This window comes from Salinimonas marina, from assembly GCF_015644725.1.
Lineage (GTDB): Bacteria > Pseudomonadota > Gammaproteobacteria > Enterobacterales > Alteromonadaceae > Alteromonas.
This window is the reverse complement of the sequence record NZ_CP064795.1, coordinates 2,564,757-2,622,427: the sequence shown is the minus strand read 5'-3', so window position 1 is coordinate 2,622,427 and position 57,671 is coordinate 2,564,757. Positions and strand designations below refer to the sequence as shown.

38 protein-coding genes, 2 tRNA genes and 9 pseudogenes (2 of these 49 cut by a window edge) are annotated in these 57,671 nt (G+C 49.3%); 16 read left to right on the top strand and 33 right to left on the bottom strand.

The window, feature by feature from the left end; all coding sequences use genetic code 11:
* Together IT774_RS11735 and IT774_RS11730 are read left to right on the top strand one after the other, a co-directional pair.
* Positions 1–552, top strand: the 3' portion of a protein-coding gene (locus tag IT774_RS11735) for an SDR family NAD(P)-dependent oxidoreductase (RefSeq protein ID WP_195809931.1). 252 nt of this gene lie to the left of the window's left edge; 552 of the gene's 804 nt are visible here — the last part of the coding sequence; its start codon lies off the left edge, out of view; the stop codon is at positions 550–552.
* A 422-nt stretch (positions 553–974) separates the two neighbouring features.
* Positions 975–2,210, top strand: a complete 1,236-nt coding sequence (locus IT774_RS11730; protein ID WP_232364971.1) for a Vgb family protein — start codon at positions 975–977, stop codon at positions 2,208–2,210.
* A 430-nt stretch (positions 2,211–2,640) separates the two neighbouring features.
* Here IT774_RS11730 and IT774_RS11725 read toward each other — a convergent pair whose 3' ends face one another.
* Both IT774_RS11725 and IT774_RS11720 read right to left on the bottom strand, forming a co-directional pair.
* A complete protein-coding gene (locus IT774_RS11725; protein WP_195809930.1) occupies positions 2,641–3,642 on the bottom strand; it encodes a WD40 repeat domain-containing protein in 1,002 nt (333 codons plus the stop codon).
* Between the two features lie 384 nt (positions 3,643–4,026).
* The gene (locus IT774_RS11720) at positions 4,027–4,452 is read right to left on the bottom strand and encodes a MarR family winged helix-turn-helix transcriptional regulator (RefSeq protein WP_195809929.1); all 426 of its coding nucleotides are present in this window, start codon (positions 4,450–4,452) and stop codon (positions 4,027–4,029) included.
* Positions 4,453–4,585: 133 nt separating this feature from the next.
* On the opposite strand from IT774_RS11720, the gene IT774_RS11715 reads away from it, so the two are divergent.
* From IT774_RS11715 to IT774_RS11705, 3 genes are all read left to right on the top strand, one after another.
* Positions 4,586–5,311: a siderophore-interacting protein gene (locus tag IT774_RS11715; RefSeq protein ID WP_195809928.1), complete on the top strand. Its 726-nt coding sequence runs from the start codon at positions 4,586–4,588 to the stop codon at positions 5,309–5,311.
* 504 nt (positions 5,312–5,815) lie between these two features.
* Positions 5,816–6,766: a transposase gene (locus tag IT774_RS11710; RefSeq protein ID WP_195809927.1), complete on the top strand. Its 951-nt coding sequence runs from the start codon at positions 5,816–5,818 to the stop codon at positions 6,764–6,766.
* A gap of 772 nt (positions 6,767–7,538) precedes the next feature.
* Complete coding sequence (locus IT774_RS11705; protein WP_232364970.1) at positions 7,539–8,123, top strand: helix-turn-helix transcriptional regulator; 585 nt, start codon at positions 7,539–7,541, stop codon at positions 8,121–8,123.
* A gap of 407 nt (positions 8,124–8,530) precedes the next feature.
* On the opposite strand, the gene nth is transcribed toward IT774_RS11705, so the two are convergent.
* From nth to IT774_RS11660, 9 genes and pseudogenes are all read right to left on the bottom strand, one after another.
* A complete protein-coding gene (nth, locus tag IT774_RS11700) occupies positions 8,531–9,163 on the bottom strand; it encodes an endonuclease III (RefSeq protein WP_195809926.1) in 633 nt (210 codons plus the stop codon).
* Positions 9,164–9,172: 9 nt separating this feature from the next.
* A complete protein-coding gene (locus IT774_RS11695) occupies positions 9,173–9,865 on the bottom strand; it encodes an electron transport complex subunit E (RefSeq protein WP_195809925.1) in 693 nt (230 codons plus the stop codon).
* A 9-nt stretch (positions 9,866–9,874) separates the two neighbouring features.
* Positions 9,875–10,516 carry an electron transport complex subunit RsxG gene (gene rsxG, locus IT774_RS11690; RefSeq protein ID WP_195809924.1) on the bottom strand — a complete coding sequence of 214 codons (642 nt, stop codon included), beginning with the start codon at positions 10,514–10,516 and terminating at the stop codon, positions 9,875–9,877.
* Positions 10,517–10,524: 8 nt separating this feature from the next.
* Positions 10,525–11,613 carry an electron transport complex subunit RsxD gene (gene rsxD, locus IT774_RS11685; RefSeq protein ID WP_195809923.1) on the bottom strand — a complete coding sequence of 363 codons (1,089 nt, stop codon included), beginning with the start codon at positions 11,611–11,613 and terminating at the stop codon, positions 10,525–10,527.
* Between the two features lie 1,091 nt (positions 11,614–12,704).
* Positions 12,705–14,144 carry an electron transport complex subunit RsxC gene (gene rsxC / locus IT774_RS17900; RefSeq protein WP_332308842.1) on the bottom strand — a complete coding sequence of 480 codons (1,440 nt, stop codon included), beginning with the start codon at positions 14,142–14,144 and terminating at the stop codon, positions 12,705–12,707.
* A 95-nt stretch (positions 14,145–14,239) separates the two neighbouring features.
* A complete protein-coding gene (rsxB, locus tag IT774_RS11675) occupies positions 14,240–14,809 on the bottom strand; it encodes an electron transport complex subunit RsxB (RefSeq protein ID WP_195809922.1) in 570 nt (189 codons plus the stop codon).
* Positions 14,809–15,389 (bottom strand): annotated as a pseudogene (gene rsxA / locus IT774_RS11670) (electron transport complex subunit RsxA). The gene rsxB and the pseudogene rsxA overlap by 1 nt, the downstream one beginning before the upstream one ends.
* A gap of 230 nt (positions 15,390–15,619) precedes the next feature.
* Positions 15,620–15,696, bottom strand: a tRNA-Asn gene (locus IT774_RS11665).
* 25 nt (positions 15,697–15,721) lie between these two features.
* A tRNA-Asn gene (locus tag IT774_RS11660) sits at positions 15,722–15,798 on the bottom strand.
* A 1,087-nt stretch (positions 15,799–16,885) separates the two neighbouring features.
* On the opposite strand from IT774_RS11660, the gene IT774_RS11655 reads away from it, so the two are divergent.
* The 3 genes from IT774_RS11655 (at position 16,886) to IT774_RS11645 (ending at position 21,369) form a co-directional block, all read left to right on the top strand.
* Complete coding sequence (locus IT774_RS11655; RefSeq protein WP_195812283.1) at positions 16,886–18,163, top strand: MATE family efflux transporter; 1,278 nt, start codon at positions 16,886–16,888, stop codon at positions 18,161–18,163.
* Positions 18,164–18,250: 87 nt separating this feature from the next.
* Positions 18,251–20,266: an excinuclease ABC subunit UvrB gene (uvrB, locus tag IT774_RS11650; protein WP_195809921.1), complete on the top strand. Its 2,016-nt coding sequence runs from the start codon at positions 18,251–18,253 to the stop codon at positions 20,264–20,266.
* Positions 20,267–20,442: 176 nt separating this feature from the next.
* Positions 20,443–21,369 (top strand): LysR family transcriptional regulator, encoded by a 927-nt coding sequence (locus IT774_RS11645; protein ID WP_195809920.1) that lies wholly within the window; start codon positions 20,443–20,445, stop codon positions 21,367–21,369.
* Between the two features lie 107 nt (positions 21,370–21,476).
* On the opposite strand, the gene queC is transcribed toward IT774_RS11645, so the two are convergent.
* Positions 21,477–22,139 carry a 7-cyano-7-deazaguanine synthase QueC gene (gene queC, locus IT774_RS11640; RefSeq protein WP_195809919.1) on the bottom strand — a complete coding sequence of 221 codons (663 nt, stop codon included), beginning with the start codon at positions 22,137–22,139 and terminating at the stop codon, positions 21,477–21,479.
* Positions 22,140–22,223: 84 nt separating this feature from the next.
* On the opposite strand from queC, the gene queE reads away from it, so the two are divergent.
* Both queE and IT774_RS11630 read left to right on the top strand, forming a co-directional pair.
* A complete protein-coding gene (gene queE, locus IT774_RS11635; RefSeq protein ID WP_195809918.1) occupies positions 22,224–22,904 on the top strand; it encodes a 7-carboxy-7-deazaguanine synthase QueE in 681 nt (226 codons plus the stop codon).
* A gap of 24 nt (positions 22,905–22,928) precedes the next feature.
* Positions 22,929–23,828: a type 2 periplasmic-binding domain-containing protein gene (locus IT774_RS11630; protein ID WP_195809917.1), complete on the top strand. Its 900-nt coding sequence runs from the start codon at positions 22,929–22,931 to the stop codon at positions 23,826–23,828.
* A 62-nt stretch (positions 23,829–23,890) separates the two neighbouring features.
* On the opposite strand, the gene IT774_RS11625 is transcribed toward IT774_RS11630, so the two are convergent.
* From IT774_RS11625 to IT774_RS11615, 3 genes and pseudogenes are all read right to left on the bottom strand, one after another.
* Positions 23,891–26,305 (bottom strand): hypothetical protein, encoded by a 2,415-nt coding sequence (locus IT774_RS11625; protein WP_195809916.1) that lies wholly within the window; start codon positions 26,303–26,305, stop codon positions 23,891–23,893.
* A gap of 225 nt (positions 26,306–26,530) precedes the next feature.
* Positions 26,531–28,206: pseudogene (gene asnB / locus IT774_RS11620) on the bottom strand (asparagine synthase B).
* Between the two features lie 305 nt (positions 28,207–28,511).
* Positions 28,512–30,173 (bottom strand): M28 family metallopeptidase, encoded by a 1,662-nt coding sequence (locus IT774_RS11615; protein WP_195809915.1) that lies wholly within the window; start codon positions 30,171–30,173, stop codon positions 28,512–28,514.
* Between the two features lie 69 nt (positions 30,174–30,242).
* Between IT774_RS11615 and IT774_RS11610 the strand changes: the two genes are divergently transcribed.
* On the top strand, positions 30,243–31,103 hold the full coding sequence (locus IT774_RS11610) for a DUF3025 domain-containing protein (protein WP_195809914.1): 861 nt from the start codon (positions 30,243–30,245) through the stop codon (positions 31,101–31,103).
* A gap of 3 nt (positions 31,104–31,106) precedes the next feature.
* On the opposite strand, the gene IT774_RS11605 is transcribed toward IT774_RS11610, so the two are convergent.
* Positions 31,107–31,811 (bottom strand): YIP1 family protein, encoded by a 705-nt coding sequence (locus IT774_RS11605; RefSeq protein ID WP_195809913.1) that lies wholly within the window; start codon positions 31,809–31,811, stop codon positions 31,107–31,109.
* 171 nt (positions 31,812–31,982) lie between these two features.
* Here IT774_RS11605 and IT774_RS11600 point away from each other — a divergent pair, with 171 nt between their 5' ends.
* Together IT774_RS11600 and IT774_RS11595 are read left to right on the top strand one after the other, a co-directional pair.
* On the top strand, positions 31,983–32,765 hold the full coding sequence (locus tag IT774_RS11600) for an ABC transporter ATP-binding protein (RefSeq protein WP_195809912.1): 783 nt from the start codon (positions 31,983–31,985) through the stop codon (positions 32,763–32,765).
* Positions 32,765–33,958, top strand: a complete 1,194-nt coding sequence (locus IT774_RS11595) for an ABC transporter permease (protein WP_195809911.1) — start codon at positions 32,765–32,767, stop codon at positions 33,956–33,958. Before IT774_RS11600 ends, IT774_RS11595 begins: the two co-directional genes overlap by 1 nt.
* A 99-nt stretch (positions 33,959–34,057) precedes the next feature.
* On the opposite strand, the pseudogene IT774_RS11590 reads toward IT774_RS11595, so the two are convergent.
* From IT774_RS11590 to IT774_RS11515, 16 genes and pseudogenes are all read right to left on the bottom strand, one after another.
* A pseudogene (locus IT774_RS11590) lies at positions 34,058–35,781 on the bottom strand (SLC13 family permease).
* A 17-nt stretch (positions 35,782–35,798) separates the two neighbouring features.
* Positions 35,799–37,214 (bottom strand): sulfate adenylyltransferase subunit CysN, encoded by a 1,416-nt coding sequence (cysN, locus tag IT774_RS11585; RefSeq protein WP_195809910.1) that lies wholly within the window; start codon positions 37,212–37,214, stop codon positions 35,799–35,801.
* Positions 37,215–37,216: 2 nt separating this feature from the next.
* A complete protein-coding gene (cysQ, locus tag IT774_RS11580) occupies positions 37,217–38,005 on the bottom strand; it encodes a 3'(2'),5'-bisphosphate nucleotidase CysQ (protein ID WP_195809909.1) in 789 nt (262 codons plus the stop codon).
* On the bottom strand, positions 38,005–38,598 hold the full coding sequence (gene cysC, locus IT774_RS11575; protein WP_195809908.1) for an adenylyl-sulfate kinase: 594 nt from the start codon (positions 38,596–38,598) through the stop codon (positions 38,005–38,007). Before cysC ends, cysQ begins: the two co-directional genes overlap by 1 nt.
* 1 nt (position 38,599) lies before the next feature.
* On the bottom strand, positions 38,600–39,514 hold the full coding sequence (gene cysD, locus IT774_RS11570) for a sulfate adenylyltransferase subunit CysD (RefSeq protein ID WP_195809907.1): 915 nt from the start codon (positions 39,512–39,514) through the stop codon (positions 38,600–38,602).
* A 353-nt stretch (positions 39,515–39,867) separates the two neighbouring features.
* A complete protein-coding gene (putP, locus tag IT774_RS11565) occupies positions 39,868–41,382 on the bottom strand; it encodes a sodium/proline symporter PutP (RefSeq protein ID WP_195809906.1) in 1,515 nt (504 codons plus the stop codon).
* Positions 41,383–41,526: 144 nt separating this feature from the next.
* Positions 41,527–42,185: pseudogene (locus IT774_RS11560) on the bottom strand (DUF3379 family protein).
* Between the two features lie 40 nt (positions 42,186–42,225).
* Complete coding sequence (locus IT774_RS11550; protein WP_408641185.1) at positions 42,226–42,738, bottom strand: sigma-70 family RNA polymerase sigma factor; 513 nt, start codon at positions 42,736–42,738, stop codon at positions 42,226–42,228.
* Positions 42,739–42,918: 180 nt separating this feature from the next.
* Positions 42,919–44,784, bottom strand: a complete 1,866-nt coding sequence (locus IT774_RS11545; protein WP_195809904.1) for a DUF885 domain-containing protein — start codon at positions 44,782–44,784, stop codon at positions 42,919–42,921.
* A gap of 37 nt (positions 44,785–44,821) precedes the next feature.
* Positions 44,822–46,531 (bottom strand): BatD family protein, encoded by a 1,710-nt coding sequence (locus IT774_RS11540; RefSeq protein ID WP_195809903.1) that lies wholly within the window; start codon positions 46,529–46,531, stop codon positions 44,822–44,824.
* On the bottom strand, positions 46,531–48,513 hold the full coding sequence (locus IT774_RS11535; protein ID WP_195809902.1) for a VWA domain-containing protein: 1,983 nt from the start codon (positions 48,511–48,513) through the stop codon (positions 46,531–46,533). Before IT774_RS11535 ends, IT774_RS11540 begins: the two co-directional genes overlap by 1 nt.
* Positions 48,514–48,517: 4 nt before the next feature.
* Positions 48,518–49,540 carry a vWA domain-containing protein gene (locus IT774_RS11530; protein ID WP_195809901.1) on the bottom strand — a complete coding sequence of 341 codons (1,023 nt, stop codon included), beginning with the start codon at positions 49,538–49,540 and terminating at the stop codon, positions 48,518–48,520.
* Positions 49,533–49,879, bottom strand: a pseudogene (locus IT774_RS18065) (DUF4381 domain-containing protein); the annotation flags it as partial. The gene IT774_RS11530 and the pseudogene IT774_RS18065, both read right to left, overlap by 8 nt.
* Positions 49,880–49,911: 32 nt before the next feature.
* Positions 49,912–50,052 (bottom strand): annotated as a pseudogene (locus IT774_RS18060) (DUF4381 family protein); the annotation flags it as partial.
* Positions 50,049–51,002 carry a DUF58 domain-containing protein gene (locus IT774_RS11520; protein WP_195809899.1) on the bottom strand — a complete coding sequence of 318 codons (954 nt, stop codon included), beginning with the start codon at positions 51,000–51,002 and terminating at the stop codon, positions 50,049–50,051. The gene IT774_RS11520 and the pseudogene IT774_RS18060, both read right to left, overlap by 4 nt.
* Positions 51,003–51,006: 4 nt before the next feature.
* Positions 51,007–51,962 (bottom strand): annotated as a pseudogene (locus IT774_RS11515) (AAA family ATPase).
* Between the two features lie 390 nt (positions 51,963–52,352).
* On the opposite strand from IT774_RS11515, the pseudogene fadI reads away from it, so the two are divergent.
* The 3 genes and pseudogenes from fadI to IT774_RS11500 all read left to right on the top strand — a co-directional run bounded on the left by fadI (position 52,353) and on the right by IT774_RS11500 (position 56,221).
* Positions 52,353–53,662, top strand: a pseudogene (gene fadI, locus IT774_RS11510) (acetyl-CoA C-acyltransferase FadI).
* An 11-nt stretch (positions 53,663–53,673) separates the two neighbouring features.
* Positions 53,674–55,819, top strand: a pseudogene (gene fadJ, locus IT774_RS11505) (fatty acid oxidation complex subunit alpha FadJ).
* Between the two features lie 186 nt (positions 55,820–56,005).
* Positions 56,006–56,221: a hypothetical protein gene (locus IT774_RS11500; protein ID WP_195809898.1), complete on the top strand. Its 216-nt coding sequence runs from the start codon at positions 56,006–56,008 to the stop codon at positions 56,219–56,221.
* Positions 56,222–56,884: 663 nt separating this feature from the next.
* On the opposite strand, the gene IT774_RS11495 is transcribed toward IT774_RS11500, so the two are convergent.
* Positions 56,885–57,671, bottom strand: partial view of an EAL domain-containing protein gene (locus IT774_RS11495; RefSeq protein WP_232364969.1) — the end only. 3,266 nt of this gene lie beyond the right edge of the window; only the last 787 of its 4,053 coding nucleotides appear in the window; its start codon lies off the right edge, out of view; its stop codon occupies positions 56,885–56,887.

The window sequence follows — 57,671 nt, the reverse complement described above, 5'->3', positions numbered from 1 at the left end:
ATTAATAACGCGGGTATTTTTAAAGTGTCGGATCCTATCACTCGTGAGGGGCTGGATATCCGGTTTTGTGTCAACACCATTGCGCCGTTTGTTCTCACCCGGCATCTGGCTCCTGTACTGGGTGAATCCGGCCGGGTTATTAATCTGTCTTCCGCGGCTCAAGCCCCGGTTAATTTGCAGGCTTTAGCGGGTAAGGCTCGGCTCACAGATATGGAAGCTTATGCGCAGAGCAAACTTGCCATTACTATGTGGACCCGGAGTCTGGCGGAACGCTATAACAATAACGGCCCGACTATTATTGCGGTTAATCCCGGCTCTTTATTAGCAAGTAAAATGGTGAAGGAGGGGTTTGGGATGGATGGCAAGGATATAAATATCGGGGCCGATATTTTAGTGCGCATAGCCTCAGAAGATGGTTTTGAAAGACATTCGGGTCAGTACTTCGATAATGATGCGGGTGGGTTTGCGACCCCCCATCCAGAAGGTATGGACATGCAACAATGCGAGCAGGTGGTTGAACATATACAGGCTATTATAACTCGATATGGGTAAGCAAGGGCTCCCCCGATGCCGATAAGATAAGACTCCCAACCAAGTCGAAGGGGGTTGGATGCTCGGTTCCGCGCTGATTTTGTTACAATTGCTCCGCACTGTATTTGTTGTGCTTCACAAAAACGAACGGTATGCAGTTTCGCTGACAATAGTAAATCTCAACCTATTCGGGCGATGTTCAGTCGAATGTTCAAAAAACAGGCCGCCTGGCGATAGCTTTTAATGCTCTGCCTTCTCTAAAGCTTGCATGACTACTTTTCCCTGCGTTTTTTCAAAACTATCACCATGACTATCACCCGGCTTATCTATCGATGCATAGATTCGGTGGTTGCTTTTTACTCACTATTCTACTCATGGTTCCATAAATGGCTTATAGTTGCCGAAGCACCACGAGCGTGCATATCAATTAACCGAGGTGATTTATGTTTAATAGCGTAAATACATGTCTGCTACTACTGGGCCTGACATTTGCCATTGTTTCAGGCTATGTTCAGTCAAAAGAGCTGCCTGACGGTGATGGCAAAGCATTGGTAGAAGGACTATGCAGCTCATGTCATACCACCAACCGTATCCACACCAGTCTGGGTTACAGTAAAGAAGACTGGACAGCTCTGATCAATACGATGACCGATTTATCAGCAGATAAAGCACTTCAGCAGCAGTTGGTGAGTTACTTAGCCGCGCATTTTCCGCCGATTAAAGACCGTGTTCCCACGTTAATCAGCGGTGATATCGATATCCGTTTTAAAGAATGGGTAGTGCCCACGCTTGGTCAGCGTTCAAGAGATCCGGTTGAAGCACCCGACGGTAAAATCTGGTGGGCGGGCCAATGGGGCAATCTCATTGGCAGTATCGATACTGACACCGGCGCAATGCACGAATACCCGTTGCCGGCTGGCGCGATGCCTCACTCTGTGAGTGTCGATAAAGATGGAATGATTTGGTACATGGGGAACAAAAACGGCAGTGTCGGCCGGCTTAATCCCGATACCGGTGATATCAGGGTATATTCAATGCCCAACGATGACGCCACAGACCCTCACACCGGCGTGTTTGATAACCATGGCATTCTTTGGTTCACCCTGCAGCATTCTAATTATATTGGTAGATTAGATCCCGTGACGGGCGAGGTTCAGCTTAAAAAAATGCCCACTGCTGATGCCAGACCTTATGGTATTAAAAGCGATGCTTCCGGCAACCTGTGGGTAGCCTGCAATGGCAGTAATTGTCTGGTTTCTGTGAATGCCGAAACCTTTGAATTGTCAGAGGTAAAGCTACCAGGGGAAGGCACCACCGTCAGACGGTTAGACATAGCCCCTGACGGTATAATTTGGTATGTAAACTCAGGATTAGGCAAACTGGGCCGTTACAATCCTGACACAAGGGAAATAAAAGAGTGGCCATCACCGAGTGGCCCGGATTCCCATCCGTATGCCATCGCGGTACTCGACGGTATGGTGTGGTACAACGAGTCGGGTATGCGCCCTGACGTATTAGTCCGGTTTGATCCGGGCACCGAAGATTTTCAAAGTTGGGCCATTCCCTCCGGGGATTTTTACGCGGGGATTTTACGTCATATGCGGCCAACATCTGACGGGGCATTGTTAATTCATCAAAGCGCAACTAATCGTATTATCCGGGTGGATATTGAGAAGTAATGCAATGCGCTATGCGTGACAAAAGCAAGAACATGCCCTCTGCCAGGCCGCTATCGAATGAGCGCTGTCCAGGCTGGGCGGGTTTTATAAGGCCGAACTCTGGCTATTGCTGGTACCCGGGTCTGGCGTTGCCCTTACGCCAGTGCTTGCCAGATAAAATTGTTGTCAGCCCGCAAAGCTATTCCTTGAAACGCGGGCAGCGCACGCGTCATCTACGTTTTACAAAACCTGCATTTCCAGTTGGGGTTCGCCGACGGAACTGTTCGTAGCGTGCCAGATCTGCTGTGGTTAACTAAGAAATATCGCAGGTGGCAGTGCGGTTTGCCAACCCAATAAATTATCAGGTAGATATGATTTAATTACCTACCGTTTTTTTCGGTATGGCTTAACGGGCGGGTTAGATAGAGTCACACTGCGTGCAACGCACTCATCATTTGATCGTCTTCAAAACAAAAGAACTCAGATCCCAGTCTTGTAGCACTCCATTTGTGCTAAGCGTGCGCAGGCTCCTGGTCCCAATTACCTTGATATCTTCTACTGTAGATCCAGGTGTTTGGGCTTCCACTTGCCACGATCCTCGCATCGTCATATCGTCTGTGTGCCAGAGGTGCATCCCGGCTTTTGGAGAAGAAGTCACTAACCAGGGCTGATGGGGGGTAAATATGGCGTGGCGAAACGATTTAAAGCGTTGCCAGTATGTAATTTGCCCAACCACCGAATTTTGCGAACTATCCCATAAGATATGATCTTTCAGGGCATCGGAAATAAATATCTGATTATCGCGGCCAATAGCAAGACTGACGATTCGAAATGGCAAGCGTTTGGTGACTATGGGGCGGTAATTAATCATATCCCACTTGACCACCAAGCCATCATTACCGCCACTAAACAGGGTGCGTTGGTCTTTGGAAAGTGCTAGCTGAACAACATCGCTTGTATGGTGCCGATTAACCCGATAACTATTGTTGAGACTGTCAGCAAAAATCACATCACCACTGCTGGTCCCCACTAAAAACAGATAAGGCGGCAACAAAAAAAGGATTTGCGTTATTTTGGCATCACCCAGGTGTGTTGAAAAATCGACATTTCCTAAAGATTCTTCATTATCGGTATACCAAACCTGAACCGTAGTATCGTTCGCAGAAAGGATATACTCTGCCGATTCTGATAGGTCCATCAACATTGTCTTCGGCACTAACTGGTTTGTCTGCCATCCAGAGACTTGTTTGCGGACTTTGTTGTTCCAAACCTCGAGACTGTTATCGGCCAACAATAAAGCTGTAAATGCACCATGGGCCGACAACTTGCCATCCACAATGAAACGGTCACTTATTTGCCACCGTTCGGTTGCCGATAAAGGGGGCTCTCCATTCTGACAAGAAACAAGTAAAGGGAATAAAAATAGAAAAATTAATCGTTTAACTGGCTTCATTATAAGTTCGCAACAACGTTGATAAGCAAAAGAATAGCGCGCATTTTGCTAACTGGCTATGGCTAAATCGCGGTGAGGGCAACAACAAAACGTGGTCGTCGGTAATAAAGCTGTTGATCAGAAAAGTAAGCCCGGTCGGGAAGGCCACGGGCTGGTTACATAAGACTTGCTCGGTTTTCGTTAAGTGGTGGGAGGCGGCGGCAGGCCATTAAATAAGTCGCAGTGGCCGTTGGCTATTATTAACCCCATGTCTTACGCTGTGCCGGTCTGCCTTGCTTGCACTGGGGCAGGGTAAAATATTTCTCGCCAGTACAATAGCTCGTCATCCTAACAGTGAGTATACAAAATCAAGCTGGTAGGTTATCAATGCCAGTGGTTTGTAACTTACTCGGTATTCGCCTCTAAACTTGTCTTAAGTTTCTCCGAGATATGAATAAAGGTTGCCAGCTCGTCGCTGGTAATGTCTTTTACCAGTAACTGATTGATCTCATTTTCTACTTTTTCAAAGCTTGCTATTATTTTTTTACCATCATCAGTCAGGTTAAGCAGCTGACTGCGTTTATCATTCGCATTTTCAGTTTTATACAGCAAGCCCTTTTCAACCAGCTCTTTAAGCAGTCTATTGATCTGGGCCTTATCGCGTCCCATTTTCTCTGCAACCTTTTGTCCTGTGCATTCAGAAATTTTTGTAGTTAGCTTCAATGCTTTGAAGTGCATAGGGGATAGCTCGGGGTGTAAGGATTTAATCTTACTAAGGGTGGTGCTGCGCACCGCAAACATCAGCTCAAATAAAGCGTCATTAAGTTTCATTTTGACCTTAAGTATTAAAATTAGTTGACCATATCATCTAAAGTCGTATGATGCCTTGCAATATGGATGATAATATCAACTATATTGCAAGGCAAGCTTTAACGCAATTTTTTCGATCTAATAAGGACACAATATGGCGCCTAAAATAAGAATGACGCAGGTGAAAGCGATACACGATATCTCACCGCATATGCGAAGAGTCGTGTTAACTGGCGAGGCGCTTAGCGACTTTCCGGTAGATCGGAAAAGTGCTCATGTTAAAGCCATCTTTCCCGATCCTGGTGCAGCAAATAAACTTCCCAGATTAGGTGCCTATGCTGGTTTTAAAACCTGGATGCGTTCTTATACCATTCGGGAATTTGATCCGAAGACACAGGAGTTGTGGCTGGATTTTGCCATTTTTGATCATCAGGGGCTGGCAAGTAATTGGGCGCAAAGCGCCATGGTTGGGGATTATTTAGGAATAGCGGGCCCAGGAGACGTGAAACATCCCAAACTGGGGGTAGATAACCATCTGTTGATTGGCGATTTGACCGCGCTTCCGGTTATCGCAGCGACCCTAGAAATGTTACCTGAACAGGCCACGGGCAGCGCCTTTATTCAGGTTCCTACTCATAAGGATATTCAGACGCTCAACAAGCCAGCAGGTATTGCTGTGGAGTGGCTGGTCACTGAAAACAAAAAGACGGAACGGTTTCTCAGCACACTGTCAGCGCAAAAGACCACGCTCACTGATACGAGCATATTAATCGCCGCTGAAGCCAGTATTGTCAAACAGCTAAAGTCTTATTTAAAAGAGCATTGCGAGTATAGTAAGAAAAATCTTTATGCAAGCGCCTACTGGAACAGCAAAAAGTAACAAGTCAGTAATGGTTATTCCCAGGACATAACTAATTTTGCTGCCCCTGCGCCATAATTATCAACTATTGTGGGCCATGCCTGTCAAAATTAAAATAGTATTCGTTTTTAAAGATATGTTTGTAGAAATCGCCAGTTTAGTGAACCCGGCGGCTTGTGCCTATAGTGCAATATCATCTTCCAGGGGCGGATTGTTGAAACATGTTCCGGCTTTCTTGCTGCCTATCAACGCAGCGACCTTTCCAGTTGCAGTGCTATTAGCCATCCCTCTTTGCTCGTGGCCAGTTTATTATGATTAGGAACCCGAAAAGTGTGGTTGTCCACAGCAATGGTCGGCCAGTTCTAGTGTGAACAAATATTCAATAATATGACAGCCACTTACTGGGACAAATATGGACAAAAATGACTGGACAAAAATGACAGTCACTTACCATTCTTAAGTACAGTTGGGTTTTGAAAAAATTCGAACAGAATAAGGACACGGTTTCCTCATGTTTGGAATTGCATGCCCAGACCACGTAAAAGCCTTATCAATCTGGCAGACACACCTTACTACCACTGCGTATCTCGCTGTGTTCGTCGTGCTTTTTTATGTGGAGAAGATATTCAGACGGGCAAAAGCTTTGAACATCGGCGCCAATGGGTGGAAGATCGGTTATTATTTTTAGCTGACGTGTTCTGCGTAGATGTGTGTGCCTACGCAGTGATGAGCAATCACACCCATGTGGTGTTGCGCATCAACAAGGATAAGGCCGATTCGTTATCGGTAAATGAGGTTATACGGCGATGGCATAAACTCTACAAAGGCATGCTGATAGCCCGGCGGTTTGTTAATCCCGCCGAGTGTGATTCGCTGTCTGAAGCAGAAACTGAAACGGTAAAAAGCCTGGCTGAAGTGTATCGCAGCCGATTGTTTGATATCAGCTGGTTTATGCGGCTGCTCAATGAATATATTGCCAGGCAAGCGAATAAGGAAGATGACTGTACGGGGCACTTCTGGGAAGGTAGATTTAAGTCTCAGGCATTAATGGATGAAGCGTCACTTGCAGCTTGTATGGCGTATGTAGATTTAAATCCCGTGCGCGCCTGCTTATCAAAGACACCGGAAGCATCCGCTCACACCAGTATTCAAAAACGCATTCAGGCGGCGAAGTATCATCAACAACCTCGTACGCTGCTTCACTTTACGGGAAATACTAAAGATAATATGTCTGATGGTTTACCTTTTCGAATGGAGGATTATTTAGGCCTTATAGAGCAAACAGGGCGATACTTTCATCCGAAAAAGCGTGGCAAGATCGAGGATGCTGTCTCTCCTATACTCACCGGGATTGGACTGGCGGATACCGACTGGAACAAATTAGTCTGCGGAATTGAAACTGAATTTAAGACCTCAGTAAGCATTGAGAAACTGATGTCGCAACGCAGACAAAATCTAAAATACAATTCAGCTTAAACACGCTAAGCTCGTCTCGAATTACATCCTACAACCCAAATGTATCTTTCAACGATGGGCACCGTACTTCCGTACCTTGGGTCCTGATTTGAAAGCTATCTCCCTATTTTAACCTTTTTTAAAACCAAATTCAGGTCAATACAGCGAGGCATAAACCTCGATCCAACCCATGCCATCAAGTTCTATGTGTACATTCACTGCGAATTCGAGAAGTGACTGTCCTAATCTTCACTTTAACCCATGCCATCAAGTGCTATGTGAACATTCACTGTGAGTTCGAGAAGTGACTGTCCTAATCTTCACTGCGAATTCGAGAAGTGACTGTCCTAATCTTCAACCCATGCCATCAAGTTCTATGTGAACATTCACTGCGAATTCGAGAAGTGACTGTCCTAATCTTCACTTTAACCCATGCCATCAAGTGCTATGTGAACATTCACTGTGAATTCGAGAAGTGACTGTCCTAATCTTCACTTCTGTCCTAATCTTCACTCTGCATTTGATTATACTGGGCGGTTCTATAAACCAGGTCGACGAGGTAGACTGGCAAGTCAGAACGGTACGTTTATATTTTTAGTAAACTGCTCATAAAAACGGGGTGAAGTCTCAGTAATGCAATAATGATTTAAGAATATACTGTCGTGTAACTGCTTATAATTGCGGTCATTAGCGGCCTGTCGGCTAGTTGTCGCAGTCATGACGTGTCTTTGTCGTAAACAAATAAGGACTGTTCCTTTAGAGTTAGTTTCGAATTAACCAAAGGAATAATGAAATGGATATGAAAATAAATTCGAAGTTAGTAGTAGAGCTTAGAAAGCAAAAAGCCTGGAGCCAGCAGCAATTATCTATTGTTTCGGGGGTCAGTTTAAGAACAATTCAGAGAGTAGAGAATGAAGGCAACGCATCATTAGAAACGGTCAAATCCTTGGCTTCTGCCTTTGAAACTGAAATCCAGTCGATTACCCAACAGCCTGCCAAAGTTAAAACTTTTCGCGGTAGTGCTCTGGCTACGATGGCTTTTTTTACCACTATCATTTTTGGTGTGTTAGCGACATCTTCAACGACCGCTGCCACTGGCATAGAGATTCAGTCAGATGCTGTTCGGCAGTCCCATGATAAGACAGAAACCAAATTTGAGGGGGGAGTTAGTGTATTTATACCCGCAAGCATGGCTTTTGAAATATCCACCATTGAGAAGAGTGAAGTATTGGCGGACGAGCCATATCAACTGCGTCTAGTCTCAGAAAATATGAAGCTTGCAATACTAGATGCGCGTATCATCAATACAGATGAAGGCATTATGATTATTGCAAATGAAGCGAAGTTCAGCTCAGGGAGTCATCACAAAAGCGGTTAACACCACCCAGGCGCTGGCTTTGCTTGTGCAAATGACCGCACGTTGGACTGTATTACTTTGATGGGCTGTGCGCTCAGGCCCTTTTGCTTCGCATGGATGGCAGAGTCGAATGCGGTATCCGGTAACGCTTCATGGGCGATCGATGGAGGTTCGGGACGGTGGTAGATGCTAGCGCGGTGCCAAACCCCATCTGTATTGAACAGACCGTCCGTGCCTCTTATTTTGAGGACTTGCTGAGCGCTCGCCGCAAAGTCAAAGCGCCTCAGTCTGCAACAGGTGATGTCGCGAAAATCGGCCATGGAGGAACGATCTGCAAGCGAATGTTGCCCAGCAGAAAATTATGATCCTGAGAAGGTCGCTCAAGCTGCGGTCTCTTCTCACATACAAAGCGCATAAGCAAAATAAAACTACTCAGTCTTATCTTTAAACTCACACAAATCTTCAATAATACAGGAGCCACAGCGAGGCTTACGGGCGATACAGGTGTAGCGCCCGTGTAGAATCAGCCAGTGGTGAACGTCGACCTTGAACTCTTTGGGCACCACCTTTTCAAGCTTTTGCTCTACGGCTATCACATCCTTGCCCATGGCCAGTTTGGTGCGATTGGAAACCCGAAAAATGTGAGTGTCCACTGCAATTGTGGGCCAGCCAAACGCTGTGTTTAATACCACGTTAGCGGTTTTTCGTCCTACCCCTGGCAGGGCTTCTAACGCTTCGCGACTCTGGGGGACTTCACCCTGATGTTCGTCGAGCAAAATTCGGCACATTTTGTGAACATTTTCGGCCTTAGCGTTGTACAGACCAATGGTTTTGATGTACTGCTTCAGGCCGTCCACCCCTAAATCCCAGATAGCCTGCGGCGTGTTGGCTACCGGAAACAGCTTATCGGTCGCTTTGTTCACGCCCACATCAGTAGACTGTGCTGAAAGGGTAACCGCCACTAACAGCTCAAACGGGCTGGAAAAATTCAGCTCGGTGGTGGGGTTCGGGTTGGCATCACACAGACGCGTTAGCAGCGCTTTTCGTTTGGTATTGTTCATAATTATCGGTTAGCTGTCGGCTGTAACCCGGATGCGGGTCACTTTGTCGGTGGGGGCCGTCTGGCGTGCAGCAGCCCGGTTATCAATTACATTTTTAGCCGCAATTAACAGGCCCATGCCGATAAACGCCCCGGGCGGTAATATCGCCAGTAAAAAGGGCTGTTCGGTGGCAAACAGTTCGATGGGCCACTCCTTTGCGACCGGACCAAACAGACGATCAGCACCAGCCAGTAAGGTCCCGGAACCCAGAATTTCACGCATGGCGCCTAATAGCATAAGCACAATAGTGAAACCGATCCCCATCATCAGGCCATCAAATGCCGCCGGCACCACCGGATTTTTTGAGGCAAAGGCCTCGGCGCGGCCAATAATGGCACAGTTGGTAACAATCAGCGGAATAAAAATACCTAACGATAAATACAGCTCGTAGGTGAATGCGTTCATCAGCAGCTGAATAATGGTGACAAAGGCGGCAATCACCATCACAAATACCGGAATCCGGATCTCGTTTCGTACAAAATTTCGAACCACCGAGACGGTGACATTAGAGCCAATTAATACCGCGGTGGTGGCCAGTCCCAGTGCCAGACCATTGATTAACGTAGCCGTAACGGCCAATAGCGGACACAGCCCCAGCAACTGAACCAGTGCGGGGTTATTTTTCCAGATGCCGGCGGATGCCAAATCCTGGTATTGATTCATAGTCGCCTCTTAATTATCCACGGTATCCTGATAACAGTCCGCCGTCTGAGTAAACAATGCTTCCTGATGATCTTTAACATACAAAAGGGTGCGCCGTACCTGATCTACCACCGCTCGGGGCGTGATGGTGGCGCCGGTGAACTGATCAAATTCTCCGCCGTCTTTTTCCACTTGCCACGCGCTCTGCTCACTGGCATCAAAGGTCTTACCGGTAAACGACAATATCCAGTCGCTGATGGCCAGCTCAATTTTATCACCCAGTCCCGGCGTTTCTTTATGTTCAACCGCGCGCACGCCCAACACAGTAAGCTCGGTAGTAACGCCTACCACTAAACGAATATTGCCGCTGTAACCATCTGGAGCGGTGGTCTGAATCGCCAGCGCCACCGGCGTACCGTCCATCCGGGCACGATACACCCGCTGACCCTGACTACGGCCCAGCTCCGGCGCATCTACAATTTTACAGTCTTGATAGAAGGTATTGTTGTAATACGACGCCGGCACTACCTCATTAAGTACACTAAGCAAACGCTGGCGTTGCTGCTGTGCAATTTTATCTTTGGTACCCACAAAGGTCAGGCTGATCAGTGCGGTTGTGATCAGCGCAAACACCGTCAGCATGACGCCATTTTTTGAAATGGTTTTTATCATTCCCAACATTACCTCTTGTCGGTGGGGTGGGGGTTACGGTCGCGCCCGTAGGTACGGGGCCTGGTATAATAGTCAATCAGCGGCACCGTCATATTCATAATAATGACAGCAAAGGCCACGGCGTCGGGATAGCCGCCAAAGGTACGAATGATTACCAGCCAAAACCCAATTGCAGCCCCAAAGACCAGACGTCCTTTATCGGTGGTTGAAGCAGACACCGGATCGGTAGCGATGAAAAACGCACCGATAAGCAAACTGCCATTAAAGACATGAAACAGCGGTGACGCATAATGATCCATATCCAGCAGGTGCAACAGGCCGGAAATTACGATCACGCTACCAATCATTGCCACCGGGATATGCCAGTTAATTACCTTCAGGCGCACCAGCGCCAATCCACCAACCAGATAAGCAACACTTAACCACGCCCAGCCTGCGCCTAAGCTAGCGGCAAAACCGCCGTTAAATATGGGTTCTAGTAACGCTTCGTGGTAGGTCTGTCCTTCAGCCAGGCCGGTTTTAACCGCATCCAGTGGTGTCGCCATGGTGATCCCGTCGGCCACGGTGCGCACCTGCATGATATCCAGGCCACCACTGGTGTACCCGGTAAAAATCAGCATCAGGGTGTCCACAAACCCCAGTGGCTCTGCAAGCATCGATACCGGCGGTAGCCACATCGTCATGGCTACCGGGAATGAAATTAATAACACCACATACCCAATCATGGCAGGATTGAACATATTAAAGCCCAACCCGCCATACAATTGTTTGGCAATAGCGATGGCAAAGAAGGTGCCGAGGATGGTCATCCACCAGGGCAAGGTCGGGGGAATACTGATGGCCAGGAGCAAAGCGGTGAGGACCGCACTGTAATCGCCCAGCGTGCGCTCGACACGCTTCTGGCGCATCATCAGAATCAGTCCTTCGGTCAGCAAGGCGGTCGCCACAGCCAGCGCTGCCTGGATAACCAGTCCCCAGCCAAATATCATCACCTGCAATACCATGGCAGGTAACATCGCATAAATGACCAGGCGCATAACCTGACCTGTATCGCGTTTAATCCGCTGGTGCGGTGAGCTGCTTAGAAATAATTTCATCTAGTTGTTGTTCTCATCTGATGCAGCCTTACGAGCGGCTTGTTTGGCTTTTGCTTTGGCCACAGCCGCAGCAACCCGATCACTTTTTGCCGCCGGCTCATTGTTAGAAGGCGCTGTGACAGGTGTTGAGTCAGAGTCTTCCTTACTTGTCTGCTGAGCCTTTTTCGCTTTGGCTTTGGCCACAGCCGCAGCAATCCGTTGTTGCTTTTGCTCATGCGCATCGGGTGGTGCCGCTGTCGCTTGTGCCGGGATATCAGCGGTCGCATCGGTATTGGCCGGCTCAGATTGTGCCTCTGGCTTATCCTCAGCAGCCCCGCCGCTTTGCAAGGCTTTTTTGGCTTTTGCTCTGGCTACGGCGGCGGCAATGCGCCGCTGTTTTTCAGTTTGCGGACCCTCTGTTTGTACAGGCTCAGAGCCCTCAGTAGCCTGGGTTTGTTCACTTTCGCTACCTTTGCCTTCACCACTTTCGCTATGCTGGCCTTCTACATGGGGATGCTCGTTAAGGTCTTCGGTGTGCGCGGCTTGCCTGGCTTCTTTCTTAGCCTTGGCCCGAGCCACCGCCGCCGCAACCTGGGCTTTTTTGTCCGTGCCGGGTTTTTGTGCAGACTCAGCCTGAGGATTGTTATCGCCATCTGCATCAGCTTCAGCAGCGCCATTCTCGGAATGCTCAGCGTGTGCCCTGGCTTCTTTCTTAGCCTTGGCCCGAGCCACCGCCGCCGCAACCTGGGCTTTTTTGTCCGTGCCGGGGTTTTGTTCAGACTCAGCCTGCGGATTGTTAATGCCATCGCCATCAGCACCAGCTTCATAGGCTGAACCGCCATTTTGACTGGCCGCTTTTTTGGCCTTGGCCCGGGCTACCGCCGCGGCAACCTGCGCTTTTTTATCTTTTGGAGGGGCGTGCTGCTCGGGGGCTAAAGCATTGTCGGCTGTGCTACCTGTCTTCGAAGATGCAGCTTGCTGCGCGGCTTTTTTAGCTTTGGCCCGGGCGATAGCGGCTGAAACCTGTTGTTGTTTGCCTTGCGGGGCGGCTTCACTTGCCGGGGGCTCAGTGGATTGTGTTTCTGGCTGCTGTTTTTTAGCTTTGGCTCGCGCTAGCGCAGCAGCAACCTTATCTTTGGGCGCTTCACTGGACTTGCCGGAAGCAGCCGCGGCCCGGGCCTCTTTGGCTTTACGATGCTTTTCTTCACGCTCAAGCTTTTCACGTTCCAGCCGGGCTTTACGAGCCTCAAACCGCTCTTTGGCTTTTTCGGCTTTGGCTTTTTCGTCCCGCTGGACCCGAATTTCGGCTTTTGCCTGACGATAGTAATGCACCAATGGAATTTCGCTGGACATACATAAGCGCAGGCTCCGCATTCAATGCAGTCAAACAGGTCGTATTCTTCGGCCTTGTCGTATTCGTGGGCCTTGGCATGCCAAAAAATTTGCTGGGGCAGGAGATTCGCGGGACAGGCGTCAGCGCAGGCGCTGCAGCGAATACAGGCTCGCTCGTCCTCGCCCTGTGTCAGTTCACCCGTCGCGGGCACCAGTATGCAGTTAGTGATTTTGACCACCGGCACCTGCGCATCGTTTAAGGTAAAGCCCATCATCGGGCCGCCCATAATAACCTGCGGCAGGGCCTGTTTGCTGCAATTGTAACCAGCATAACCTAATAAATGATTAATTGGTGTGCCAATCAGGGCCCACACATTTTGCGGGTTATCCAGCGCTTCACCAGTGAGGGTGACTACCCGTTCAATTAATGGTTTGCCCTGAAACACCGCATCGGCTACCGCGTAGCAGGTACCCACATTAAACATTACCACCCCAATATCCGCGGGCAGGCCTTCACGGGGCACCTCGCGCCCGGTGACAGCTTGAATCAGTTGCTTCTCCCCACCGGCTGGGTATTTTGTCGGAACGCTTAGCACCTTAATCTGAGGTTTGTCCTGACAGGCAATCTGCATGGCTTCCAGCGCTTCAGGTTTATTGTCTTCTATCGCCACAATAACCAGTTTTGGACTGATCAGATGTTGCAGCACATCAATACCCTGACGGACCTGCCAGGCATGTTCGCGCATCAGCCGGTCATCGGCACTGATGTAGGGCTCACATTCGGCGCCGTTAATAATTAAAAATTCAGGATTTTTGGTATTACCTGCTTTGATATGGGTGGGGAAACCGGCGCCGCCCATGCCTGAAATACCGGCATTGCATAATGCCTCTACCACCTGTGCCGCAGGTAAATCTTTGTACTGGCCCAAAGGACTAAGCTCAATCCACTTATCCTCACCGTCTGGTTCCAGTGTAACCGTGGGTTCGCTCAGGCCACTGGGATGGGCGATGGTACGATCGCTTATCTGACGCACAAACCCGGAGGTCGGCGCATGCACAGGGATCGCAAAGGGATGGGCACTGATTGTAAGTCGCTCGCCTTTTTTAACGTGTTGACCCACCTCGACCGCGAGTCTGCCCTGGGTACCAATATGCTGGCGGATCGGAATAATCAGCTCGTCAGGGAGTGATGGGCGGCCGATAGCATGTTGGTTAGACAAGGTTTTTCGGTCTTCAGGGTGTACACCCCCAGGAAAAGGGTACAATTTCCCGGCAGTCAGTCGCTGAGTAATTGTGTCAAAGTCAGGATACATAATTACGACACCATTTTAATGGGGATATCGCCCTGCTCAGACTCTTTAAAGTCCCAGGTCCAGGAGTTTGGCGTCGGCTCTACCGGAACCATATCAATACAATCAACAGGGCAGGGGTCTACACAAAGATCACAGCCGGTACATTCTCGTTCGATAACGGTGTGCATTTGTTTTGCCGCCCCTAAAATCGCATCTACCGGGCACGCCTGAATACATTTGGTGCAGCCAATACATTCGTCCTCACGGATAAACGCCACTTTTTTGGTATCTTCCTCACCGTGCGCGGCATCCAGAGGTTTGGCTTCCACGCCCATCAGATTCGCTAAATCCTTGATGGTTGACTCGCCTCCCGGCGGACATTTGTTGATTTCATCGCCATCGGCGATGGCCTGAGCATAGGGGCGGCAACCCGGGTAGCCACACTGGCCACACTGAGTCTGCGGTAAGATTTCGTCGATTTGATCCACCAACGGATCCGCTTCTACTTTAAAGCGAATACTGGCATAGCCCAATAACAGGCCGAACACTAATGCCAGTAAGCCGATGGCGATTAACGCGATGGTCATTGTCATTAAAATTTCACCAGTCCACTGAAGCCCATAAACGCCAGCGACATTAAACCCGCCGTCACCATTGCAATTGAAGCGCCTTTAAACGGCGTCGGTACATCGGCGGCAGCCAGTCGTTCGCGCATAGCGGCAAATAGGATTAATACCAGAGAAAAGCCCACAGCGGCACCAAAGCCATAGATCAGACTTTCCATAAAATTGTGTTGTTCAGTCAGGTTGAGTAACGCCACCCCAGCACCGCACAATTAGTGGTGATCAACGGCAAAAAGATCCCCAGGAGCCGGTACAGCGTGGGGCTGGTCTTGTGTACTACCATCTCGGTAAACTGAACCACCACAGCAATAACCAGAATAAATGCCAGCGTACGCAGATAACCTAAACCCAGTGGCTGTAATATGTAGGTCTCCACCAGATAACTGGAAACCGAAGCCAGGGTAAGCACAAAGGTGGTGGCCATAGACATACCAATGGCGGTTTCAAGTTTACTGGAGACGCCCATAAACGGACACAATCCAAGAAACTTCACCAGTACAAAGTTATTGACCAGCACTGTTCCTATGAGCAGAAGTAAAAAGTCGGTCATAGTGCTATTAAGCGCTCCGCATTAGCCGTCGGTCTGTGCGGTATACTACCGGGCAGACAGGGCAGATATTTATGGTTTAAAAAATGGGGGGTATTATCGCTGTTTGCAACGCGATTAACAACTTGATAAGAATAAGGTTATTTAACAAAAAAACAGGAAAACAATAAAATCTGGAAGAAAATGAAGAAGTTCAGATAAAACAGAGGGAGGGAAATAATATCATCAAAAGTTGGCTCCCCCTCCCCGACTCGAACGGGGGACCTGCGGATTAACAGTCCGTCGCTCTAACCAACTGAGCTAAGGGGGAACACAATTCTGATGCGTTAAAAAGTTGGCTCCCCCTCCCCGACTCGAACGGGGGACCTGCGGATTAACAGTCCGTCGCTCTAACCAACTGAGCTAAGGGGGAACAGCTTTTCAACGGAGGCGAATATTAAAGACCATCCCGGTAACTGTCAACAAACTTCCTGAATATTTTTTCCAACTGCTCAAAAAGTAGCTTTTTAGCACTTTTTTGTATAAATAGTCAGCAAATTCAAGCTTCAGCAATCAAATTGTCATATAGGTGACTTATCATTCTATGGCTAATCAGAACATCAATAACATCTGAAAAATTTTTGTTTGCCAACCCCGGGGGCTTATAACCAAAAAATCATAGGGATTATGAAAAAGCTATTAACTTCTCCACAAATACTGTTAATATGTACAGGTATTGGGGCAGGTACAGCCATAGCATGTTGTATTAAAGGTTAGTCGCCACTTACTAGAATATCCGTTCGGTGGCGGGTATCACACGCCGCTACTGGGTTTAACCCACTTATCCACTAAAACTGTGGATAAGTGTGTTGATAGACGGCCTGAATTCCCATTTCAGGCCCGATCCACAGGCTGTCAATACGCCAGCGACAAAAAACAGTAACAACATTAACACCCTAAAATCATGTATTTAGAGTTTTACGTTTGATCCTGGTCGTGATCCAGCCGGGATCAGTTGGACAATCTTTAGCTTGTGTGTTAATTCACCGTACAATCCTTGAACAACACCAAAAATAGCGGAACTGGAACGGATTATTAACATTTTGCAGAATGATAAAGGGGTTCTATCCACAAATTAAAGACCGCTTAAGTGGCTGTTGTGGATAATTTTCTTTAAAAACACCTGACCCCTTTGCTGTTGTCTCGGCAAATGATTGTTCCTGACATGTTAAATCTTAGGCCTGAGTAGCCGGTATAACAGCGTGGATACGACATCAGGTAAAATAACCAACGCCGAAATAGCGTGTGCAGATGCCATGCGATTCATGAGTTTAAAGAATTTATAGACTGCAATTTCAAGATGCGCAGCGAATAGCGGTTTTCATTCGGCCAAAGGTAAGGTGTAATAATGCGTTTTGTAATTACCAGAGAGTGTTGTGAATAAAGCCGGTGTGCGCGTACGAAATACAAATCTGACCGAAGGGCCTATAGGCGACACCTTACGGCGTATGACCATTCCAATGATTCTGGGAATGGTGATGATGATGAGTTTTGGGCTGGTCGATACGTTTTTTGTCAGTTTATTGGGAACGGAACAACTGGCTGCCATCAGCTTTACCTTTCCGGTCACCTTTACTGTCATCAGTTTGAATATTGGTCTGGGTATCGGCACTTCTGCAATTATCGGTAAGTTGCAGGGGGCGGGCGCGATCAATGATTCGAAGTTGTATGCCACCGGTTCGTTGATGTTGTCGGTGCTACTGGTGGGATCGCTGGCGGCGGTGGGTTATGTGCTGATAGAGCCCATCTTTAAATATCTTAATGCCAGTGAAGCGCTAATGCCTTATATCCGTGATTATATGGGAATCTGGTATCTTTCCAGCGTATTTTTGAGCCTGCCGATGGTGGGCAACAGCGTACTGCGCGCCTGCGGTGACACCCGTACTCCCAGCATTATCATGGCCTCAGGTGGGGCGCTGAACGCAGCGATGGACCCTATCTTAATCTTTGGCTTCGGACCGGTGCCTGCCATGGGGATCCAGGGTGCGGCGGTGGCCACATTTATTGCCTGGATTTTTGGCGCCAGTTGGATTATCTGGTTACTGGCGGTGCGTCGTGAACTGATGATTCCGCGCTTGTTGAATCTGGCCGAATTTAAACGTAGCTCTAAAGAGGTGCTACGCATAGGTCTGCCCGCGGCGGGCGCAAATATGCTGACCCCCATTGCCGGCGCGGTAATGACGGCGATTGTCGCGACCTATGGCGCCGAGGCGGTCGCGGCCTGGGGCGTGGGCAATCGTCTGGAGTCGATTGCCAGTATTGTGATTCTGTCACTGTCGATGACCCTGCCACCCATAATCAGCCAAAACATCGGTGCCAACCTTTATCAGCGCGTAGAGCAGGCGTATGTGGTGGCGCTCAAATTTATTCTGGTCTGGCAGGTGGTGGTATTCGGATTATTGTGGGCCGCCTCCCACTGGATTGCCCTGATTTTTGCCAATGAGCAGGAAGTCGCCCGCCTGATAAAATTGTTTCTGGCAATTGTGCCCTTAGGCTACGGCATGCAGGGTGTGGTGATTTTAACCAACTCTTCGTTAAATGCGATGCATCGGCCAATGACGGCATTGGTGCTTAGTATCATCCGTCTGTTTGTTTTGTTCGTACCAGTGTCATACATCGGCAGTGTGCTCTTCGATATCCCGGGCTTGTTCTGGGGCAATGTAATCGCCAATGTGATCATGGCAGTAATTTCATATTGTATCTTCAAACAAATGCTGAAAAAGCACCGTACCAGTTAATACGCGATCAGGCGCCAGGACAGTCTGCAGCATTGTGGTCTGTTCCCGTCAAACCGGAAAATGCAACATGTGGGAGAATGTCTATACATGAGTCGTGGATTCGAATTAGTCTCAAAATATCAACCAGCTGGTGATCAGCCCAAAGCCATAGAGTCACTTATAGATGGTTTAGACAGCGGTCTGGCCACGCAAACCTTGCTGGGGGTAACCGGTTCAGGCAAAACCTTTACCATGGCCAATGTGATTGAATCGGTGCAGCGGCCGACACTGATTCTGGCGCACAATAAAACCCTGGCGGCGCAGTTGTATGGTGAGATGAAAGAATTCTTCCCCAATAATGCGGTGGAGTATTTTGTATCGTATTACGACTATTATCAGCCTGAAGCCTATGTGCCCAGTACCGATACCTTTATTGAAAAAGATTCATCAATTAATGAACACATTGAGCAGATGCGGTTGTCAGCGACCAAAGCGTTGATGGAGCGTCGTGATGTGGTAATTGTCGCCAGTGTCTCGGCCATCTACGGCCTGGGCGATCCTGAGTCGTATATGAAAATGCTGCTGCATTTGCGCCAGGGCGACACCATGGATCAACGCGACATATTGCGGCGTCTGGCCGAGCTGCAATACAGTCGTAACGATATTGCGTTTGAGCGGGGTAATTTCAGAGTACGCGGTGATGTGATTGATATTTTTCCTGCCGACTCGGAAAAACAAGCGGTTCGGGTAGAGTTGTTTGATGATGAAATCGACACGATCAGCCTGTTTGATCCGCTTACCGGCGAGGTGGAAAAGAAGGTGGTGCGGGCCACGGTCTTTCCAAAAACCCACTATGTGACGCCCCGGGAAAAAATTCTGGAGGCCATCGAGCGCATCAAAGAAGAGCTTAAGGAACGAAAAGAGCAGCTGAAAAGCGTCAATAAATTACTTGAAGAGCAGCGTATCTCGCAGCGAACGCAGTTTGATGTCGAAATGATGCTGGAACTAGGGTACTGCTCGGGCATCGAAAACTATTCCCGTTATCTGTCGGGGCGGGCGCCGGGCGAACCACCGCCGACGCTGCTGGATTATTTTCCGGCTGATGGTCTGATGTTTATCGATGAATCCCATGTGACGGTGTCTCAGGTAGGCGCCATGTACAAAGGTGATCGCTCGCGCAAAGAAACCCTGGTGGAGTATGGTTTCAGGCTGCCGTCGGCGCTGGATAACCGGCCACTGAAGTTTGATGAGTTTGAACAGATTTGTCCGCAAACGATTTATGTATCGGCCACGCCGGGCAAGTACGAAATGGAAAAATGCGACAACGATGTGGTCGAACAGGTGGTCAGGCCAACTGGCTTACTCGATCCGCAAATAGAAGTGCGTCCGGTGGCCACCCAGGTGGATGATGTCCTGTCGGAAATCCATGAACGGGTGAAGGTGGATGAGCGTGTACTGATTACCACCCTGACCAAACGTATGGCCGAGGATTTAAGTGAATATCTGAACGAGCATGGCGTGAAAGTACGGTATCTGCACTCGGACATTGATACGGTCGAGCGCATGGAGATTATTCGTGACCTGCGTCTGGGAAAATTCGATGTGCTGGTTGGGATAAACTTGCTCCGTGAAGGTCTGGATATGCCTGAAGTTTCCTTAGTGGCGATTCTGGATGCGGACAAGGAAGGCTTTTTACGGGCCGAACGCTCACTTATTCAGACCATTGGCCGGGCTGCCCGACATCTTAATGGTCGTGCCATTTTATATGGCGATACCATCACCAAATCAATGCAAAAAGCCATTGATGAAACCCAGCGTCGTCGGGAAAAACAGCAAGCCTATAATGAAGCCAATGGGGTGACACCACAAAGTCTGAACAAACCCATTACCGATATTATGGATCTGGGTGACAGCAAAACCAGCGATTCCGGAAAGGTGCGGCTGCGTAAAATGGGTGATAAGAAAAAAGGGGCTGAGGCACCAAACCCCACCGATCTTATGGCCCGTATATCTGAGCTTGAAAAACAGATGTTTGAATCAGCCCGTGAGTTAGAATTTGAAAAAGCAGCTTCGATACGCGATGAAGTAGAAACCCTGCGCAAGCAGGTGGTTGCCCTGTCTTAGAATAGTCCCCTAAAAACAAAGCAATTCAGTATCTGTGTTGATACGTTTGGGTTGCTTTGTTTCTTTCCTGATTTTATAGCTATTTAATTAAACTGTTAAAATCTCGTTGTAATCCTGCAGCGGGTTGCCTATGATGGGTTTTGAGTATCTATAACTATACCTAAAACGGTGCGTTCATGTTGAATCGATTACAAGAGTCAGACATCAAACTCTTACGTGTCTTTTATGCAGTAGCCAGCTGTAATGGCTTTACTGCAGCAGAGCCAGTCCTGCGTATGCAGCGGCCAAATATTAGTGCAGCCATTAAAAAGCTTGAAGAACGATTAGATTTGGTTCTGTGTCACCGCGGACGCGGTGGTTTTCAGATGACCAAAGAAGGCGAGGTGGTATTTCAGGAAACCAAGCGTATCTTCAATGCCTTTGATAACTTTGTCTTTAATCTTAAGTCCTTACACGATGATTATTCAGGTCATATTACCCTGGTATTGATGTCAGGATTACCGCTGTCTATTCATCTGGCGGTGAGTAAAGCAGTTAAAAGCACCATGAAGAAGTTTGATGATATTCATGTGAATATTCAAACGCGCCTGTATAACGAAGTTGAGCATGTCGCGTTATCAGGAGAATGCCACCTGGTCATATCCACCTACGATATGGTCAAGCCTGAGTCGGTCACCTTTCATCCTATCGGTGTGCAATGCCAGGGACGACTGTATTGTTCGCCCACCCACTCATTGGCGAAGTACCGAGACTGTGCTTTGCCTGAAGACGTAAAAATCGGAGATTACCCGGCCATAGGGCTGTCCGGGTTATCGTCGGCCAACTATATTGAAGATGATCACCGCCTGGCGATCCAAACCTTCTCAGATTCGTACGACGCGGCAATGTCAGCGGTAATGACTGGTGAATACATTGGCTTGTTGCCTGACTTTATGGCAAAAGAGCAGGGCGCCAGCCTGGGCCTGGTACCCATTGCCAACGGCAGCTTGTTCAATTTTGAACATGAGCTGTTTGTGATGAACGGTAAAAATACCCGGCTTAATCCGGTGCTGCGTCACTGCATCAAAGAGCTGACTTATTTTATCGCCGAAAGCCAGAAATAGCGTCAAAACAGGTAATTGAAGCGGGCGTGTACAGCCCGCTCCCCATCTTACCAATAGTGATCACAAGGTGTGAAATAAAACAGGTGACTGCTTCCGGCTCAGTCGGGTTAGTGGTTCTCGTAGGCTAACGGATCAGTACACTGATTAGCGGCAAATGCTTCCAGGCGTTCCTGACACGCCCCACACTGCCCGCAGGCTTTCTCACGGCCGTTATAACAGGTCCAGGTTTGACTGTAGTCCAGCTTCATTGCCAGGCCGTCGGTTAAAATCGCATCTTTACTGGCGTGCAGATAAGGGGTGACGATTTCCACCGGGGTATAATTGGCAATGCCGCAAACCTCATTCATCTTTTGCACAAACTCCGGCCGGCAGTCGGGGTAAATCGCATGATCCCCGGAGTGGGCCCCGTAATACACTTTTTCAGCTTCCAGAGACACTGCGTAACCTACCGCCAGCGATAACAGAATCATATTGCGGTTAGGTACTACCGTGGTCTGCATGGTGGGCTCTTCATAATGCCCTTCAGGTACCTCAATATCACTGGTGAGTGCCGAGCCGCCAACAATGCTATTGATGGCAGATATATCCACCACTTTGTGCGCGACGCCCAGTTGCGCGCAGACTCGCGCGGCATAATCCAGTTCCTTTTTATGGCGTTGACCGTAGTCAAATGACAACGCATGTACGGTTTTGCCTTCCTGAAGAGCCTTGTGCAATACCGTAAAAGAATCCATTCCACCGGAATAGATGACCACCACATTTTCTGACATGATAAAGTTTTCCTTAAATTAGGTCCGCATGTCGCACTGAATCTTGGTAAAATTCTGCGCAGACACTGCAGTAAGGGGCGTGAATTGAGCACACAACAATTAAGCATCAACGAAGTTTTTGAGACCATCCAGGGTGAAGGTATCCACACCGGCGTGCCGTCTGTTTTTCTGCGCTTGCAAGGCTGTCCGGTCGGATGTCCGTGGTGCGACACCAAACATACCTGGACCCTGGACGATGCCTTTCTAACCACCGCGGATAAGGTGGTAACCAAATCCCGTGAAAGCGAAGCATTTTTTAATGCTGATGAAAATGCCGTACTGTCGTTATTTAATGAGTTAAAGTATACCGCGAAACATGTGGTGATCACAGGCGGCGAGCCCTGTATGTATGATTTGGTCCCCCTTACCCGGTTTTTGCATCAGCATGGCTACACCACCCAAATTGAAACAAGTGGCACCTATGAAATACGCTGCGATCCTGACACCTGGGTTACGGTCTCACCAAAGGTAGACATGAAGGGGGGCATGCCGGTATTGACCAGTGCTTTGCAACGGGCCAATGAGATAAAGCATCCGGTAGCTATGCAGCGCCACATTGATGAACTGGATGCCTTATTAGCACGGTTAGATGAAGACAACCTACCGCCGGTATGTTTGCAGCCTATTTCACAACAGCAGCGTGCCACAGATTTGGTGATAAAAACCTGTATAGCGCGCAACTGGCGGCTATCCTTACAAACACATAAGTACATTGGCATAGAATAACTGTATCTGAAGGGGCCCATCGCCATGCGTAACCTGAAGCTCTCCGGTAATAAAAAATGGTTAGCCGTAATTACCATACTATTGATGGTCAGTCAGTCGGTGCAGGCAGCCCTGTGGACCATCACCTATCCACGACCACTGGAAGATAATGATTTACGTGCAGAATACCCCATCGCTTTGTTAACGCTGGCGCTGGAGAAAACCGGCGTTAAATATCAGCTGCGCGCCTCTGAACGCATTTTATTACAGGGTAAAGCGTTACGACAGTTAAAGGAAAACCGCGAGGTGAACGTGGTCTGGAGTATGACGGACGCTCAGCGTGAAAAAGAACTGCTGCCGGTGCGCATTCCCATTGCCAAAGGACTTATAGGCTGGCGGGTTTTTTTAACCACCAAAAGTCAGTTAGGGGTATTTAGCCGCATCGACAGCTTATCCGCCCTGGTGAAAAAAACGCCGGTGCAGGGTGAGGAATGGCCCGATACAAAAATACTGCAGGCCAATGGGTTTAATGTTTTTACCGTGCCGGAATACCCCGAAGCTTTTGATATTCTGGCCACCGGGCGGGCCAGCTTTTTTCCGCGCTCGGTGATAGAAATCCAGCACGAACTGGCCAGTGACGAGATCAGTCCCGATATCGTGGCTGAGCCCCGACTGAGTTTGTACTATCCCAGCGCGATGTATTTTTTTGTAAATCGTGGCAACCCGACATTGGCCAGACTGATTCAAACCGGGTTAGAGCGGGCGATTGAAGATGGCTCCTTTGATGCTTTGTTTGAGTCCACCCATCAGGAAACGCTGGAGTCACTGGGGTTATCCAAGCGAAAAGTCTTCAGGCTGGAGAACCCCTCTTTACCTAAACTTACGCCTATAGAAGATGAGCGCCTGTGGCATATTCCTGCCCAGTTACAAAACCAGCAGCCATAAAAAAAGAGCGGTTATTCCGCTCTTTTTATTCACACTATTTGTTATAGCACAAGTGGCTTAGCTTAGCGTTTTAAACCCAGCCGACGGCGCAATCCTACCAGCGCTACTGAGAACAAGCCCAGGATGGACAAAGAGCCACCGCCGCCTGAATCACCGCCTGAGTCACCACCAGAGCCGCCACCGGAACCGCCAGAGCCACCGCCGGAGCCACCACCCGAGCCACCACCGGAACCGCCACCGGAACCGCCAGAGCCGCCACCGGAACCGCCAGAACCACCACCGGAGCCACCATCGTCATCGGAATCAGTGTCAGCAGAGGCCACAAAACCGACATTCTTGTACAGAACTGTATCGCCGAAACCCACTTTCAGCATAACAATCTGTTCGTCTTTGCCGTCGAATAAATCTCCAGGAGCATCAATCGTTACCGTTGACTCGCCATTATCACTGGCTACCGAAAACTCAGGCTCCCAGTCACTGAAGGCATCAGTTAATACCGATACTGAGACGTCGCTGCTGGCGATAGTCTCGGTAAGCGTCACCGAAACATCACCGCCATCGCTATTGACCTTACCCACCAATTCATCGCTGTAAGCACGGGGAATGGCGTTAAACAAACCGCGCATGTCCAGGTGCAGCGAGTCGACATCGCTGGTGCCTTCCAGGCCGATATTCATGGTGATAAGTTGCGGCTGCAATTCAGTTGCGGTTAATGATGCAACCCAGTCCAGCGCTTCGCGGTAATCATCATCAATGGTTACGGTGAGGGTACGTTTGTTACCAGAACCGGTGATCTCGGCGGTCATAAACTTACGAATATCAGCTGCAGCTTCAGCATCATCATAAGCAATATTGGCGTACTGCACGCCCACCAGCTTAGTCACAAATAAATTCAGGTCACTGTTGTCGACACTGGCATCTTCCACATAGATGGAGGCGGTGCTGGTCGCGCCAGGTTCGGTAGAAATATTGACGTTATCCACATGCATTGGCGAGGCGGAGTCATACTCTTGCATCACCCGGACAATGGGCAGCGGATTGTTGTCAAAATCTACCCAGTTGATTACCACCAGACATCCGTTGGTGTCAGCATCCAGTGTCAAACTTGAGGTGTTAGTGTCGCCATCAAAAGGCACATTCCGTTCGATGTTGTAAGCCGACAAATCAGAACGGTACAAATTACAGTTATAACTGGTCTGAATAACGTCCTGCTCAATGGTGCCTTCCAGTGGTTCCCAGTTCAAGGTTACTGAAGAATCGGAAATATCCAGCGTGGAGCTGCTTTTCAGGTTGGTTGAGTTGGCCAGAATAGGGCCGGCCTTACGCAGAAACTGAGCATTGTCCGCAGCGCTATCACCGCTCTCCACGCCGATGGTCACGCCATCAACGGTCTGTGAAGGATCCGAAAAACGAGCCACCCGGATCGCTTCGGGGTTACTGTAGGAAGCCATAATGGTGGCCACTTCGTCTTCTTCGACAAAGGCGTAAGGCAGCGCACCCGGTACCGCTTCGCTCAGTGAGCTGCGCTCATGATTCAGCGCCAGGTTATGGCCCAGTGCGTGGGTCAGGTTTGTATTACTGAACGGGGTATACAGCAGATGGGATTCTTTGATGAAAAACAAAAACTGTTCAGCTTCAGCTTCATCTGCATTGGTGATTTGCAGTGAGCTTGAACGGGTAAACTGACCATCTTCAAAGTCGCTCAGGTGTACGGTATTTATGAAATCGGATTCGCCGGCTCCAAATTCGGCCTTAGCCATGGCATCGTCATCGGCAAAAAAGTCACCTTCGTCATCGTCGATCAAATAGAAGTTGGTGGCTGAGACAGAAAAACCGTCAACATCGGCAGTTTCCAGAGCATTGTTAAATATCTCAATATCCTGCGGCAAAATAGCCAGCGGACTGGTATCAGTGTTCGTGTCAGCGGCCGCCGATTCAGCTTCCACAAAGGTGGCAGCCGAGATAAAGAAGGCCACGCCGGTATCATCGGGCATCTCGAAGCCACCATCGGCGGTCAGGCTGACACTTCGTTTGTTTTGCGGACGAAGTTCAGACCACTGCGCGGCGGCAGAGCGCGAGGTCACCATCGGTACCACCGCTTCTTTACCACTGGTCTTTAATTTGAATTGGGTTAAGGTTGCTGATTGCTTATCTACACTCAGGGTTTTAGGGATCCCGTCATCTATCAGTGTGGCACTGATCATGGCGCCCCGTTCACGCAATAATAATGAATTAGCATTACTGGTGGAGCTATAAGTGTAGGTAGTACCAAATCGATCTTGCTGCGCCGATTTAAACCGAAAAGCGGTGTCGTTTACAACAATATCAGACTGATAAGTCAAAGCATTTTTCAGTTCGGGCGCGTTTACAGAAGTAACGGTTTCAGTTTTTGTACTGTAGTTTGCATCTGTCGCGGCAAACCCGCTCTGGGAAAAAGCCATTGCAATGGCTAAAGATAGTGTCGCCTGTTTAAGCATACGTGTCCTTTTAAAATTGCCAATGGGCTTCCATAAGCAACCCTTTTTAATTGATCTCGCAATTAATAGCCCGAAGCGTAGTGGTGGGATCATTCTATAACTACAAATTATGGGTGATAAATTGCAAAGTTAATGTTTTTGGATACAAAAAAAGCCCGCATAAAGCGAGCTTTCAGATTAGCACGAAAGTAGGGGCAGCGAATACTTACCCGTTAAATCTTAATGTTAACCATTGGTGGAAGAGTGTACGCCTTTCATCGAGCGACCTGACGGGTCCGCATTGTTTTTAAAGCTTTCATCCCACTCCAGCGCCTCGGCAGTACTGCAGGCGATGGACTTACCGCCCGGGACGCACCGCGCTGCACTTTCCTGCGGAAAATAGCCTTCAAAAATAGTCCGGTAAAAGTAGCCTTCTTTGGTATCAGGGGTGTTAACCGGGAACCGGAACTCGGCGGTTGCCAGTTGCTGGTCACTCACTTCCTGCTCAACGTATTCGCGTAGCGAATCGATCCATGAGTAACCGACACCGTCACCGAACTGCTCTTTCTGACGCCACAACACTTCTTCAGGCAGGGTACTGCCATCATCAAAGGCTTTGCGCAATATCCATTTTTCCATACGACCGTCCAGACACATCTTGTCTTTAGGGTTAAGGCGCATGGCAACATCGATAAACGATTTATCCAAAAACGGCACCCGAGCCTCTACCCCCAGGCGCTGGTGGCTTTGTTAGCGCGGGCACAATCAAACATATGCAGACGTTCAAGTTTACGCACGGTTTCTTCGTGAAATTCTTTGGCATTGGGCGCTTTATGAAAATACAGGTAACCGCCAAAAATTTCGTCGGCGCCCTCACCCGACAACACCATCTTAATGCCCATGGCTTTAATCTGACGACTCATCAGGTACATGGGGGTCGCCGCCCGAATGGTGGTGACATCATACGTTTCCAGCTTATAGATAACATCACGAAGGGCATCCAGGCCTTCCTGGACAGTGAAGTTCACCTCGTGGTGAACGGTACCAATCATATCGGCAACTTTTTTAGCGGCGACCAGGTCCGGAGCATCTTTTAACCCTACCGCAAAGCTGTGTAAGCGAGGCCACCAGGCATCACTTTTATCTTCATCTTCCACCCGTTTGGCCACATATTTTGCTGCTACGGCCGAAACCAGAGAGGAATCGAGTCCGCCTGACAACAAAACGGCATAGGGAACATCTGACATAAGATGCGATTTCACCGACTTTTCAAATGCGGTTTTTAATTCAGCCAGATCGGTGCTGTTGTTTTCAACATTGGCAAAATCCATCCAGTCGCGCTGATAATAATGGGTAAGCTTGCCTTCCTTGCTCCACAGGTAGTGACCTGGAGGAAATTCGCTGATGGTTTTACATATGGGGGCTAAGGCTTTCATCTCTGAGGCCACATAAAAATTGCCGTGCTCATCATAGCCGGTGTACAGCGGGATAATACCCATATGGTCACGGGCAATCAGATAGGCATCCTGTTCGTTGTCGTATAGCACAAAGGCGAACATGCCCTGCAACTGGTCAATAAACCCCGGGCCGTGTTGCTTAAACAGTGGCAGTATGACTTCACAATCTGAACGTGTTTTGAAGGTGTAATCCGTATCGCCCAATTCGCTGGCCAGCTGCTTGTGGTTGTAAATTTCACCGTTTACCGCCAATACCTGTGCTTCGTTATCGCTAAACAATGGCTGGGCGCCAGTGTCTACATCGACGATAGACAGTCGCTCGTGACACAAAATGGTATTGTCATTATTCCAAACTCCAGACCAGTCAGGACCACGATGACGTAGCAGTTTTGCAAGATCCAGTGCTTGAGTTCTGAGTTCAGACACATCGGTTTTAATATCCAGGATACCGAAAATACCACACATAAAACGGGCTCTCTCTTATCACATGTTGAAATTAGAATTTAGTTTTTCTGTCGGGCTTTTACAAAGCAAGAAGGCGGAGGGACGTATTATTATGAGTATGCTGCGACCGCGTTCTATTGAATGTGCCAGCCTGTGAAAAAAATGCAACTACAATCTGAATGACAGAAAAAGAAACTGACAATTTAACCCGCTGATAGCAAAAGGTTGCGGTTGTATTAACAATAAAAACGCCACCTTAAAGGTGGCGTTAGTAGCGGATGGCTGCATGAGCAAGGTGAGGTCATGCTCATGCAATCACGGGATGGTTAAGGACGCTGAAATTCGCTTTGTTCATTCCACTGCGGCCATTCATCGGCATTAGCCACCGCCACCCCCACATCGAATAACAATTTTGTGTCCTGAGCAATGCCACTTAAATCCCAGTCGTCACGATATTCATCACAAACCTGATGATAACAACCGGTCACGATGACATTCATACGTTTACGATACTTAGCCGTTTGCTCATCGATGGGTTCGCTGCCACCTTCAGCATACAGCGCCGGTACTCCCTGCTTGGCAAAACTGAAATGGTCTGAACGATAATAATAACCCGCTTCAGGCTTATCTTCGCCCGTCAGGTACCGATCCTGACGCTCAGCGGCAGATTTAAGATAATCTTCCAGCTCAGATTTACCCTGGCCCACCACCGCGACATCTTTGGTTTTACCCAGTACATTCATCGCATCCATATTAATGTTCGCCACGGTTTTTTCCAAAGGGATCACCGGATGGTCGGCATAATATTTAGAGCCTAGCAAACCCTGTTCTTCAGCCGTCACAATAAGGAAACTAATTGAGCGATCTGGGCGTGGATTCAGGTTGCCGAAGGCCTCGGCCATAATCAGGCTGGCTGCAGCGCCGGTGGCATTGTCATGCGCACCATTATAAATTTTGTCGCCTTTAAGTGCATCGTCTTTGCCCAGGTGATCCCAGTGGGCTGAATAAATAATGTGCTCATCGGGCATTTCGCTACCAGGCAGGGTGGCAATCACATTATAACTTTCTGATTTCTTGAAGCTGTTTTCCACGGTTACCGATGCGCTTACATCCAGTGCCTGGTGGTGGGGGCCTGCTAAGGCCTGTTGCTTTTGCCTGGCAAAATCGAGTCCGGCATCAGCAAAAACTTTTTTTGCTGCATCCAGCGTCAGCCAGCCTTCCATAGCCACCCGGCCGGCGCCTTTATCTTTGCTTACCAAACCATACTGAGGGCCACTCCAGCTATTGGCTACCACCGACCAAGGATAAGAAGCAGGCGCGGTTTCATGCACAATTAATGCGCCGGCAGCACCCTGACGACTGGCTTCTTCATATTTATAGCTCCAGCGGCCGTAGTAGGTCATGGTTTTACCCTGAAACTTTTCACCTTCGGGGTTTTCAAAGCCCGGATCATTAACCAGAATAACCACGGTCTTGCCTTCAACATCCAGGCCTTCGTAGTCGTTCCAGTCGTATTCGGGGGCATTTACGCCATAGCCTACAAATACCAGTGGTGAGTCAGTCAGTGAGACCCGTTTTTGTTCACGTTTCGACGAAGCCACCATATCTTCTTTATAGCGGAAGGTGTTATCACCAATCTGCATTTGCATGTCGGGGTTCGCAGTGATTTCCATCAGCTCTACTTTTTGTAGAAAACTGCCCTGATTACCGGGCTCAAAACCCGCTTCTTTAAAAGATTTCACCAGGAAGTCGAGGGTTTTCTGCTCGCCGGCGGTGGTGGGCAGCCGTCCTTCAAACTCATCCGAGGATAATGTTTTTAATGGGGTTTTGATTTTCTCAGCAGTGATGGATGCATACACCTCATCAAAGTTTGAAGGGGCCTGTTGTTTGGTTTGTTCCTGAGGGGAAGTCTGCTCGATCTGTGGCTCTGAACATCCGGTCGCCCCTAAGAGGGCCGGTACGAGTAAAGGGAAGAGAATTCTTTTCATTGTTAGTCTCTGATTGTCTACAATACGCACCAGTATAGTGAAACAAGCACAGCGAACCAATACTCCTTTATGAAATCAAATGAACCTAACTGGCAAGCGGGCTTGTCTTTAGCCTCCTTTGCTCAACCTGTGAAGCAGGTTCTTAGTGAGCTGGGTCTTGCCCAACTCAGCACCTTTCCCCGCGCTGTGCAGCTTAATTATATTGTCGACCAACGATTCAGGGAGGCCTGGCAGGGGCCTGAATTTGTGGATCAGGGGCAGCTGAATGTCAGTGAGACCCGTTATTATGAAGAGATTATTGCTGAAGATAACTGCATTCCAACCCGTGAAGACAGTTGGCATGATTTGTTTAATGCGTGTATCTGGTTACAATTTCCGCTTACGAAACAGTATTTAAATATGCTGCATGTGCAGGATATTCGGGACCACGGTGTGCACCCGCGCACCAAAAGACGCAATCATGTGACCCATTTTGACGAGTGCGGCGTCATTCTGGCGGTACCGCATCAGTATCTGCAGCAGGCAAATGAGTTACTACAGCAACTGGCATCCCATGAATGGCTGGAGGCACTGTATTTTCGGCGTGAATGCTGGCAACAACAGATTTTTGCCTTTGTGTTTGGCCATGCCAATTTAGAAATGATGCTAAGCCCGTTTATGGGTCTGACGGGCAAATGGCTGGCCGTGGAGGTAGATGATAATTTTGCGCATTTAAGCGCTTTTGAGCAAACCCAACATTTAGATCAGGCACTGCTAAGACGCATCAGGCAGCTGGATGATTTCAACCCACCGCGTCTGATGCCGCCTTTACCGTTACTGGGGGTACCCGGATGGTGGACCGGGCAAACCGAACAATTTTATCGTAATACTGATTACTTTCGGCCCCTGCCAGCAGGCAAAGGCACCACGCCGCAATTGCCGCTTACCTAAAGCTTAGGTTAACAATACAATCAGGGCCCACACACCATAAATAAGCACATAGGGCGCTGCCGCAATCACCGCTGATTTTTTTGTCGAAAAGCTGGTCCATTGCGAAATGCCTACCGTGGTCAGATAAATTGTCCATAGCATGATGAGAGACGTGGCGCCGGCCAGGCCATTCCAGTCTGAAGACAATGGCACACCCAACAGATAAGCCAGAGATAAGGGTTGCATTATTGCCGGTGACATTTGTGGGTCGCTGCTGATGGCAATCAGAAGCACTGAAACCAGCGACGATAGCAACAAAGGCATGCTGATCCACCAGGTAAAACCATACCAGTCGGTGAAGCCCTGAACATTTTGTTCATCAGACTTTGTGGCCAGGTGTAAATACAGCGCAATGAGCAGATAATAAAGGGGTAACCCTATAAGCGGGCCCACCAGGCCGATAATTACATAAAAACTTTGTTGCTGGTTTTGACGAAACTGCTCAATTTCGGCCGGACTGACATCGCCCATGGTAGACGCGAGCAGGTCGACATAGTAACTGAAATCCACCGAGGAAAAGTACAGGTAGCCCGGCAGCACCGAGGCCACGATGACTAACACGAAGGGGAGCCAGGACCAGTTGTTCGTGGTGGTCAGCGCGCGAAATACGCCATTAGGCCGGTAAAAGATATCGTTACAGGCCTGAAAGGGGTTGGTAACCGAGTGCATAAAAGTCCTTATTAATGTTGTTATCTGGAAGGTCCATGAAAACCTAGGATACCGTTTTTTTAACACATGTGAACTGTACCGAAACATTCTGAAGCACTTTTTATATGAACCTTAAAAAAGGATAAGATACAGTGCAAAAAGGGAAAAATAACCAAAGCAGGAAAATGGAAAATGATTGAAATTACCGGGCTGGCAAAAAAGTTCGCAGTGGATAACCCTAAAAAGCTAAGCGAACAAGAACAAAAAGATCCCCGGCTCAAAGGCAAGTTTTTTCATTCGGTGCAGGATGTTTCACTGCATTGTGACAGTGGACAGGTGTTAGGCTTATTAGGCCCCAATGGTGCCGGTAAAACCACCACGTTACGGATGTTATCCACGGCCTTAAAACCCGACGCCGGTGATATCAAAATAGGGGGCCGTAGTGTCGTGACCACGCCGCTGGTGGCCCGCAAGTCTATTGGCTTCTTATCTGGTGCCACCGGATTGTATGGGCGGCTCACAGGCCGCGAAAACATTGCGTATTTCGGTCAGTTGCATGGCATGAGTAAAGCCGCGATTAAAACCAAAATAGAAGAACTGGCCAGTTTGCTTGAGCTTGAAACCTTTTTAGACAGAAAATGTGATAACTACTCTACCGGCATGAAGCAAAAAACCGCCATTGCCCGTGCGGTTATCCATGATCCTGAATTAGTGGTACTGGATGAACCCACTACCGGGCTGGATATTATGGCAGCCCAAACCGTGCTCGATTTTATCAAGCGTCTTAAAGATAGCGGGATCCCGGTTATTTTTTCCACGCACCACTTGCAGGAAGTCTCTGAACTTTGCGATAGGGTGACGGTGATAAGCCAAGGCAAAACCGGCTTTGATGGTACTTTGCAAGAGTTTGAGGCCCTGGTGCCCGGGTCATTAAATCAGTCGTTTTTGTCTGTTGTTAAAAGGAGTAATCACTAATGTGGATGGTGTACTTAAAAGAGCTCAAAGAAGTCGTCAGAGACAAAAAAACCATGTTTTTTATGATTCTGTTGCCGCTGCTTATTTTTCCGGTGATTTTCGGCGGAGTGGTTTACTTTACCAGCAAGGCCACCGAAGAAGCCAGAACCAAAACATTGACCTATGCGGTACAAAATGCGCAGAACGCCCAGACTATTAACGAGGCGCTGTTGGCTGAGTCGGGCCTGGAGCGTGTCGAATTACCGGCGGACCAGGATATCAAAGACTGGGTGAAAGCCGAGAATGTCGACTTTGTGCTGACGATACCCGATAACTACAACAGTCAGCCATTAGAAGCGGGCAACAATGAGTTGCAGCTGTACTACAACGGTGCCGGCTTTAATGCGATCAAACAGCGGTTAACTAATATCATTGAGCCCATTGCACAATCATCACAGCAGCAGGCATTTGCGCAGTTACAGGTTAACGATGCACAACAGCAAAAATTACTTGAGCCTATTGTTCTGACCGAGGTCAATGTTGCCGATAAACGCGAAAATATGGGTGAGATTGTCGGCGGCATGGTGGCTTATATTGTGTTTATCCTGTGTCTGCAAGGCGGAATGATCCCGGCCGCCGACTTGGGCGCCGGTGAGAAAGAGCGGGGCACCCTGGAAACCTTGCTCATTTCACCTATCGACCGCCACAAGCTGGTATTAGGCAAGTTCTTTACCATTGCTACCGCGGGCGTCACCACCTCGTTGGTGACGGTGCTCAGTATGGCCGTGTGGGGCATACTGGTAGGACAAAGCCTGGCAATTGAAGCCATAACCGAATTTATGGGGGCTATTGGAATTGTCGATTTTCTGCTGATTTTTTTGATGCTGATCCCGGTTGTGGCGATATTTTCAGCGGTACTGCTTAGTTTATCGATTTATGCCAAAACCTTTAAAGAAGCTCAAGGCTACATGGGGCCGCTGGTGATGGTTATTATTGTACCTATTATACTGGCGCTGATGCCCGGCATTAAGCTTGAAGGCGGGTGGGCCTGGGTGCCATTGACCAATGTCGCGCTGGCTATGAAAGAGCTGATTAAAGGCACCATGGACTATTTCCAGCTGATTGCGATCTTTGGCTCTACCGCCATCATTGCCGCTGCGCTGCTGGGCTTTTGTGTGTTCTGGTTTAATAAAGAAAAGGTGTTGTTCCGATAGTCGCTTTTTTTGAAACTATCCGAAGACTATAAAACAAAGGGCGCTGATAACAGCGCCCTTTTTAGTTTTGAACAAAACACCAGCAACCTGGACTAAGGCCTAAAAATAATAGGCATTGAGCATCAGCAGTACAATCGTGGAGTAGAGCACTGAAATCGGCAGTCCGCATTTAATAAAATGACTAAACCGGTAGTTGGTGGCATTAAACACCAGTAGGTTGGTCTGGTAACCATAGGGTGAGATAAAACTGGCGCTAGCGGCAAACGCCACCGCCAGGGCAAATGGCATCAGCGGCGCCTCGATGATTCCCACCAGGCCATACGCAAATGGAAACATCAGCGCGGCGGCGGCATTATTGGTTACAAACTCGGTCAGCACCAGCGTAGCAATGTAAACTACAATCAGGGCCACAAACCAGTCGGTATCCGACAGGTAGGGAATAAGCATCTGGGTCGATAGCTTTATGACACCGGAGTTTTCCAGTGCGGTAGCCAGGCTCAGCGCACCGACAATTACCACAATCAGATTAAGCGGCATATTGCGTTTTACTTCGCCATTAGAGGTAACCTGAGCACCGATAAGCACCGCCGCAAAAAACAACAAACCAATGGCCAGCGGCAAAATATCGGCTGCCGACAACGCTACCACCGTCAAAAAACCGCCCAGGGTTATCCATTCCTGCAGACCGCCTAAGGGGCGATTGATTTTTTGTTCTGACAGAATAAAGAAATTTTTGGACAGATTCTGGCGCGACTGAAAATCAGGCCCGGCGGCTAACAGCAAAAAGTCCCCCGCCTGCAGTTTTATTTCCCCGAGTTTGCCCGACAATTGTTCGCCATCACGGCGAATGGCCACGACGGCGGCATCGAACAAGGCCCGAAAGCCAAGGGCTTTAATGGACTGGCCGATAACCTGCGCCCGGTTAGCGATGATGACCTCGGTCAGATTTTCCCGCAACAAACCGTCCGCCTCGGCAAAGGTAGTCAGGCCTTTGATATGGCTAAGGTTATCCAGCTTTTGAACATTACCTGAAAAAATCAGTTTGTCCCGGTCCAGTATTACCAGATCGGGAGAGACCGGGGTGATAAGCTGACCATCACGAATAATCTCGACCAGAAACAATTCTGGTAAATTTCGTAAGTGATTCTCTTCCACTGTCTTACCAATCAGCTCTGAGCCTGCCTCTACTTCAGCTTCGACCGTATAGGCACGATAATCGGTTTCCTTATTGGCAATATTGGGCAGCATGGGACTGATAAAAAACATCAGCACGCCACAACTAAGCCCGGCCACCAACCCAAACAGGGTGAAGTCCCAGAAGGCAAACCCAGGGTGTCCGTGTTCCTGCAAAAAGCTATCCACAATCAGGTTAGTTGAGGTGCCAATCAGGGTCACCGTACCACCCAGAATTGCGGCATAAGATAATGGAATGAGGAGTCTGGACGCCGGATGATACTGGTTTTGTTTTACCGGTCCTATCAAACTGGCCACAATGGCTGTGTTGTTTAATAATGCCGAGGAGAAAAAAGTCAGACCAAATAAACGCCAGTACGAGGCCGTAAAATTAGCGGTAACCAATTTACGTCCTAACCGTTTTATAAGTGCGGTTTTATCAATGGCACTGCTGACAATAAGCAGCAACACCAGGGTAATGAGTCCTTTGTTGGTCAGGTTTTGCAGGATATCGTCAAAACTGACCTGTTGCATAACAAGCAGCCCCAGCATGGCCAGGGCAAAGATCGTCGAGGGTCGTTGGTGACTAAACACCAGCGCAAAAATAGTGCTGAAGAACGCCCCAGCACTATTATTTGATTCACATCCATATTGTCAGAACCTGAACCTACAGCTTGCTGATATCAAGTGCATTCCAATGCGGGAAGTGTTTACGAACCAGTTCGTTAAACTCAAGCTCAAACTCGGAAAAGTCCGGAGACTGATGATGTTTATCGGCAGCCAGTTCATCAATGATCATACCTGCACCCACAGTGCCATTGGTCATACGATCGATAACCACGAACGATCCTGTACCTGGGTTGCGATCATACGAGTCACAGGCAATTTCCTGGGTAAACTTCAGGTCAACCACACCAATCTCATTAAGATTCAGATGCGCCGCACCTTTGTGCTCCAGGGTGTTCACATCAATCTGATACTCAACTTCAGCAACCGCACCGGTGGTCATCTTGGTGGCAAATTTAAAGCTGTACTGCTTATTAGGCATCATTGGCTCTTCTGCCATCCATACCAAATGGGCTTTAAACTGCGAGGAAGATAACGGCAGATTGCCGGTTTTGACAATCATATCGCCACGGGAGATATCAATTTCATCTTCCAGGGTCAGGGTTACCGCCTGCGGGGTATAGGCCCGATCCTGTTCACCTTCAAAGGTGACCACGGATTTTACTTTAGAAGTTTTCATTGAGGGCAGGGCGGTGACCTCATCACCAGGCTGCACCTGGCCAGACACCACGGTGCCGGCAAAACCACGAAAATCCAGGTTAGGGCGATTGACATACTGAACCGGGAAACGGAAGTCATCGGCATTCACATACTTACCCACTTCAATGGTTTCCAGTAACTCCATAAGCGGGGTGCCATCAAACCAGGGGGTATTTTCGCTTTTGTTCACAATGTTGTCGCCATCAAGCGCCGAAATTGGAATAAAGCGAATATCAGGAATGTTCAAATCGGCAGCAAAGTCGAGATATTGTTGTTTAATCTCTTCATACTTTTCTTCGCTAAAGTCAATCAGATCCATTTTGTTGATGGCCACGATGACATGTTTGATGCCCAGCAGGCTGGCCAAAAACGAATGCCGTTTAGTCTGGGTTTTCACCCCGGCGCGGGCGTCAACCATCAGAATAGCCAGGTCACAGGTAGAAGCACCGGTAACCATGTTACGGGTGTACTGTTCGTGTCCCGGCGTATCCGCGATGATAAACTTACGTTTGTCGGTAGAAAAATAGCGGTACGCGACATCAATGGTGATGCCTTGCTCACGTTCTGATTGCAAGCCGTCTACCAGCAGGGCCAAATCCACTTTTTCACCGGTGGTGCCCATTTTCTTGCTGTCTTTGGTTACTGCCGCCAGCTGATCTTCATAAATCATTTTGGAGTCATGCAGCAACCGGCCAATCAAGGTGCTTTTGCCGTCATCGACACTTCCGCACGTTAAAAAGCGTAATAAATCTTTCTTTTCATGTTGTTCCAGATAAGCCAGAACGTCTTCTTTCAATAAACTGTTTTCGCTATTCATGCTTATGCGCTCACTAGGAAAAAGGGGTTCAACACAGACTCTTTCTGATTGTAAGAAAGAGGCTCAGCGTTTTTATTCAATGGGTCTTCCGGATTCAGGACGGTAACGGTGGCACCTGCCGCTAATGCCACCGCATGGGCAGCGCCCGTATCCCACTCTGAGGTGGGGCCAAGACGGGGATACAGATGAGCTTCACCGGTGGCAACCAGACACAACTTCAACGAGCTGCCCATGGCAACCAGTTCGGTCTCACCGTCCAGTTGGGCCAGTAACTGCTGAATTTCCGGGCTTTGGTGCGACCGGCTGCCTACCACTTTCCAGGTATCACCTGCACGATGTGGCTGCGCCGAAATCGCTGACTGACCTTGTTCATCAATCTGCCAGGCGCCTTTACCGACCACGCCAACATAGCTGGTATTTTTGGCAGGGGCGTACACCACCCCAAGCACCGGCTTACCGTTGTCAATCAGGGCAATATTGACGGTAAATTCACCATTCTTTTTGATGAATTCTTTAGTACCGTCCAGCGGATCTACCAGCCAGTAACGTTGCCAGGTCTGACGTTCCTGCCAGCTGATATCGGCCGACTCTTCCGACAAAATCGGTAAGTCAGACACTTGTTCCAGCTCTGCCACAATGGTTTTGTGGGCGGCCAAATCAGCCTCTGTCAACGGACTGGTATCCTGTTTTTCATAAATAGTGAAATCTTTGTCGTAAATCGACATGATTTCATCGCCGGCCTGGCGGGCGATACGCAGAATCTGTTCTGCTAAAGGGTCAGGTAAGGCCATTACACAAGTCCTTTATCTACTAATAAATGATACAACCGCTCTGCGGTGTCTTCAGCACTTTCATCCTGATAATCCAGGTGTACTTCAGGGCTCACAGGCGCTTCATACGTAGAATCGATACCGGTGAAATGCTTGATTTCACCGTTACGGGCTTTTTTGTACAGCCCTTTAGGATCACGTTGTTCACAAACTTCCAGCGGGGTATCTACAAATACCTCCACAAACTCATTGTCATCAAGCAATTTTCGACAATAGTCGCGATCTGTCTGAAAGGGTGAAATAAATGCTGTAATCACAATGCTGCCGGCATCTACAAACAGCTTGGCGACTTCACTTACACGCCGGATATTCTCGACCCGGTCCTTATCTGCAAAGCCCAGATCACCACACAGACCGTGACGGACATTGTCGCCATCCAGCAAATAGGTATAGCGTTTGTTGTCAACCAGCTTCTTTTCCAGCAAATTGGCCAGGGTGGACTTACCTGAGCCGCTTAAGCCGGTAAGCCAGATAACCCGAGGCTGCTGACCAAGCTGCTGACTACGGGTCTGTTTAGTGACCTCGTGTTGATGCCAGACAATATCGGTAGCCATGTTAGAAGTATCCTTCCATTTTTTTCTTTTCCATCGACCCGGCGCTGTCATGGTCAATGACCCGACCCTGACGCTCTGAGGTCTTGGTCAGTAACATTTCCTGAATAACTTCAGGTAAGGTCGCGGCTTCTGACTCTACCGCACCGGTCAGTGGGTAGCAGCCTAAGGTACGAAAACGTACTGAGCGCATTTGCGGCTCTTCACCTGGCTCCAGTGGCATTCTGTCGTCATCAACCATGATCAGCACTCCGTCGCGTTCTACCACAGGGCGCGGCTTCGCCAGGTACAGCGAAGGAATATCGATGTTTTCAAGATAGATGTATTGCCAGATATCCAGCTCAGTCCAGTTTGACATTGGGAACACACGAATGCTTTCGCCTTTGTTTACTTTTGAGTTATAGATGTTCCATAACTCTGGACGCTGATTTTTTGGATCCCAGCGATGATTACTGTCGCGGAACGAATACACCCGTTCTTTCGCCCGAGACTTTTCTTCGTCACGACGGGCACCACCAAAGGCAGCATCGAACTTATGTTCATTTAACGCCTGCTTCAGTGCCTGGGTTTTCATTACGTCAGTATGAACAGAGCTGCCGTGGGAAAATGGTCCTACGCCCTGAGCAATACCTTCTGGATTCTTATGAACTAACAGATCGAAACCGTATTTTTTTGCCTGCTGGTCACGAAACTCGATCATTTCCTGGAATTTCCAGGTGGTATCGACGTGCAGCAATGGGAAAGGAATTTTACCCGGAGCAAATGCTTTGCGTGCCAGATGCAGTAAAACCGAAGAATCCTTACCTACAGAGTACAGCATCACAGGGTTGTCAAACTCTGCGGCGACCTCGCGAAAGATATGGATGCTCTCGGCTTCGAGTTGTTTCAAATGCGTAATAGACGGTATTTCTGAAGTCATTGTCGAGTCCGATAGTTAAGGTTATATACGAAACGATTATATGTATAGAACACTAGCATATTTAGATCATAAAGTGCTATGCGATTTAGCTATACGAAATAGCACTTTTATGCCAGTAAGTACGGGTTAACATGCTTATGGGTTAATTTTCATAGAAAAACTTTAATCCCACTAAGGTTAGTCCTATTTGTCTAATCTGTAATGCAATAAGGATGCACAGTTGCAATAACCTGTAGCAAGTTATTACCAGAAGGCCTGTTACCGTCGAATGCGGAAAAGGGAAGCGCAAAAAACGTGGAGCAATAAAAAAGCCACTTCAGATGAAGTGGCTTTTGGTAAAAGCGAACAACGACTTAGCGCAGCTCTTCATCCATTTTTTTCTGGAATGCATCAAAGGTTTCTTCAACACCTTCGCGCGGCTTGCCAAATTTCGACAACACCATAATGGTGATACTGGCCAGGACGAAGCCAGGCACAATTTCATACATCCATGCACTTAGCGGCTTGCCATCAATCTGGAATGGTGCATAAATCCAGAACAGCACCGTTAGTGCACCCACAACCATGCCACCTAGTGCGGCGCGGCGGGTCATACTGCGTTTAAACAGGCTGAACAGAACCAGCGGACCAAATGCAGCACCAAACCCTGCCCAGGCGTTACTTACCAGCGTCAGAATCGTGCTGTCACGATCGTATGCCAGATAAATAGCGACCGCCGCGACAACCACCACTGATACACGGCCAGCAATTACCAGCTCGGTATCTGAGGCATTACGACGCAGGAAGGCCTGATAAAAGTCACTGGTCAGTGAACTTGAAGTCACCAACAGCTGCGAGGAGATTGTACTCATGATCGCCGCCAGAATGGCTGCCAGCAGGAAACCACCAATTAACGGGTGGAACAGAATCTGTGACAAGTAGATAAAGACGGTCTCAGGGTCAATTTGAACCCCTTCCTGCGACGTCACATAGGCCAGACCAAACAGACCGGTAACCAGGGCACCGATGATAGAAACCAGCATCCAGCTCATACCAATATTACGCGCTGCAGGGACATCCTTAACGCTACGGATAGCCATGAAACGCACGATGATATGTGGCTGTCCGAAATACCCCAGGCCCCATGCCAGTAACGAGACAATACCAACGATGGTGAGATCTTGCTTGGTGCTGGCATCCGCAAATGGGCTGAGCAGGTCAGGATCGATATCGCGCACTGCTTGCACCGCTTCGTTAAAGCCGCCTAACTCCATGACGGTCACGATAGGCACCATCACCAGCGAGATAAACATGATACAACCCTGTACAAAATCGGTCATACTCACGGCCATAAAACCACCTACCAGCGTATACAGCACCACGACCGCGGTGGTGACATACAGACCGGTTTCATAGGTCAGACCAAAAGAGGATTCAAACAGTTTACCCCCGGCAACTACGCCAGATGAAGTATACAGCGTAAAGAAAATTACGATAACAACCGATGCGATGACACGCAGAAGACGGCTGTTGTCATCGAATCGATTTTCAAAGTAATCGGGTAGTGTAATGGAGTTTTTTGCCAGTTCGGTGTAAACCCGCAAACGTGGTGCTACCAGCAGGTAGTTTGCCAGTGCGCCCAAAACCAGACCAATTGCAATCCAGCCTGCAGACAAGCCTGAGACATACATCGCCCCTGGCAGACCCATCAGCATCCAGCCACTCATGTCCGAAGCGCCAGCAGAAAGTGCAGTTACAGCGGGACCTAACTGACGTCCACCCAGCATGTAGCCTTCGACATTGGTGTCTGTTTGTCGATACGCAAATACCCCGATGCCAATCATGGCTGCGAAGTAAAGCCCTAACGAAATTATAGTACCTGTTGCCATAAATCCTTCCTTATTTTTTTCGGCATGCTAACAGGAACTTACGTAAGTCTCCATGAATGGGGGCAATTTGAACTCTAATAAATTTACAAAATATTGACGCACCGACAAAAAAAGTCACTTTAAAAAGTGGCTGGAAAGAGTTTATCAGGCTGAAAACTGTATACTTTTTCTCACCTTCTGGCTAAGAGGGTGAAGATTAGAACCTTTTTCCCCCACCACCACAATACTGGCCTTTTGCAGTTGAAACCGGGTGCCCTGAAATTCGTTATTGCTGAAGCTATCGGGAATGGTGCTGCCCTTGTCGGGGGGCATCACAAACACGGACATACGACCCTGGTCGGTATGCAGAATCAGGTGCAGACTACGAACAGAACGTAAATGACAAAAGTTTGCCACCTGTATGTCACCGATAGACTCAACCATTCGCCCCCCGAAACTGGCGAGCTTGGCATTGATTTGCGCCATATCTAAGGGCAATACGCTATGGGGCACTTCTTTATCAAGATGGGTCACATGTGCCAGCGCCTGATTTTCCAGCCCGGGTGGCTGTTGCACCACCCACAATGTCCCCATTACCCCAATCACCAGCGCTACAGAGGCGGCCAGGGCAGTATACCAGCGCTGATGTTTGCGCTGTTTGTTGTAATCGGCGGTCGTTTGTTGCCAAATCAGTTTGTGGGCCAGGTCCTCGGGACCGGCACTTTTGTGGCCTGTTTGAGCTTATTGTTCATCTGTCTGACTTGCTCGCGAAAAGCCTGTTTGTCAGGGTCGGCTTCAGCTGCCTTAAGCACGTCTGCGTCCATGGTGTCTGGATCTGCATAGATACGACGCCGGAATTCTAACTCATCCATTACGGTGACCTCGTACTTCTGGTTGCTTACTCAAGGTATCTTTAAGCTGGTTGCGGGCACGAAACAAACGTGTCATTACGGTATTTTTATTAAGGTCCAGCTGCGCCGCGATTTCATCGCCGCTATAACCAAAAATTAATTGCAAAATCAAAGGCTCCCGGTATTCAAGCGAAAGTCCGGCCAGCAATCGATGGATCTCATTCTGGTGTACCGAACTTTCAGCAAAACAGGTTTCATCTACTAGTGCGGCCTCATCATACTCCACAATATCCAACTGCTTTTTTTCAAACCGCCGGGCATTTTCACGGCGCACGATGGTGATCAGCCAGGACTTGGCTGCCTTTTCATCTTTTAAAGCATCCAGCGAACGCCAGGCCCGTAAAAACGTCTCCTGGGCGATATCTTCCGCCACGCTTTTGTCTTTAGCCAGATAATACGCATATCGATAGATATCGGCGTGAAAGGCGTGCACCAGCGCTTCATAGCGTTTTTGTTTCTGTTTCATGTCAGATAAGACCCGCGGGGCCGATAATTTATTTCGTGACCTGAACATTTTTTTGGCCGCTGGCTGAAGGTATTTGATAAGCATAGCTGATTCGCAGGCTGGAATGAAAAACAATGGTAACAAAAACCCCGGCGCCAGGCCGGGGAGATATATCTGCAGAAGGCGTTTATTCGCCGCGAATTATTCTGCTTTAGTTTGCTCAATCCAGCGATTGATTTTATCGGTCAGCACCGCCAGCGACACCGGGCCGTCTTTGAGAATTTCATCATGAAACTCCGGGAAACTGAATTTATCGCCTAATTCCTCACGGGCCTTATCGCGCAGCTCCATGATTTTGAGCTTACCAATCATGTAAGCGGTGGCTTGCCCGGGCAACGCAATATAGCGCTCAATCGCTTTTTGCGCATCGTATTCAGGGTTCGGAGTATTTTCTACCAGGTACTCAACCGCTTCTTCACGTGACCATTGTTTTGAGTGAAGGCCGGTATCGACCACCAGCCGGCAGGCTCGCCACAATTCCATGGCCAGGCGGCCAAAATCAGAGTAGGGATCTTCATAAAAACCCATGTCCTTAGCCAGCTCTTCGCTATACAATCCCCAGCCTTCGGTATAGGCGGTGGCGCTTAAAAATTTCTGGAACATCGGAATGCCGTCAAGTTCCTGAGCAATCGCGCGTTGCATATGATGGCCGGGAATACCTTCATGGTACGCCAGGGCTTCCATTTGATAGGTGGGCATGGAACTCATGTCATACAGGTTGGCGTAATAGATGCCAGGCCGTGAACCATCCTGCGCCGGGCTTTGATAAAACGCCTTACCTGCAGATTGTTCACGGAAAGCCTCCACCCGCTTAACAATCATATCGGCTTCAGGGGTTAGCCCAAAATAGTCTGGCAGTGCGTCGCGCATATTATCGATATGCTGTTTGGCTTCGGTCAGATAACGCTGACGTCCTTCTTTGGTATCTTCGTAGTAGAACTGATCATCGGTACGCATGAATTCAAAGAACTCCTGCAAGGTGCCGTCAAATTCCACCTCCTTCATGATCTTCTTCATTTCATTATGAATACGATCCACATTTTCCAGACCAATCTGATGGACTTCCTCGGCACTAAGATCGGTGGTGGTATACCAGCTAAGACGATTGTCGTACCAGGCTTTGCCTTCCGGTAACCGCCATACACCGTCGCCTTCAGGACTTAATTTTTCCTGGGCTTCCAATTCACTGATCAGCTCCTCATACGCAGGACGAACCGAGGTCAGCAGTGCGGCTTTTGCTTCGGCCAGCAGATTTTGTTTAACGGTATTTTCAACCTCCAGGGCCCGGATTTTGCCATCAATGTCTTCCCACAAGGTTGAAGGGGTATCAGATGTGTCAAAAGGCGCTCCGGAGATCACATTACGTGACGCCTGTATCATCTGCGGGTAAGCCCAGGCTGGTGGAAAAACTCCTGCTTCCTGGCGCAGTTTCATCTGGTCAATAACCTGTCCAAAGTACGTGTCCACTTTGTCCAGACGGCTGATGTAGGCTTTGGCATCGTCTTCAGTTTTAACACTATGAATATTGATCAAAAAGCTGGGAACCATGGTGTGCGGCCCGCGGAACTGATTGATAACATAAGTGTGATGACGGAATTTGTCGTTTTCCAGTGACCGTTCAAGCTCATAACGGTAGAGTTTCAGGCTTAATTTTTCCTGTTCGTTAAGCTTTTTTGCATCGAACGTATCAAGCTCTTCAAGACGATTTTTGTAGATAGCCATTTGCTGTTCTTTGGCTTCTTCGCTGACATCATCCCACTCGCCATAGTCCCACTTGTAGCCCAGATAGCTTTGGGACACGGGTGACCGTTTTAAGTCTTCTTCAAAGGTACGTTCGAAAAAAGCATTAAGCCGTTCAGACTCACTTTGAGCGCTCATCTGCGACTCAGACTCGGTGGCGTTGCCCGCGCTTTTGTTGCTGCTGGCTTCCTGTGAGGCAGGCGAGCAGGCCATTAAGCCGCTAAGTGCCAGTGCCAGCGCACTTAAACGAAACATGTTTTTTTGCATGTGATCTCCCTGGTGTTATCAAGCGTCACCGTTTTTATTATTGCTGATAGAGCGGTGACAACGGTTGTCGTTGTTCTTGTTGGTGTTGCAAATATTGCTGACGAACAGCCACTAAGGCGCTGCGAAGTGGCTGTACATCCCACGTCGTTGATCCGGGGCCATACAAGCTCGCCAGCAACGCATCCAGCGGCGCCTGCAACGGTGCGGTAAGAACACTGTCGGCCGGCCTGGTAAGGGGCTGCTCAAGGCCTTCCAGCTGGCGGAGCCAGTGATGCAACGCCGCGACCACCTGACTGGCCTGGCCACTTTTTAAGGCGCTTTCAAGCTGCGCATAGGCCTGTGCTTCGACTTGCCTTTCATGGCCGCTTCCAACCGCGGCTGCGGGCGGCTGTTGGCTTAATTTTTTACGATAATAGCGTATAACGATGGCCAATAGCAGTACAGTGGCAACCCAAAGGCCCAGCAACAGCCACATAGCGTATCCGGGCATACCGGCTCCGGACTCTGGCGGCGTAGTCTGCGCCGGCGCCTCGCCGGTCTCAGGCTCTGGCGTAGATGAAGCCGCAGCGGCAGGGCTGGTGGGCGCCGGGGCAGACGCCGTATCGGGCACCACCTCTATGCTGCGGGCTTTCAATGTGGCGTATTCGGTCTCTTGGGTCAGGACATTAAACCAGGGGATGGTGATCTCAGGCAGCACATATTTACCCGCTTTCGTGGGGATAATCGCCACCGAGGCGACCCGCTGCGCAATCAGAGTATTGTCTTTATCCACGGTAGCGGTCTGGCTTTGATCGGGGTAGACCTTGAAGCCGGGTGGATAATGAGTGGGGAAGTCGGGAAGCTGTTCTTCTACCACCCCCATGGCGGTGAGGGTCATGGTTCGGGTAACCGGTTCACCCACCGTAAATTCCTGTTGCTGAGGCCACTCTTCGTGAATGTCCACAAACTCACTGGGAAGCCAGTGAAAATCAATATCATCAGGTTGCGCTTTAACCGTTAAGGTTATATCCGGCCCCAGCCGGTTGATGGTTTGAGTGCGATTGAAAAAACCAAAGCGCTGGTTAGTATTGGGGGCCAGCACCTCACCGGTAAAGACCGGCCCCTGAATAGTAAACTCGCCTGAACGTTGAGGTACCACCGCAAAATTACGTTCAATGACCTGGTAGCGCCGGCCATTTACAATTTCTGTGGTACGCCTATCATCGCCCAGCTGGCTGATTTGCGCCTGAGCCAGCTTGGGTGCCTGTAAACTTCCACGTTCGATATCAGTAGCCAGAAACAGTTTCACTGTGTAGCGAATTTGCTGATTAAGATAGACCTCGTTGGTATCCACGCTGGTGGTAACATAAAAATCACGGGCTGGCTTGTCATTGTCCGACTGGCTTACCGGAATAACCTCTACCTCAATAGGCTGGGTTTGGTGTCCTTCGATAGTAAAAGCGGGGATCGTAAAACGACCTTCCTGACGAGGAAACAACGTGGTGGTCCAGGTGGTGGTTTTGCTGCGTGTACCATTAATAATACTGGTGCGGTTACTAATGGCAGTGCGGCCCACCACAAAGTCATTAAGCAGTGCTGAGCTGTCAAATGCATCCCGGGAGGGGTCCCCGGCAGCAATGACCGAAAGGCGGATAGCCTCATCCACCATCACCGGATTTTTATCAATCTGAGCCCGCACATTGGTGACGCTGGCGTGGCTGGCCAGACTTAGTGCTAAACCCATTATTAATATGTACAACTGTTTCATTACCACTCACTCCGGTTGGATGGGGGACGCCGGTTACGCCGCTGCTGGGCTTCAAGCTGCATTTTTCGCTTAAGTAAGAAAGCCGGATCATCGGGGATGCGCTTTTTAAGATTTTCAAGCCGTTGCAGGTTTTCTTTTTCTGCATCACTAAGTTCAGCCTGTCCTGCCACCTGGTGTTCAGGATTTTCTGCCTCATCGGCGGGCTTTTCTGCCTGAGTCGGGGCGCCAGACGCGGCTGGTTCAGAAGCTTGTTCTGACGCATCCTCTTTATCACCAGCAGCCGACTCAGGTGAGGACCCGGTGTCGGCAGATTCATCTGGCTTCGCAGCGCCGGAATCGTCGCTTTGCTCCTCACCCTGGTCTTGCGAGCCGGATGGGGAGGCGTCCTGAGCATCCGGTTGCGACTGGTCCTGCTGGCCGGATTGGGACTGCGGGTCAGAGTTCTGGCCTGACTGATCTTCGCGGTTCTCACCCTCGTTGTTTTGTTGCTGTTGCTGTTGCTGTTGCTGTTGCTGTTGCTGTTGCTGTTGCTGTTGCTGTTGCTGTTGCTGTTGCAGCAATTGCTCAGCAATTTTTTTGTTATGCAGCGCCTGGGTATGTTGGGGATTTTTGGCCAACGCCTTGTTGTACGCCTGTATGGCCTGCTCGTAATCTCCCAGCTGCGTCAGGGCATTGCCCTGATTGTAAGCCGCATCCGCGGTATCCTGCTGACTGAATAACGACGCCGCCTGCTCGTAATTACCCGCTTTATAATGGGCACTGGCCTGCCAGTCCGGGGCCTCAAAGTGCCCGGCGGCCTGTTCATAAGCGCCAGCCTGGTACAGGGTTTGGCCCTGCTGGTTGGTGTTTTCAAATAGCTGACTTTGCCAGCTCAGTGCCTGGCGGGCAGTCGTCGCTTCATCACTATCATTTTGAGCCGGCGGGGTGCTTTGCGCATAAACGGGTTCAGGCAACCATAGTGACACCGATACGAGAGTGAGGCAGAACGCCGCCGCTCGTCTGAAAAAAAGCAGCATTATCGGCAGACAAACAAGCAACAAATATGGCCCGAACTCCTGCCACTGATCACCACTGTACTGGTTTTGTTGTTGTTCAGCGACTTGTCGCTCATCCTGTCTGAAACTGTTCGCCAGATTGCGAATATCAGCTTCGGAGGCCGAAATAACGGCAAATTCACCCCCGGTGGTGCTGGCCAACGCCTGTAGGGCGTCTTTGCGTAAGCGGGGCACCACAATCTGTCCGCGCCGGTCTTTAAGCAATTCACCACTGGCCTGCTTGATTGGTGCGCCCTCCTCGGTCCCCACTGCCAGAATATTAATCGTAAAGGGCAGGGTACTAAGATAGCTTTGTAACTCTTGCTGTTGCTCCCGGCTGATGCCATCGGTTATCCAGAAAATATGCCCCTGCCGATAGCCGGCATTGGTCAGTAATTCGCTGGCCTTTTCGATGCCGAGCAACGGATCGCTACCAGCAACCGGCATAATTTCCGGGTTCAGACTGGGAATGAGCGCATTCAGGTTTTTATAATCTGCGGTAAGAGGGCTGATAATAAATGCGTCGCCCGCGTAAGCCACCAATCCGGTTTCACCGTCACTGATGCGCTTGACCAAATCCATCGCCTTGTATTTAGCGCGAGTAAGCCGGTCGGGGGAGACATCGGTAGATCGCATAGACAACGACATGTCCATAACGACTACCTGTCCGGCCTTGACCTGATAGACCGGCTGCGGCAGCCGTTGCCAGGTAGGGCCAGCCAGCGCCAGACTTACCAGTATCCAGCACACTAACAGGGCTACGTATAAACCAGACCTTTGTTGTGCCTGGCCCGCGCCCACCATTTTCTGATACAAATGCGAGGCTATCACGCCGTGCCAGCCGGACTGCTGTGCCCGCCAGCGTCGATAGAAAAACCAGATTAATAGTAAAACCGGAATGGTGGCGAGCCACCAGGGTCTTAAAAAATGAAATTCCTGCCAGACCATGTGATTAGCGCTCTTTTACTTGCGAGGTGGACCGAGATGGATGGCGTTGGCGGTGTCGCCACAGCATGCCGGCCAGGGGTAGCACACTAAACAGTAACGCCAGACCCAGTGGATAATAATACAACGCACTTAACGGCCGCAGCTTTTGCGAATCGCCTTCGATGGGTTCCAGTTCATCCAGCCGACTGTATATTTGCTCGAGTTCCTGGGAATCCCGGGCCCGAAAATACTTGCCACCCGTGGCGGTAGCGATGTCAGTAAGCATATCCTCATCCAGCTCCCGCGATGGGTTTACCTGCCGGCGACCAAAAAAGTTCTCGACCACCATTTTATCGGCGCCCACCCCAATGGTGTAAACCGTAACCCCGCTTTCAACCGCCAGTTCTTTAGCTTGTTTTGGGGTGATATTACCTGTGGTATTGCGACCATCTGTTAATAAAATCAATACCTTGTTTGTTTTTTCCCGGGCTTCCAGGCGCTTCACCGCGAGACCGATTGCATCGCCTATCGCGGTCTGTTCGCCTACCAGACCAATCACGGATTCGTCGAGCAACTGCGCCACCGTTTTACGGTCAAAAGTCAGGGGCGCCTGCAAATAAGCGGTATCGGCAAATAAGATCAGACCAAGGCGATCGGAGACCCGTCGTTTGATAAAGTCAGCCAATACTGCTTTGGTCATTTGCAGACGGTTTACCTGACGGCCATTTATCGTCATATCGTCTATTTTCATACTGCCGGATAAATCCACTGCCAGCATCATTTCACGCCCTTCGCTGGAAATACTGACCGGCTCGCCCAGCCATTGTGGGCGGGCGGCCGCCACCACCAACAGCAGCCATATCAGCCATAACCAGATGAGCTTAACCGATGCCTGAGCACGTGTCTGAGAGGATGAGGCAGTAGCGCCGGCCAGTACATGGGGGATATGCAGTGCCGCCTCCTGAGTGGGGGTACTGGCTGGCAGCAAACGCATTAGCAACGGCAGCGGCAGTAACAATAATACCCACCACCAGGCAAACTCAAACATGGCTTACCTCAGCGTCATTAAGTACCGTCGCGTCAGGCAGAGGCTTAAATCTGGCGTGTTTGATCCAGTGCTCAGCCACCTGCCGGCATCGGCTAAACTGACTTTTGTCAGGCTTGACGGGCTGATACAGCATAGCCTGTAAGTGACTCAGTTCCTCGGCGGCCTGGCTCTGCTGCCCCGGTCTGAGCTGCCTTACCAAAAACTGGGTCCAGCGTTGACCATACAGTCCCGCCAGGGCAGGGCGGGGAAGTAGCTGATGGCGGTACGCTTGAGTAATTGATTGATTTGTGACGGCCAGTTGTCGGCTTCCACAGAAACATTTTTAAGCTCCTTGAGCGCCTGGCGGCGGGGGCATTAAAACGACGTCGTTGGCGCCACCACCATACTACCGCGGTCAATACCAATAACGTCAGGGCGACAACAAGCCACCAACCCCAGGCCAGCGGCCAGAATGAAACAGGATCAGGAGGCTGAATATCTTTTAGTTGTGCAAGAAGTTGTTGTTCGTTCATTGTTTGGATCCAGCCTGCACGTTCAGTTGATGTTCCAACGGTGTGGCCGCACTGATTTGTTGACAGAAAATACCGGCATCACGTAGCAACTGCGTGGTCTGCACCAGGTGCTGTTCGCGGCTTTCGCGGTACCGTTGCTGCTGATGCGAATCGCCAAGTAGCCAGGTCTGACGTTGCTGACCGTCGGTGACACTGACCTGGCGCTGCCCGGCAACCTGTGGCAAAGCATGTTCGAAGGGGTCGGTAATCATCAGCGATTTTACTTCGCTATGACGACCCAGATGCGCAAGATGCTGGGCGGTGGCAGCATCTAACGTGGCAAAATCGGAAATAACGTATACCAGACTACCGGGCCGGACCAGCCGCCGTGCGCGGGCGCAGGCATCGCTAAACGCAATAGCTGATAGTTGTTCTGTATCATGCTGATCATTTTGCAACTGCATCAGCTCGTGACAAAGGGCCAGCACCGCGCGCTTACGGGACATCGGTTTGCATTCGCGATGCTGATTAGCGGTAAAGAGCAGAGCGCCCAGTTTATCGCCCCGCTGGACCGCCGACCAGGCAATAAGGGCAGACAGATGCGCCGCCTGGATACTTTTTAGCAGCAATTGGGTACCAAACTGCATTGAGGCAGACAGGTCGCATAGAATAAAAACCGGTCGTTCACGTTCTTCACGATAAATTTTGGTATGGGTTTTACCGGTGCGGGCGGTTACCCGCCAGTCGATCGCCCGAATATCGTCGCCGGCCTGATAATGGCGGGCTTCATCAAACTCCATACCCCGGCCTTTATGCTTACTCAGGTAGCCGCCGGATAAAGCCGCACAATGGGCCTTACCGGGCTTGAGGTTAATCAGGTGTGTCAGCTGTCGGTAGCGCAGCAATTCGGTAGTGCTCAGCTCAATTCCGTTACTGTGTAACGCGGTGAGCATGTGGGCCTTATTTATCATATAACTACGGCACAGCCACCTGTTGAACAATACGATCGAGCACCTGATTGGTGGTGACACCCTGCGCTTCAGCCTGATACGACAAAATAATGCGATGGCGCAGAACATTATGCACCACCGCCTGAATATCATCGGGGCCGACAAAATCACGCCCTGCCAGCCAGGCATGGGCCCGGGCACAGCGGTCCAGGGCAATAGTGGCCCGCGGACTTACCCCAAATTCAATCCAGTCTTTTAACTCATCATCGTATTTTTCCGGGCTGCGGGTGGCCACCACCAGCTCTACCATATAGCGTTCCAGCTCAGGGGCCAGATGCAAACTCAATGCTTGCTTGCGGGCTGCAAAAATATCGGCCTGCGATAATTTGGCCGGTGCGGGCGCCGCCATTTTGCGCTCTTCGTCCCGGGTTAACTGCAAAATTTGCAGCTCGGTTTCAGCGCCGGGATAATCAATTTCAATATGCATCAAAAACCGGTCCAGCTGCGCCTCTGGCAGCGGGTAGGTACCCTCTTGCTCCAGCGGGTTCTGGGTCGCCATAACCAAAAACAACGCCGGTAACTTGTAGGTTTTGTTGCCCACCGTAATCTGGCGTTCGGCCATCGCTTCCAATAAGGCCGACTGCACTTTGGCCGGAGCCCGGTTTATTTCATCCGCCAGCATCAGATTATGAAACAGTGGTCCTTTTTGAAACACAAACTCGCCGGTCTCGGGGCGGTAGATATCGGTACCGGTTAAATCGGCCGGCAGCAAATCCGGGGTGAACTGGACCCGATGAAAATCTGCTTCCATGCCGTTCGCCAACGCATTGATCGCCCGGGTTTTGGCAAGCCCCGGGGACCTTCAACTAACAGGTGACCATCTGCCAGCATCGCAATAAGCAGGCTACGGGTGAGTTGGGTCTGACCGATTATTTGTGAGTTCAGATAGGCGTGAAGTTGCTGAAACTGCTCTGCTGCCATAGCGTGTTAAATTCCTGATCAAATAGCTGTACCAAACACTACTAGTGTAAGAAACAAAAGTTCGTGGGTTACTGACTCTTGGTTTCTTATATGGTTCCATCTCCGGCAACTTCAAGACGTGGTTAACGCAGTGCTTTGACAATAAATAACCACTGCGCGCTTGCGCTGGTAGCCGGTTGGTTTAAGGTAATACACTGATTAAGACATATTCTTTACATTGGAACAATCATCAAATGTAAACGAGTGTAAAGCGGCGAGTCACAGATATGCTGTGGCGAGGTGCTTTTGCGGCCATTTGCTATTTTGATGATAGTCTGTAAAATCTTACATTATTACAGGTCAGACCACTTCGCGAGAACACCGTAAAGTGGCAAACGATTCAGGTACAATATGGCGACTAAACAACAAATAACGACACGTCAGGGCGATCGGATTGCGATTGTTTCTGGTCTACGAACGCCGTTTGCAAAAATGGCAACTTATTTTCATGGAGTTCCGGCTGTCGACCTAGGCAAGATGGTGGTCAATGAACTTCTGATCCGCAACGGCGTATCCCCGGATATGATTGATCAGGTGGTTTACGGACAAGTTGTGCAGATGCCTGAGGCGCCCAATATTGCCCGGGAAATTGTATTAGGTACGGGCATGAATGTGCACACGGATGCTTACAGTGTATCTCGTGCCTGCGCCACCAGTTTTCAGTCTACCGTTAACATTGCCGAGAGCATGATGGCCGGCAATATCCAGGTAGGGGTAGCAGGGGGCGCAGACTCCACCTCGGTATCCCCATCGGGGTCTCAAAAAATCTGGCGCGCGCGTTGGTAGATTTACAAAAAACCAAGACCATGGGGCAAAAGCTCAATGTTCTTAAACGGTTGTCGTTCAAAGATCTGATGCCGGTGCCACCCGCCGTTGCTGAATACTCCACGGGCCTGTCGATGGGCCAAACGGCCGAGCAAATGGCCAAAACCCATCAGATTGCCCGTGCAGATCAGGACCAGCTTGCTCATCGCTCTCATAGTCTGGCCGCCGAAAGCTGGGAAGCCGGCAAACTGGACAATGAAGTGATGACCGCCTACGCCGAACCTTACCAAGGCGCGCTGGGCCGGGATAATAATGTGCGCTTTGACTCAAAGCTGGAAGGTTACGCTAAGTTGCGTCCGGTGTTTGATAAAAAATATGGTTCAGTGACCGCCGCTAATGCCACACCTCTTACTGATGGGGCATCGGCTGTGTTAATGATGACAGAAAGCCGGGCCAAAGAACTAGGCTATACGCCGCTGGGTTATATTAAAAGCTATGCCTTTTCAGCAATAGATGTGTGGGAAGACATGTTGATGGGCCCCTCCTATGCGACTCCTATCGCCCTGGATCGGGCGGGCATGTCCCTGAACGATCTGACGCTGATTGAAATGCATGAAGCCTTTGCCGCCCAAACGCTAGCGAACATTAAAATGTTTGCCAGTGATAAATTCGCCAAAGAAAAGCTGGGACGTGACAAAGCCACCGGCGAAATCGATATGGACAAGTTTAATGTAATGGGCAGCTCAATCGCTTATGGCCATCCTTTCGCCGCCACTGGTACGCGTATGATTACCCAAATGCTTAATGAGCTTCAGCGGCGCGGCGGCGGTACTGGTTTGCTGACAGCCTGTGCAGCAGGTGGTCTGGGTGCAGCGATGATTGTGGAGACAGAATAATGACCGAACAAATGACAACTTCGCCAACAACTGAAGAAGCGCCGGCCAGCGCCTTTACGTTAGAAAAGAAAGACAATGGGGTAGCCATTTTAACCATGGATGTGCCCGGCGAGTCGATGAATACCCTGAAGGCGGAATTTGGAGAGCAAATCAACGCCATGCTGGATGATATTGAAGCCGACAAGAGCATAAAAGGCGTAGTGCTAGCCAGTGGTAAAGCCGCTTCGTTTGTGGCCGGGGCCGATATTACTATGCTTAGTGAGTGCAAAACGGTCGAAGATGCCCAGCGTCTTGCTACCAGTGGTCAGGACGTTTTTAATCGTATCGAAAAAATGCGAGCTACTTTTGTCGCCGCCATTCACGGGCCCGCCCTGGGCGGCGGTCTGGAGTTGGCGCTGGCCTGTCACTATCGGGTGTGTACCGATCACAAAGCCACTCAGGTAGGCTTGCCGGAAGTTCAGCTGGGTTTGCTGCCAGGCAGTGGCGGTACGCAGCGATTACCGCGGTTAGTGGGTATTCAGCAAGCCATGAAGATGATGCTGACCGGTTCTTCAGCGCGAGCCAAACAAGCTAAAAAGTATGGCATTGTAGATGAGGTGGTTCCCCACAGTGTATTGCTTGAAGTCGCTGAAAAATTTGCCCTGAAACGCAAACCTGAACGTCAGGCGCCGCAAAAAGGCATGATGAATAAGCTGCTTGAACAAAACAGCATGGGCGGGGCATTGTGTTTAAAAAAGCCCGCGAGCAGACTTTTTCGAAGACAAAAGGTAATTATCCGGCCCCGGCGAAAATTATTGATGTAATCGAAACCGGGGCGAACGATGGTATGGCTGCTGGCTTACGTGCCGAAGCCAAAGCTTTTGGCGAGCTGGTGATGACCCCTGAATCATTTCAGTTACGCGAAATCTTCTTTGCTACCACGCAGATGAAAAAAGAACAAGGTGTCGCCGGGGTCCCGGCGCGCAAAGTCAATAAAGCCGGCGTATTAGGCGGCGGACTAATGGGCGGTGGTATTGCTTATGTTACCGCCAGCAAAGCCGGCGTGCCTGCACGAATCAAAGACATTCGAGCCGAAGGCATCGCCCATGCTATGAAATACAGCTATGATCTGCTGAATAAAAAAGTCAAAAAACGGCACATGCGTAAGTCAGAGATGCAGAAACAAATGTCTTTGCTTACCGGCACCCTGGACTACAAGGGCTATCAGGATGCAGACATTGTCATCGAGGCAGTCTTTGAAGATGTTGAATTAAAGCAAAAGATGGTGGCGGACATTGAGCAGCATTGCCAGGCCGAAACTATTTTTGCGTCCAATACCTCTTCTATTCCCATTGGGCAAATAGCGGCAAAAGCCAATAAGCCTGAAAACATCATTGGTCTGCATTATTTTTCGCCGGTGGACAAAATGCCCCTGGCTGAAGTAATTGCCCATGAAAAAACCAGTGATGAGACGATTTCTACCACCGTAGAGTTTGCCCGCAAGCAAGGTAAAACCCCGGTGGTGGTAAAAGATGGCGCCGGGTTTTATGTTAACCGTATTCTCGCGCCTTATATGAACGAGGCGGCGTACCTGTTGTTGGCAGGAGAACCCATTGAGCACATCGATAAGTCGCTGGTGAAATTTGGTTTCCCGGTGGGCCCGGTCAAGTTGCTTGATGAAGTAGGCATTGATGTGGGTACCAAAATAATTCCTATTCTGGTGGACGCCTTTGGCGATCGGTTTACCGCCCTGATGCGTTTGACAAAGTCCTGGCGGATAACCGCAAAGGCAAGAAAAATCAGAAAGGTTTTTATTTATACGAAGGAAAAGATGCCGGTAAGGAAGTGGATGAAACAATCTATAACTTACTGGGCATTTCTCCGTCTTCCAGCCGTAGCGAAAAAGAAGTGGCAGAACGCTGTGTGTTAATGATGTTAAATGAGGCGGCCCGTTGTCTTGACGAGGGGGTAATACGAAACGCACGTGACGGTGATATCGGCGCTATCTTTGGCATTGGCTTCCCGCCGTTTTTGGGTGGACCCTTCCGCTATATGGATACCTTAGGCATCGACACCGTGGTAGAAAAACTAAATCATTATGCTGGTAACATTTCAGATAAATTCACACCCTGTGATTTACTGACCCGGATGCAGCAAGAGAACCGTACCTTTTACTAATACGGTAACAACCTGAAAAAGCCGGAAGTGTGCCTGCACCTTCCGGTTTTTTTGTACCCGATAATCAGGCATAACACCGCGAATAAGCTCAAAAAATGACTAAATACATTGGATCGTATGATATCTGAGCTGTATAATATGTCGCCGGAATTGGCTGGATAAACATTATATGCAGGGGTAGTTCAAATGGTAATGTTGATATGGCCAGTGGCTGTGATAGCAATAGCGTTGTATTTTGGTGGGTATTTTTATGTCGAAGCGTCAAAAGCGGGCATGAAAAAAGAATTCTGGGCGTTAGCGGGACTCGTCGCAGGACCAGTGCTGATGCCACTGTTTACCTTTCATCGCTATATTCAGATGAAGCGGGAAGCTGGTTTGGAGAATATCTGGATGGCCGCCTGAGGGGCTAACGGCTGAAGAGGCATAGCGAATGCCTCTTCAGAAAAAAGCATATTGTTGCTTAAAATCCAATACGACAAAGACGCTTGCCGCAGTTTGAAGGGCGTCTGGCTTGAGTTTCAGTAGAAGCTTCAACTTTCTTTTCTAGAGGACGTACAGTTTCGTGAGTATTTACTGAGGCCTGAGTGCTGGTCGATAATACAAGTGCCACTGCGTATGCTTTCAACATGTTTCTTTTCCTTGTGTAAGTAATTCTTTGATTTTCTTATTTTTTAACCACCGTCAGTATTTCTGCGGTGTGTAATAAAGATAAAGCGATTACTGTGCCAACTTGGAAAATAAAAAATAATCAATTAAAAACAATGGCTTAAGATGCGCGCCAAAACCACGTCATTCACTTTTAAAAAAGCGAGCGAATCTGCGCAGTAGGCTATTCTGCAGTGACGAATTTTTGACGCTGATTTTTTGGCTTATTTATAGTGACAAAAACAGTGGCAGGTTATTCCGACATATAAGGAGCACCAAGGCGGGTTGCTGATAGTGCTGGGGCTGCTGAACACCTATCAGCAGATTGACACGAATGCCGGCCTGCTGAGGTGAACTTTTATTCGCGGAGTGTTTTCAGCCTGGATACTGACAACAGTCAGCTATTTCTGGTACTGAAGCTTAAGAGTGGTTGTTATTACTTATCAGATTATGCAACTGCTGATTTTCCCTGAGCAGTGCTTCAAAACGCTCGGCATTAATAGGGCGGCTATACAAAAAGCCCTGCAACATTTCACATTCGTAACGCCGTAGAATTGTCAGCTGGCTTTCTTTTTCCACCCCTTCGGCCACCACCTTAAGTCCCAGATTATGGGCGATATTAATAATGGCAGCCGTCATATGACGATCGACGCTGCTTTTATCAATATCATCAATAAAGGCTTTATCAATTTTCAGGGTGTTGAGCGGAAAACGTTTGAGGTAGGCCAGGGATGAGTAACCTGTCCCAAAATCATCCAGCGCCAGATGGATGCCTTTTTCCCGAAGCCGCTCCATCATCCGTAACCCTTCTTCCGGATTTTCCATCAGGGTACCTTCGGTGATTTCACATTCAAGGTGCAGTGGTGACAATCCGACTTCCTGCAATATGCGGATTATGCGATCGTCCAGATCAGGTAATTCAAACTGCTTGGCTGAGATGTTGACGGCCACGCGGCCGCTGAATATTCCTTCACTGACCCAGCGCTTGGTGTCACTTAAGGCTTTACGCAACACCTGTTCGCCAATTTCAATGATTTGACCGGTCTGCTCCGCCAGTGGAATAAATTGTCCCGGGCTGACAATACCTTTATGAGGATGTTCAAAACGGACCAGGGCTTCCATACTCACCAAACGACCTGAGTTGATGTCTATTTTGGGTTGATAGAACACACTGAATAAATCATCTTTAATGCCCTGGCGAATCAGG

Bases quoted from the DNA above. Each gene is read 5' to 3' on its own strand.
- cysN (WP_195809910.1), bottom strand. From the start codon at position 37,214: ATGAATAGCGAAAACAGTTTATTGAAAGAAGACGTTCTGGCTTATCTG.
- IT774_RS11715 (WP_195809928.1), top strand. From the start codon at position 4,586: ATGGCGCCTAAAATAAGAATGACGCAGGTGAAAGCGATACACGATATC.
- queC (WP_195809919.1), bottom strand. From the start codon at position 22,139: ATGTCAGAAAATGTGGTGGTCATCTATTCCGGTGGAATGGATTCTTTT.
- putP (WP_195809906.1), bottom strand. From the start codon at position 41,382: ATGGCAACAGGTACTATAATTTCGTTAGGGCTTTACTTCGCAGCCATG.
- IT774_RS11535 (WP_195809902.1), bottom strand. From the start codon at position 48,513: ATGGTCTGGCAGGAATTTCATTTTTTAAGACCCTGGTGGCTCGCCACC.
- IT774_RS11540 (WP_195809903.1), bottom strand. From the start codon at position 46,531: ATGAAACAGTTGTACATATTAATAATGGGTTTAGCACTAAGTCTGGCC.
- IT774_RS11615 (WP_195809915.1), bottom strand. From the start codon at position 30,173: ATGAAAAGAATTCTCTTCCCTTTACTCGTACCGGCCCTCTTAGGGGCG.
- rsxB (WP_195809922.1), bottom strand. From the start codon at position 14,809: ATGACAATGACCATCGCGTTAATCGCCATCGGCTTACTGGCATTAGTG.
- IT774_RS11610 (WP_195809914.1), top strand. From the start codon at position 30,243: ATGAAATCAAATGAACCTAACTGGCAAGCGGGCTTGTCTTTAGCCTCC.
- IT774_RS11625 (WP_195809916.1), bottom strand. From the start codon at position 26,305: ATGCTTAAACAGGCGACACTATCTTTAGCCATTGCAATGGCTTTTTCC.
- IT774_RS11605 (WP_195809913.1), bottom strand. From the start codon at position 31,811: ATGCACTCGGTTACCAACCCCTTTCAGGCCTGTAACGATATCTTTTAC.
- cysC (WP_195809908.1), bottom strand. From the start codon at position 38,598: ATGGCTACCGATATTGTCTGGCATCAACACGAGGTCACTAAACAGACC.
- IT774_RS11520 (WP_195809899.1), bottom strand. From the start codon at position 51,002: ATGATAAATAAGGCCCACATGCTCACCGCGTTACACAGTAACGGAATT.
- IT774_RS11725 (WP_195809930.1), bottom strand. From the start codon at position 3,642: ATGAAGCCAGTTAAACGATTAATTTTTCTATTTTTATTCCCTTTACTT.
- rsxG (WP_195809924.1), bottom strand. From the start codon at position 10,516: ATGATAAAAACCATTTCAAAAAATGGCGTCATGCTGACGGTGTTTGCG.
- IT774_RS11595 (WP_195809911.1), top strand. From the start codon at position 32,765: ATGTGGATGGTGTACTTAAAAGAGCTCAAAGAAGTCGTCAGAGACAAA.
- IT774_RS11550 (WP_408641185.1), bottom strand. From the start codon at position 42,738: ATGAAACAGAAACAAAAACGCTATGAAGCGCTGGTGCACGCCTTTCAC.
- IT774_RS11645 (WP_195809920.1), top strand. From the start codon at position 20,443: ATGTTGAATCGATTACAAGAGTCAGACATCAAACTCTTACGTGTCTTT.
- cysD (WP_195809907.1), bottom strand. From the start codon at position 39,514: ATGACTTCAGAAATACCGTCTATTACGCATTTGAAACAACTCGAAGCC.
- IT774_RS11545 (WP_195809904.1), bottom strand. From the start codon at position 44,784: ATGCAAAAAAACATGTTTCGTTTAAGTGCGCTGGCACTGGCACTTAGC.
- rsxD (WP_195809923.1), bottom strand. From the start codon at position 11,613: ATGAAATTATTTCTAAGCAGCTCACCGCACCAGCGGATTAAACGCGAT.
- IT774_RS11695 (WP_195809925.1), bottom strand. From the start codon at position 9,865: ATGAATCAATACCAGGATTTGGCATCCGCCGGCATCTGGAAAAATAAC.
- IT774_RS11720 (WP_195809929.1), bottom strand. From the start codon at position 4,452: ATGAAACTTAATGACGCTTTATTTGAGCTGATGTTTGCGGTGCGCAGC.
- IT774_RS11600 (WP_195809912.1), top strand. From the start codon at position 31,983: ATGATTGAAATTACCGGGCTGGCAAAAAAGTTCGCAGTGGATAACCCT.
- IT774_RS11730 (WP_232364971.1), top strand. From the start codon at position 975: ATGTTTAATAGCGTAAATACATGTCTGCTACTACTGGGCCTGACATTT.
- IT774_RS11710 (WP_195809927.1), top strand. From the start codon at position 5,816: ATGCCCAGACCACGTAAAAGCCTTATCAATCTGGCAGACACACCTTAC.
- IT774_RS11630 (WP_195809917.1), top strand. From the start codon at position 22,929: ATGCGTAACCTGAAGCTCTCCGGTAATAAAAAATGGTTAGCCGTAATT.
- nth (WP_195809926.1), bottom strand. From the start codon at position 9,163: ATGAACAATACCAAACGAAAAGCGCTGCTAACGCGTCTGTGTGATGCC.
- IT774_RS11500 (WP_195809898.1), top strand. From the start codon at position 56,006: ATGGTAATGTTGATATGGCCAGTGGCTGTGATAGCAATAGCGTTGTAT.
- IT774_RS11705 (WP_232364970.1), top strand. From the start codon at position 7,539: ATGGATATGAAAATAAATTCGAAGTTAGTAGTAGAGCTTAGAAAGCAA.
- IT774_RS11530 (WP_195809901.1), bottom strand. From the start codon at position 49,540: ATGTTTGAGTTTGCCTGGTGGTGGGTATTATTGTTACTGCCGCTGCCG.
- cysQ (WP_195809909.1), bottom strand. From the start codon at position 38,005: ATGGCCTTACCTGACCCTTTAGCAGAACAGATTCTGCGTATCGCCCGC.
- uvrB (WP_195809921.1), top strand. From the start codon at position 18,251: ATGAGTCGTGGATTCGAATTAGTCTCAAAATATCAACCAGCTGGTGAT.
- IT774_RS11655 (WP_195812283.1), top strand. From the start codon at position 16,886: ATGATTCTGGGAATGGTGATGATGATGAGTTTTGGGCTGGTCGATACG.